Source organism: Epilithonimonas hominis (assembly GCF_003730015.1).
Taxonomy (GTDB): Bacteria; Bacteroidota; Bacteroidia; order Flavobacteriales; family Weeksellaceae; genus Epilithonimonas; species Epilithonimonas hominis.
This window is the reverse complement of sequence record NZ_RJTU01000008.1, coordinates 1-57,671: the sequence shown is the minus strand read 5'-3', so window position 1 is coordinate 57,671 and position 57,671 is coordinate 1. Positions and strand designations below refer to the sequence as shown.

General features: G+C 35.9%; 54 protein-coding genes, 1 tRNA gene and 1 pseudogene (1 of these 56 running past the window's edge). 32 read left to right on the top strand and 24 right to left on the bottom strand.

The features are described from left to right. The 14 genes from EGH73_RS00600 to EGH73_RS00530 all read left to right on the top strand — a co-directional run. A protein-coding gene (locus EGH73_RS00600; RefSeq protein ID WP_123280206.1) for a type II toxin-antitoxin system VapC family toxin crosses the window boundary here: on the top strand, nt 1–182 show its 3' portion. Its footprint begins 247 nt before the window's first position; 182 of the gene's 429 nt are visible here — the last part of the coding sequence; the start codon falls outside the window, past its left edge; the stop codon is at nt 180–182. Nucleotides 183–187: 5 nt separating this feature from the next. Then, nucleotides 188–1,141, top strand: a complete 954-nt coding sequence (locus tag EGH73_RS00595) for a glycosyltransferase family 2 protein (RefSeq protein ID WP_123280253.1) — start codon at nt 188–190, stop codon at nt 1,139–1,141. A gap of 2 nt (nt 1,142–1,143) precedes the next feature. Beyond that, nucleotides 1,144–1,593, top strand: a complete 450-nt coding sequence (locus EGH73_RS00590; protein ID WP_089769470.1) for a copper resistance protein CopD — start codon at nt 1,144–1,146, stop codon at nt 1,591–1,593. A gap of 62 nt (nt 1,594–1,655) precedes the next feature. Then, nucleotides 1,656–2,372, top strand: a complete 717-nt coding sequence (locus EGH73_RS00585) for a GIN domain-containing protein (RefSeq protein WP_394338727.1) — start codon at nt 1,656–1,658, stop codon at nt 2,370–2,372. Nucleotides 2,373–2,390: 18 nt separating this feature from the next. Then, nucleotides 2,391–4,109 (top strand): phospho-sugar mutase, encoded by a 1,719-nt coding sequence (locus EGH73_RS00580; RefSeq protein ID WP_123280205.1) that lies wholly within the window; start codon nt 2,391–2,393, stop codon nt 4,107–4,109. Nucleotides 4,110–4,302: 193 nt separating this feature from the next. Beyond that, entirely contained in the window at nt 4,303–5,556 is a 1,254-nt protein-coding gene (locus EGH73_RS00575; RefSeq protein WP_123280204.1) for a pyridoxal phosphate-dependent aminotransferase, read from the top strand. A gap of 60 nt (nt 5,557–5,616) precedes the next feature. Further along, complete coding sequence (locus EGH73_RS00570) at nt 5,617–6,090, top strand: antitoxin Xre-like helix-turn-helix domain-containing protein (protein ID WP_089769478.1); 474 nt, start codon at nt 5,617–5,619, stop codon at nt 6,088–6,090. Between the two features lie 2 nt (nt 6,091–6,092). Then, nucleotides 6,093–6,560, top strand: coding sequence for an RES family NAD+ phosphorylase (locus EGH73_RS00565; protein WP_123280203.1), 468 nt, complete (start codon nt 6,093–6,095; stop codon nt 6,558–6,560). A gap of 44 nt (nt 6,561–6,604) precedes the next feature. Beyond that, nucleotides 6,605–7,330 carry a 3-deoxy-manno-octulosonate cytidylyltransferase gene (gene kdsB, locus EGH73_RS00560; RefSeq protein WP_089769480.1) on the top strand — a complete coding sequence of 242 codons (726 nt, stop codon included), beginning with the start codon at nt 6,605–6,607 and terminating at the stop codon, nt 7,328–7,330. Nucleotides 7,331–7,417: 87 nt separating this feature from the next. Next, nucleotides 7,418–8,080, top strand: coding sequence for a histidine kinase (locus EGH73_RS00555; protein ID WP_123280202.1), 663 nt, complete (start codon nt 7,418–7,420; stop codon nt 8,078–8,080). A gap of 8 nt (nt 8,081–8,088) precedes the next feature. Further along, nucleotides 8,089–8,442, top strand: coding sequence for an MmcQ/YjbR family DNA-binding protein (locus tag EGH73_RS00550; protein ID WP_123280201.1), 354 nt, complete (start codon nt 8,089–8,091; stop codon nt 8,440–8,442). A gap of 167 nt (nt 8,443–8,609) precedes the next feature. Further along, on the top strand, nt 8,610–10,868 hold the full coding sequence (locus tag EGH73_RS00545) for a glycoside hydrolase family 3 C-terminal domain-containing protein (protein ID WP_123280200.1): 2,259 nt from the start codon (nt 8,610–8,612) through the stop codon (nt 10,866–10,868). 380 nt (nt 10,869–11,248) lie between these two features. After that, nucleotides 11,249–11,509 (top strand): hypothetical protein, encoded by a 261-nt coding sequence (locus EGH73_RS00535; protein ID WP_123280198.1) that lies wholly within the window; start codon nt 11,249–11,251, stop codon nt 11,507–11,509. Nucleotides 11,510–11,518: 9 nt separating this feature from the next. Next, nucleotides 11,519–12,364 (top strand): GLPGLI family protein, encoded by an 846-nt coding sequence (locus tag EGH73_RS00530; protein ID WP_089769489.1) that lies wholly within the window; start codon nt 11,519–11,521, stop codon nt 12,362–12,364. A gap of 46 nt (nt 12,365–12,410) precedes the next feature. Here EGH73_RS00530 and EGH73_RS00525 read toward each other — a convergent pair whose 3' ends face one another. Continuing rightward, the gene (locus EGH73_RS00525) at nt 12,411–13,337 is read right to left on the bottom strand and encodes a bifunctional riboflavin kinase/FAD synthetase (RefSeq protein ID WP_123280251.1); all 927 of its coding nucleotides are present in this window, start codon (nt 13,335–13,337) and stop codon (nt 12,411–12,413) included. Nucleotides 13,338–13,496: 159 nt separating this feature from the next. Between EGH73_RS00525 and atpD the strand changes: the two genes are divergently transcribed. Next, a complete protein-coding gene (gene atpD, locus EGH73_RS00520; protein ID WP_089769491.1) occupies nt 13,497–15,005 on the top strand; it encodes a F0F1 ATP synthase subunit beta in 1,509 nt (502 codons plus the stop codon). A gap of 90 nt (nt 15,006–15,095) precedes the next feature. Then, nucleotides 15,096–15,377, top strand: a complete 282-nt coding sequence (locus EGH73_RS00515; protein ID WP_123280197.1) for a FoF1 ATP synthase subunit delta/epsilon — start codon at nt 15,096–15,098, stop codon at nt 15,375–15,377. Nucleotides 15,378–15,463: 86 nt separating this feature from the next. Here EGH73_RS00515 and EGH73_RS00510 read toward each other — a convergent pair whose 3' ends face one another. Further along, nucleotides 15,464–16,435, bottom strand: coding sequence for a hypothetical protein (locus tag EGH73_RS00510; protein WP_123280196.1), 972 nt, complete (start codon nt 16,433–16,435; stop codon nt 15,464–15,466). Between the two features lies 1 nt (nt 16,436). Further along, the gene (locus EGH73_RS00505) at nt 16,437–17,075 is read right to left on the bottom strand and encodes a Fe(II)-2OG oxygenase family protein (RefSeq protein WP_123280195.1); all 639 of its coding nucleotides are present in this window, start codon (nt 17,073–17,075) and stop codon (nt 16,437–16,439) included. 347 nt (nt 17,076–17,422) lie between these two features. On the opposite strand from EGH73_RS00505, the gene EGH73_RS00500 reads away from it, so the two are divergent. Next, nucleotides 17,423–18,124, top strand: coding sequence for a DUF6261 family protein (locus EGH73_RS00500; RefSeq protein ID WP_123280194.1), 702 nt, complete (start codon nt 17,423–17,425; stop codon nt 18,122–18,124). Between the two features lie 73 nt (nt 18,125–18,197). Here the strand turns inward: EGH73_RS00500 and EGH73_RS00495 are convergent, their stop codons facing one another. Together EGH73_RS00495 and EGH73_RS00490 are read right to left on the bottom strand one after the other, a co-directional pair. After that, a complete protein-coding gene (locus tag EGH73_RS00495) occupies nt 18,198–18,896 on the bottom strand; it encodes a DUF1826 domain-containing protein (protein ID WP_123280193.1) in 699 nt (232 codons plus the stop codon). A gap of 28 nt (nt 18,897–18,924) precedes the next feature. Further along, on the bottom strand, nt 18,925–21,120 hold the full coding sequence (locus EGH73_RS00490; RefSeq protein ID WP_123280192.1) for a B12-binding domain-containing radical SAM protein: 2,196 nt from the start codon (nt 21,118–21,120) through the stop codon (nt 18,925–18,927). A 255-nt stretch (nt 21,121–21,375) separates the two neighbouring features. Between EGH73_RS00490 and EGH73_RS00485 the strand changes: the two genes are divergently transcribed. From EGH73_RS00485 to EGH73_RS00460, 6 genes are read left to right on the top strand one after another with little or no spacing between them, the layout of a single operon-like run. Further along, nucleotides 21,376–22,842, top strand: a complete 1,467-nt coding sequence (locus EGH73_RS00485) for a hybrid sensor histidine kinase/response regulator (protein ID WP_123280191.1) — start codon at nt 21,376–21,378, stop codon at nt 22,840–22,842. A gap of 6 nt (nt 22,843–22,848) precedes the next feature. Then, the gene (locus tag EGH73_RS00480) at nt 22,849–26,445 is read left to right on the top strand and encodes a response regulator (protein WP_123280190.1); all 3,597 of its coding nucleotides are present in this window, start codon (nt 22,849–22,851) and stop codon (nt 26,443–26,445) included. A gap of 1 nt (nt 26,446) precedes the next feature. Then, nucleotides 26,447–26,812, top strand: a complete 366-nt coding sequence (locus tag EGH73_RS00475) for a response regulator (RefSeq protein WP_089769508.1) — start codon at nt 26,447–26,449, stop codon at nt 26,810–26,812. Beyond that, nucleotides 26,812–27,642 carry a CheR family methyltransferase gene (locus EGH73_RS00470; protein ID WP_123280189.1) on the top strand — a complete coding sequence of 277 codons (831 nt, stop codon included), beginning with the start codon at nt 26,812–26,814 and terminating at the stop codon, nt 27,640–27,642. Before EGH73_RS00475 ends, EGH73_RS00470 begins: the two co-directional genes overlap by 1 nt. A 2-nt stretch (nt 27,643–27,644) precedes the next feature. Next, the gene (locus EGH73_RS00465; protein ID WP_123280188.1) at nt 27,645–28,217 is read left to right on the top strand and encodes a chemotaxis protein CheB; all 573 of its coding nucleotides are present in this window, start codon (nt 27,645–27,647) and stop codon (nt 28,215–28,217) included. A gap of 16 nt (nt 28,218–28,233) precedes the next feature. Next, nucleotides 28,234–28,596 (top strand): response regulator, encoded by a 363-nt coding sequence (locus tag EGH73_RS00460; RefSeq protein WP_123280187.1) that lies wholly within the window; start codon nt 28,234–28,236, stop codon nt 28,594–28,596. A gap of 5 nt (nt 28,597–28,601) precedes the next feature. On the opposite strand, the gene EGH73_RS00455 is transcribed toward EGH73_RS00460, so the two are convergent. The 3 genes from EGH73_RS00455 to EGH73_RS00445 all read right to left on the bottom strand — a co-directional run bounded on the left by EGH73_RS00455 (nt 28,602) and on the right by EGH73_RS00445 (nt 30,572). Then, nucleotides 28,602–28,673 (bottom strand) — tRNA-Arg (locus EGH73_RS00455). 23 nt (nt 28,674–28,696) lie between these two features. Continuing rightward, complete coding sequence (locus EGH73_RS00450; RefSeq protein WP_123280186.1) at nt 28,697–29,218, bottom strand: helix-turn-helix domain-containing protein; 522 nt, start codon at nt 29,216–29,218, stop codon at nt 28,697–28,699. 298 nt (nt 29,219–29,516) lie between these two features. Further along, complete coding sequence (locus EGH73_RS00445) at nt 29,517–30,572, bottom strand: TerC/Alx family metal homeostasis membrane protein (RefSeq protein WP_123280185.1); 1,056 nt, start codon at nt 30,570–30,572, stop codon at nt 29,517–29,519. A gap of 338 nt (nt 30,573–30,910) precedes the next feature. Between EGH73_RS00445 and EGH73_RS00440 the strand changes: the two genes are divergently transcribed. After that, nucleotides 30,911–32,014, top strand: coding sequence for a M14 family zinc carboxypeptidase (locus tag EGH73_RS00440; protein ID WP_123280250.1), 1,104 nt, complete (start codon nt 30,911–30,913; stop codon nt 32,012–32,014). Between the two features lie 218 nt (nt 32,015–32,232). Here EGH73_RS00440 and EGH73_RS00435 read toward each other — a convergent pair whose 3' ends face one another. Both EGH73_RS00435 and EGH73_RS00430 read right to left on the bottom strand, forming a co-directional pair. Next, nucleotides 32,233–33,015: a glycoside hydrolase family 16 protein gene (locus EGH73_RS00435; RefSeq protein WP_123280184.1), complete on the bottom strand. Its 783-nt coding sequence runs from the start codon at nt 33,013–33,015 to the stop codon at nt 32,233–32,235. A 13-nt stretch (nt 33,016–33,028) separates the two neighbouring features. Beyond that, the gene (locus tag EGH73_RS00430) at nt 33,029–33,421 is read right to left on the bottom strand and encodes a glycoside hydrolase family 30 beta sandwich domain-containing protein (RefSeq protein ID WP_123280183.1); all 393 of its coding nucleotides are present in this window, start codon (nt 33,419–33,421) and stop codon (nt 33,029–33,031) included. A gap of 385 nt (nt 33,422–33,806) precedes the next feature. Between EGH73_RS00430 and EGH73_RS00425 the strand changes: the two genes are divergently transcribed. Continuing rightward, a complete protein-coding gene (locus EGH73_RS00425; protein WP_123280182.1) occupies nt 33,807–34,571 on the top strand; it encodes an NUDIX hydrolase in 765 nt (254 codons plus the stop codon). Between the two features lie 48 nt (nt 34,572–34,619). Here the strand turns inward: EGH73_RS00425 and EGH73_RS00420 are convergent, their stop codons facing one another. The 4 genes from EGH73_RS00420 to polA are packed head-to-tail and all read right to left on the bottom strand — an operon-like array spanning nt 34,620 to nt 39,215. Continuing rightward, nucleotides 34,620–35,645: a M28 family metallopeptidase gene (locus tag EGH73_RS00420; RefSeq protein WP_123280181.1), complete on the bottom strand. Its 1,026-nt coding sequence runs from the start codon at nt 35,643–35,645 to the stop codon at nt 34,620–34,622. Between the two features lie 53 nt (nt 35,646–35,698). Further along, nucleotides 35,699–36,049 (bottom strand): bleomycin resistance protein, encoded by a 351-nt coding sequence (locus EGH73_RS00415; RefSeq protein WP_123280180.1) that lies wholly within the window; start codon nt 36,047–36,049, stop codon nt 35,699–35,701. Nucleotides 36,050–36,062: 13 nt separating this feature from the next. After that, nucleotides 36,063–36,332: a YciI family protein gene (locus EGH73_RS00410; RefSeq protein WP_123280179.1), complete on the bottom strand. Its 270-nt coding sequence runs from the start codon at nt 36,330–36,332 to the stop codon at nt 36,063–36,065. A gap of 39 nt (nt 36,333–36,371) precedes the next feature. Beyond that, the gene (gene polA / locus EGH73_RS00405; protein ID WP_123280178.1) at nt 36,372–39,215 is read right to left on the bottom strand and encodes a DNA polymerase I; all 2,844 of its coding nucleotides are present in this window, start codon (nt 39,213–39,215) and stop codon (nt 36,372–36,374) included. A 122-nt stretch (nt 39,216–39,337) separates the two neighbouring features. Here polA and EGH73_RS00400 point away from each other — a divergent pair, with 122 nt between their 5' ends. From EGH73_RS00400 to mgtE, 4 genes are all read left to right on the top strand, one after another. Continuing rightward, a complete protein-coding gene (locus EGH73_RS00400) occupies nt 39,338–40,834 on the top strand; it encodes an SUMF1/EgtB/PvdO family nonheme iron enzyme (RefSeq protein WP_184808044.1) in 1,497 nt (498 codons plus the stop codon). A gap of 71 nt (nt 40,835–40,905) precedes the next feature. Beyond that, a complete protein-coding gene (locus EGH73_RS00395) occupies nt 40,906–41,820 on the top strand; it encodes a PKD domain-containing protein (protein ID WP_123280176.1) in 915 nt (304 codons plus the stop codon). Nucleotides 41,821–41,943: 123 nt separating this feature from the next. Further along, nucleotides 41,944–42,528: a pyruvate decarboxylase gene (locus tag EGH73_RS00390; protein WP_184808043.1), complete on the top strand. Its 585-nt coding sequence runs from the start codon at nt 41,944–41,946 to the stop codon at nt 42,526–42,528. A gap of 99 nt (nt 42,529–42,627) precedes the next feature. After that, nucleotides 42,628–43,926, top strand: a complete 1,299-nt coding sequence (mgtE, locus tag EGH73_RS00385; protein WP_245985349.1) for a magnesium transporter — start codon at nt 42,628–42,630, stop codon at nt 43,924–43,926. A gap of 240 nt (nt 43,927–44,166) precedes the next feature. Here mgtE and EGH73_RS00380 read toward each other — a convergent pair whose 3' ends face one another. The 6 genes from EGH73_RS00380 to EGH73_RS00355 all read right to left on the bottom strand — a co-directional run bounded on the left by EGH73_RS00380 (nt 44,167) and on the right by EGH73_RS00355 (nt 50,173). Continuing rightward, the gene (locus EGH73_RS00380; RefSeq protein WP_123280173.1) at nt 44,167–44,778 is read right to left on the bottom strand and encodes an inorganic pyrophosphatase; all 612 of its coding nucleotides are present in this window, start codon (nt 44,776–44,778) and stop codon (nt 44,167–44,169) included. 6 nt (nt 44,779–44,784) lie between these two features. Then, entirely contained in the window at nt 44,785–45,294 is a 510-nt protein-coding gene (locus tag EGH73_RS00375) for a DUF7935 family protein (RefSeq protein ID WP_089770649.1), read from the bottom strand. Nucleotides 45,295–45,345: 51 nt separating this feature from the next. After that, nucleotides 45,346–46,248 carry a hypothetical protein gene (locus EGH73_RS00370; protein WP_123280172.1) on the bottom strand — a complete coding sequence of 301 codons (903 nt, stop codon included), beginning with the start codon at nt 46,246–46,248 and terminating at the stop codon, nt 45,346–45,348. Then, entirely contained in the window at nt 46,248–46,925 is a 678-nt protein-coding gene (radC, locus tag EGH73_RS00365; RefSeq protein ID WP_123280171.1) for a RadC family protein, read from the bottom strand. Before radC ends, EGH73_RS00370 begins: the two co-directional genes overlap by 1 nt. A 15-nt stretch (nt 46,926–46,940) precedes the next feature. After that, nucleotides 46,941–47,615 (bottom strand): ABC transporter ATP-binding protein, encoded by a 675-nt coding sequence (locus EGH73_RS00360; RefSeq protein WP_089770652.1) that lies wholly within the window; start codon nt 47,613–47,615, stop codon nt 46,941–46,943. Nucleotides 47,616–47,845: 230 nt separating this feature from the next. Then, a complete protein-coding gene (locus tag EGH73_RS00355; RefSeq protein ID WP_123280170.1) occupies nt 47,846–50,173 on the bottom strand; it encodes an ATP-dependent helicase in 2,328 nt (775 codons plus the stop codon). A 156-nt stretch (nt 50,174–50,329) separates the two neighbouring features. Between EGH73_RS00355 and EGH73_RS00350 the strand changes: the two genes are divergently transcribed. After that, nucleotides 50,330–51,409 carry an FUSC family protein gene (locus EGH73_RS00350; RefSeq protein WP_123280169.1) on the top strand — a complete coding sequence of 360 codons (1,080 nt, stop codon included), beginning with the start codon at nt 50,330–50,332 and terminating at the stop codon, nt 51,407–51,409. A 5-nt stretch (nt 51,410–51,414) separates the two neighbouring features. Here EGH73_RS00350 and EGH73_RS00345 read toward each other — a convergent pair whose 3' ends face one another. The 3 genes from EGH73_RS00345 to EGH73_RS00335 are packed head-to-tail and all read right to left on the bottom strand — an operon-like array spanning nt 51,415 to nt 54,167. After that, nucleotides 51,415–52,458, bottom strand: a complete 1,044-nt coding sequence (locus EGH73_RS00345) for a hypothetical protein (protein ID WP_123280168.1) — start codon at nt 52,456–52,458, stop codon at nt 51,415–51,417. Then, nucleotides 52,455–53,366: a glycosyltransferase family 2 protein gene (locus tag EGH73_RS00340; RefSeq protein WP_089770656.1), complete on the bottom strand. Its 912-nt coding sequence runs from the start codon at nt 53,364–53,366 to the stop codon at nt 52,455–52,457. Before EGH73_RS00340 ends, EGH73_RS00345 begins: the two co-directional genes overlap by 4 nt. Next, a complete protein-coding gene (locus tag EGH73_RS00335) occupies nt 53,367–54,167 on the bottom strand; it encodes a class I SAM-dependent methyltransferase (RefSeq protein WP_123280167.1) in 801 nt (266 codons plus the stop codon). Nucleotides 54,168–54,388: 221 nt separating this feature from the next. Here EGH73_RS00335 and EGH73_RS00330 point away from each other — a divergent pair, with 221 nt between their 5' ends. Both EGH73_RS00330 and EGH73_RS00325 read left to right on the top strand, forming a co-directional pair. Beyond that, nucleotides 54,389–55,573 carry an MFS transporter gene (locus tag EGH73_RS00330; protein ID WP_123280166.1) on the top strand — a complete coding sequence of 395 codons (1,185 nt, stop codon included), beginning with the start codon at nt 54,389–54,391 and terminating at the stop codon, nt 55,571–55,573. A gap of 202 nt (nt 55,574–55,775) precedes the next feature. Further along, nucleotides 55,776–57,368: a peptide chain release factor 3 gene (locus EGH73_RS00325; RefSeq protein WP_123280165.1), complete on the top strand. Its 1,593-nt coding sequence runs from the start codon at nt 55,776–55,778 to the stop codon at nt 57,366–57,368. Between the two features lie 70 nt (nt 57,369–57,438). Here EGH73_RS00325 and EGH73_RS14450 read toward each other — a convergent pair. Further along, nucleotides 57,439–57,624, bottom strand: a pseudogene (locus tag EGH73_RS14450) (IS982 family transposase); the annotation flags it as partial. Nucleotides 57,625–57,671 lie beyond the last annotated feature (47 nt).

The window sequence follows — 57,671 nt, the reverse complement described above, 5'->3', positions numbered from 1 at the left end:
AAAAAGGTTTAAAATCAATTCATAAAGATTATGAAGATGCTGTACAGATTTTTTGTGCTCATAAAACAGAAAATTTAACAGGCATTATCACTCGTGATATGAAAGATTTCTCTACCTCAGAAATTTCGGTTTTTGCACCTGACGAAGCAATTATTTACATTAATAAAAAACTTAAAAGTTGAACCATTTGAATTTATCTATTATAGTTCCACTTCTCAACGAAGAAGAATCTCTGGAAGAACTCTTTACCAGAATCGACCAAGTTTGTCGAGACAACAAATTATCTTACGAAGTTTGGTTCATAGATGACGGAAGCACAGATTTGTCTTGGTCTATCATAGAAAATATGAAAATCCAACATCTGCAGATTCACGGGATTAAATTTTCCAAAAACTACGGAAAATCTCAGGCACTTCACGCGGCTTTTGAGAAAGTAAATGGTGATGTAATTATCACAATGGATGCTGATTTACAGGATTTTCCGGAAGAGATTCCTGAACTTTATGAAATGGTAACCACAGGAAATTATGACATTGTTTCCGGTTGGAAAAAGAAACGTTTCGATAATGTGATGACCAAAAATATTCCTTCAAAACTCTTCAATGCTGCGGCTAGAAAGGTTTCAGGAGTTTCGCTACACGATTTCAATTGTGGATTGAAAGCTTACAAAAAACAGGTCGTAAAATCCATTGATGTTTACGGCGATATGCACCGTTATATTCCGGTTTTGGCGGCCAATGCAGGTTTCAGAAATATCACGGAAAAACCAGTTCAGCATCAGGCAAGACCTTATGGAACTTCAAAATTCGGGACAGAACGTTTTGTTCGTGGATTTTTGGATTTGGTAACGCTTTGGTTTGTGAGCAGATTTGGTGGGAGACCAATGCATTTCTTTGGCGCTGTGGGAACTTTGATGTTCATTATCGGATTTTTATCAGCAATTTGGTTGGGTGTTTCAAAGCTTATTGATGTTTATATTTTCAAAATCTATGGAAACCTAATTGCAAACAATCCTTGGTTTTTTATTGCTTTGACCATGATGATTTTGGGAAGTTTACTTTTTGTAGCGGGATTCTTGGGCGAATTGATTATCAGAAGCAACCGCGAGCACAAGAATTATCACATCGAAGAAATGATTTAATTATGAGTCATCATTTGCTATTGATTATCCATCTTTTGGGAGCCTCGATTTGGGTTGGCGGACATTTGATTTTAGCGGTAACAATTTTGCCAGAAGTTTTGAAAAAAAAGGATGTGGAAATTCTCCTCGATTTCGAACGAAAGTATGAGAAAATAGGAATTCCTGCTTTGCTTTTGATGGTCATTTCTGGCGTTTGGATGTCTTACAAATTCGGAATTGGATTTTCAAATTGGTTTCATTTTTCGAATCCTATAGAAACTGTTATTTCTTTGAAATTGATTTTACTTCTGATAACTGTATTGTTTGCAATCAGCGCCAATTTTTTCGTGATTCCCAAACTGACTGCTAAAACTTTACCTCTGATGGCTTTTCACATTTTGTCGGTTACAACAATCGGTGTTTTGATGCTGTTATTGGGAAGTTTCGTGAGATACGGCGGACTTTCTTTTTGATTAAAGTCATCTTCTTATTTTCTGAAAATAATTGTAAATTGCTTCGAATAAAAATTACTCAATTGAAACGAATTCTTAATTCCTTTACATATCTCTTTATCTTTTCGATAATCATCATTTCTTGTGGAAAAGTCTCTCCAAAAGGAGAAATTCAGTCCAAAGATATTGAACTTTCTGAGTTTTCTAAATTGGATTTGAAAGGAAAATTTCGTGTGTTTTATGTCCAAAGTCCACATAACTTTGTGAATGTAGAAACTTATCCTAATTTCTTTGATAATCTTAATATTGAGGTTAAGGATAAAAATCTGTCAATCACAGAGAAAAGGGAAACTGATAAAGTAGATTTTTACAATATCACGATTTACGGAAAAAATCCGTTCGATGTGATTAAAATAGCTGATTCTGTAGAACTTAACATTTCAAGTCAAATGAAAGTTGAAAATTTCGCACTTCATTTAAAAGATAATGCTAAATTTATCGGTTCAGTGATTTCAGAGAAGTCGGAGATAGAAATGGCGAACAAAAGCCGAGCTAATTTGTTGGGAAAAACGACTTTAGCCAAGCTTAATATTAAAGATACAGCGAGTATTATTTCGCCATATTGGTATATCAAAGATTTGGAAATCGAGTCTCAGAACGGAAATTATGCAGAACTGAGTGTAGATGAAGAAATCAAAGGAAAAATCGGTAATACATCGAAATTGATTTATTACGGAAATCCTTCGAAGAAACTGAAAGTAACTGAAAAAGCGACTTTAGAGAACAAGAAATTGAATTAAAACAAAAAACTATAAATAATGTCAGAATTATCAACATTAGATAAAGCAAAACTTTGGCTTTCCGAAACATTTGACGAAGAAACAAGAAATGCGGTACAAACTTTAATCGATTCTAATTCGCCGGATTTGGAAGATTCTTTTTATAGAGAATTAGAATTCGGAACAGGAGGAATGCGTGGTGTGATGGGTGTTGGAACCAATCGTTTAAATAAGTACACATTAGGGCAGGCTACTCAAGGACTTGCGAATTATCTTCATCAGAAGTTTTCTGGTGAAATCAAAGTTGCGATTGCTTATGACGTTCGTAACAATTCTAAAGAGTTCGGGAAAATCGTTGCTGATGTTTTGACAGCGAACGGAATCAAAGTTCTGTTGTTCAAAGAACATCGTCCAACTCCGGAATTGTCTTTCACAGTGAGAGATAAAAAATGTAATGCCGGAATCGTTTTGACGGCTTCTCACAATCCACCGGAATATAACGGTTATAAGGTATATTGGAATGACGGTGCGCAAATCGTTCCGCCGGATGATGAAAATATCATCAGAGAAGTTTACGCGACTAAGTTTGAGGATATCAAATTCAATGGAAATGATGACCTAATCGAATGGGTTGGGGAATACCAAGATGATGTTTACATCGATGCTTGTATGGAAAATTCTCTTTACCAAAATGTGGGAAGAGATAATCTAAACATCGTTTTCACATCCATCCACGGAACAACTTATACAACTGTTCCAAAAGCTTTGAAAAAAGCTGGATTTACAAAATTGGATTTGGTTCAGGAGCAAATGATTCCAAGTGGAAATTTCCCAACAGTAGCGTCCCCGAATCCGGAAGAACCAGCAGCGCTTTCTATGGCAATGGATTTAGCAAGAATTACTAATGCTGATATCGTTATCGGAACAGACCCAGATGGTGACAGATTGGGAATTGCTGTAAGAAATCTTGAAGGCGAAATGCAACTTCTTAATGGAAATCAGACCAATACAATTTTAACTTATTATATCCTTGACCAATGGAAAAAAGCAGGGAAAATTACAGGAAAAGAATTCATTGGTTCTACGATTGTGACTTCTGATGTTTTCTTTGATGTTGCAGAGAAATTTGGAGTAGATTGCAAAGTTGGATTGACTGGTTTCAAATGGATTGGGAAAATGATACGTGATTTTGAAGGTCAGGAAAAATTCATTTGTGGAGGCGAAGAAAGTTTCGGTTTTATGACTGGAGATTTCGTTCGTGACAAAGATTCTTGTGGTTCAATTTTGACGGCTTCTGAAATCGCTGCTTGGTGTAAAGCTAATGGCACAACAGTTTACGAATATATGATTGACATCTACAAAGAAGTTGGGTTCTATTACGAAGGCTTAATTAATGTCGTAAGAAAGGGTAGAACTGGAGCTGAAGAAATTACGCAGATGATGAGTGATTTCAGAAGTAATCCACCGAAAGAGATTGCTGGTTCTCCTGTAGAAGAAGTGAAGGATTTCAAAGAGCAGACTAATTTCATCGTTTCAAAAAATGAGAAAAAAGTGATGGACGATATTCCTAAGTCTAACGTGTTGATTTTCTATACTCAAGATGGAACTAAAGTTTGTGTTCGTCCTTCTGGAACCGAGCCAAAAATCAAATTTTATGTTTCTGTAAAAGACAGCATCACTTCCAAAGAAGATTTTGTTGCCAAACTTCCTAAGCTTGAAGAGAAGATTGCTAAGGTGAAACAGGATTTGAATCTGTAGTTGAAAATTTTTATCAGATAAAAATATAATCTAAAATATTTTTAATATAAAGTTCTTAATTACTGAAGCAATTTAGTTTTGAGAACTTTTTTTGTTGTATGTCTTGAATTAATCTGTTACATTTAAGAAATTTGCAAATCATAAAAAGTAGAAGTCCGGATTAAGTTTCGGAAAAACATCAAAAAATAAATAAGTGAAAGTATCTAAACTAGCATCTAACCTGATTGGTTCGGAAATTATCAAAATCGGAAATGAAGTTAACGATTTGAAAGCCAAAGGAGCACAAATCTCAAATCTCACCATTGGTGATCTTAATTCAAATATCTATCCAATTCCATCGGAATTGAAACAAGGAATTGAGAAAGCTTATAAAAATAATCTGACCAACTATCCGCCTGCAAACGGTTTACAGTCTCTAAGAACTTCCGTAAGCAACGATCTTAAAAAACGTTGGAATCTGGATTATTCGGCTAATGACATTTTGATTACAGCCGGTTCCAGACCTTTGATATATGCAGTTTTCAAAACGATTGTGGACGAAGGCGATAAAGTGATTTATCCGATTCCTTCTTGGAATAACAATCATTACGCTTATTTAACCAATGCAAATGCGGTTGAAGTTCAGACTCAGGAATCTAATAATTTCCTGCCGACAGCTGATGATTTAAGACCACATTTAGAAGGCGCAGTTTTGCTTTGCCTTTGTTCTCCACTGAATCCAACCGGAACAATGTTCACAAAAGAGCATTTGTCTGAGATTTGCGAATTGGTTTTGGAAGAAAATAAAAGGAGAGGAGCAGATGAAAAACCGCTTTACCTGATGTACGACCAAATCTACGCAATGTTGACATTTGGTTCAGATCATTACAATCCGGTAAGTCTTTTCCCGGAAATGAAAGATTACACGATTTATGTTGATGGAACGTCTAAGTGTTTCGCAGCGACTGGAGTGAGAGTTGGTTGGGGATTTGGGCCGAGTTTGGTAATTGATAAAATGAAAGCTCTTTTGACGCACGTTGGAGCTTGGGCACCAAAACCGGAACAGGAAGCGGTTGCTGAGTTTTTAGCGGATGATTCTGCAGTGGATACATTCTTAGACGATTACAAACAAAAACTGAATACAAGCCTGAAAGAACTTCACGCAGGAATCCAAGATTTGAAATCGAAAGGTTTTTCTGTGGAAAGTATTTCGCCAATGGGAGCACTTTACTTGACGATTAAGTTGGATTATCTTGGAAAAACTGCACCAGACGGAAAAACAATAGAGAACTCCAGTGATTTGGTTTTCTATCTGATTAATAATGCAGGAATGGCTTTGGTTCCGTTCTCTGCTTTTGGAAATGATAAATCAGTGCCTTGGTTTAGAGCTTCTGTGGGCGGTTGTTCTTTGGAGGATATTAAAGACTGTCTTCCGAAGTTGGAACAAGCACTAAATAATTTAAAATAAATGGAAAAAATTCGTTTTGTTTTTGGAAAAAATTCTATCTTTGTGTAAAGAAATACAAAGATGGCCTATTATAAACAAAACGAAAATTCTAAAAAATCAAAAGTGGGAGAGCCAGTTGCTACTTATGGCGTTGGTTCTTCCGTCTTTAATCGATATTCTATACAAGACGATTACAAACTGTTGAAAAAAGCAAGAGAAGGTCTGAAAACAGATGTGTTCTATTTGCTTGCAGATGCTATCAATATGCCGGAGAAAACCCTGGCATCGGTAATCAATCTTTCTCCAAGAACCATTAGCAATTATAGAGATCAGGAAAAAGGTTTGGATCCAATTTATAGCGAGCATCTTTTAAAATTAATCAATCTTTATAATTTTGGTAAGGATATTTTTGGAAACCTTGATGAGTTTACACTTTGGATGAATCGTCCTTTTTGGAATTCTGAGGACAAGCCAATCGATTTTATTTCTACTTCTGGCGGTGTAGATTTAGTGTATGAAGAAATAGAAAAATTGGCTCAGGGTTATCCTGTATAACAATGTTGGTTTATAGGATTGTTCACAAAAAATACGCTGACTCACTTTTTGCAAGTGGATTGGAAGGGAGGTGGAACTCAGAAGGCAAGAAAGTTATTTATACTGCAGAAAGTATTTCTTTAGCCTACTTGGAAACATTGGCGCATCGCAAGGGATTGGGATTCAATAAGGATTTCAGGATTATGATCATCAAAATTCCTAATAATTCTGGTTTCCAAGTTGTTGATACTTCAGCATTATCTAAAAACTGGAGAGATTTTAGGAACTATTCCGATTGTCAAAAGATTGGAAATGTTTGGTTTGATTCCAATGAAAAACTTTGTTTGAAAGTTCCTTCTGCAGTGGTTCCGGAAAATTGGAATGTGGTTATCAATACATTTCATAAAGATTTTAAAAAAGTAAAGCTCATTGATATTCTCGATTTTGAACCTGATGATCGATTGGAACAAATTATAAAACAAAACAAATAATGAAATCTAAAGGTTTGTGAATCCCTTAAAAAACTAGAAAATCTATGAACAAAGTTATCGCAGTTATTCCCGCCCGTTATAATTCTACAAGATTTCCCGGTAAAATGATGGAGATTCTGGGAAATAGAACTATTATCACAACTACTTATCAGAATGTTTTGGAAACTGGTTTGTTTGATGAAGTATTCGTCGCTACAGATTCTGAATTAATTTTTGATGAAATTTCCAAAAACGGAGGAAAAGCTGTAATGACAGGCGAACACGAAACTGGGAGCGATAGAATTGCAGAAGCTGTTCAAAACATCGATTGTGATATCGTGATTAATGTTCAAGGCGATGAACCTTTCCTCAAAAAAGAACCTCTAAAACAACTGATTGACGTTTTTTATAAAGATGAAAAAAAGGAAATTTCTTTAGCTTCATTGAAAATTCAATTGAAAGAATCCGAGGAAATCCGGAATCCAAATAATGTCAAAGTCATTACTGATAATAATGGATTTGCCTTGTATTTTAGTCGTTCAGTAATTCCTTTCCAGCGCGAATTATCTTATGACGTCACGTATTATAAACATATTGGCGTTTATGCTTTCCGAAAAGAAGCTTTGCTAAAATTCTCTTCTTTGGAAATGACACCTTTGGAGATTTCGGAAAAATTAGAACAACTACGCTATTTGGAAAATGGGATGAAAATTAAAATGGTAGAAACTGATTTTGTGGGGATTGGGATTGATACGCCTGAAGATTTGGAGAAAGCCAAAAAACTGATTTAATTTAGTCGTTAATCATGTCAAAATTAACGTTCTTTAAGACAAGAAGCCAATTGAAAATTTTATCTTAGCAACCTTAAAAAATACTGAATGCAAAAAATAATTCTCATTTTTTCCATTATATTTTCCATCGTTATTTCTGCTCAAACTGCAAAAGATATCATTGATAAAAATATAGAAAATTCCGGAGGCCTTACCAATTGGAAACTTCTGAATACGGTTCAGATACAAGGGCGAGTAACTTTGGGAGTTAATGATTCTTATTTAATGAAAATCTATCAGCAACGTCCAAATCTTACCAAAACCGCTATTATAATGGGTGGAAAAGAAACACCTGTTGAAGGTTTTGACGGAAAGAATGGTTATGCTATGAATTATGCTCAGAATAAACTTCAGCAATACACAGATTATATCCCTGAGAATTTTGATAACGACTTTATCGATTGGGAAAACAAAGGTTTTGAAGCAGAATTATTAGGCAAAGAAAAAATTGGAGAACAATTTTATTTCAAAGTAGAACTGACGAAAAATGTGAATAAAACCATCTATTTTTTTGATGTCAAAAACTATATGTTGTATCGCGAAATCAAGAAAGATGAAACTCTGACTTATTCCGATTACAGAAAAGTTGGACAATTATTAATGCCTTACAGAATCGAGTCGTCTTCGCCTAAGAAGGACAGTGATTATGTTATGTTGATTAATAAAATCGAAATCAACAAAGAACTTCCGAAGAATACTTTTAAATTCTAATTTATTAGATGGAAGCCGAAGAAATCCGTGAATACTGTTTATCCAAAAAAGCTGTAACGGAAGGTTTTCCTTTTGATAATGAAACTTTGGTCTTCAAGATCGGCGGAAAAATGTTTCTTCTAGTTTCTTTAGAAAAGCATCCTGCAACCTTTTCAGCAAAAGCTGACCCGGAGTGGAGCGAAGAACTGCGTGAAAATTATCCTCAAATTTCCGGTGCTTACCATATGAACAAAACACATTGGAATTCTATAGTTTGTGAAGGTATTAAGAAAGATCTGATAATAAAACTCATTGACCATTCCTATGATTTGGTATTAAATTCACTTCCCAAAAAAACCAGAGAAGAAATACTTGCTAGGTAAATGTATTTTTTTTAGTTAATATAAATTTCATTTAAAAGATTGTTTTCTTTTTTTTTGTCCTAATAATTCCCGACATTATTTACAATTTTTTATTTTCTCATTTTGAGATAATAAAATTATTTGTATCTTGGACTCAGGAAAATTTTTATTTTTAAAGGATAAAATTTATGATTAAAAAAATAATATTATGTTCTGCGCTTGCCTTTATATCACAGCTGGGTATGGCTCAGACAAAAACACCAATCTATCTGGATGATTCTAAATCTGTTGAGCAAAGGATTGAAGATGCTTTGTCCAGAATGACTTTGGAGGAAAAAATTGCAATGATTCATGCCCAATCCAAATTTAGTGCGCCAGGTGTCGCTAGACTCGGGATTCCTGAGCTTTGGACAGCGGACGGTCCTCACGGCGTACGCTCGGAAGTACTTTGGGACGAGTGGGATCAGGCTGGCTGGACCAATGACTCCATCATTGCTTATCCTGCGCTTACGGCTCTAGCTGCAACTTGGAACAAAAATATGTCCTCTCTGTACGGCAAATCCCTTGGTGAGGAAGCTAGATATAGAAAAAAAGATGTACTTCTTGGGCCGGGTGTCAATATCTACAGAACACCACTTAATGGCCGTAACTTCGAGTATATGGGCGAGGATCCGTTCCTTGCTTCTCAAATGGTGGTGCCATACATTAAGGGCGTTCAATCCAACGGCGTTGCAACAAGTGTCAAACATTTTGCTTTGAACAATCAGGAAACATTCAGACACACGAGCAATGTCATTGTAGATGACAGGGCTTTATACGAAATATATTTGCCACCATTCAAAGCTGCTGTTCAAGAAGGTGATTCTTGGACGATTATGGGCGCTTATGATTTATATAAAGGACAACACGCCAGTCATAATCAGTATCTATTGAATGATATTCTGAAAGGTGAATGGGGTTATAAAGGTGTGGTGGTATCAGATTGGGGTGCAGTTTTGGATACCAATCAAGCGATTTATAATGGTTTGGATCTGGAGTTCGGAACCTGGACCAATGGTCTTTCTGCCGGAACCAGCAATGCCTACGATAATTATTATCTAGCAAAGCCTTATCTTGATCTGATCAAATCCGGGAAAGTTGGAACTAAAGAATTGGATGATAAGGTGAGACGATTATTAGGTCTTGCTTACAAAACTACCATGAATAAAAACCGTCCATTCGGTTCTGTTGCTTCAGAAGAACACAGGGCAGCAGCTAAGCAGATCGGTTCAGAAGGAATTGTGTTGCTTCAGAATCAAAAATCGACGTTACCTATCAATTTAGCCAAAACAAAAAAAATCGCTGTAATAGGAGAGAACGCTATTAAAATGATGACTGTAGGCGGCGGAAGTTCTTCTCTGAAAGTTAAATATGAAACGCTCCCATTAGACGGGATCAAGGAACGTTTCGGCAAAAAGGCGGAAGTTAAATACGCAAGAGGCTATGTCGGAGACGTTGGCGGTGAGTATAACGGAGTAAAATCCGGTCAGAATCTTAAAGAAACACGTTCATCGGCAGAACTAATTGCCGAGGCGGTAAAGCTGGCAAAAGAATCGGATTTTGTAGTGTTCGTAGGTGGACTCAATAAAAGCGACCGTCAGGATGCAGAAGGAATGGATCGGGAATCTTATGGTTTGCCATACAATCAGGATCAATTGATTTCGGAATTATCTAAAGCCAACAAAAATCTGGCTGTAGTTCTTATTTCTGGTAATGCCGTTGCAATGCCTTGGGTTAAGGATGTTCCATCGGTTCTACAATCTTGGTATCTTGGCTCGGAAGCAGGTCATGCTATAGCTGGTGTTTTGGCTGGTGATGTTAATCCGTCTGGAAAATTACCGTTTTCGTTTCCTGTCAAGCTGGAAGACAACGGTGCACACGCAATGGGAGAATATCCGGGAAATAAAGCAGAATTGGCCGCCGGAAAAGGAAAAGATCTGAAAGATCCTATCAATATTACTTATAACGAAGGGATTTTCGTGGGTTACCGTTGGCACGATACGAAAAACATCAAACCATTATTCAGTTTCGGACACGGTTTGAGTTATACGACTTTCGAATATGGAAAAGTAAAAGCAGACAAGTCTGAATTGACTTCGAACGATAAAATCACTTTCACCGTGAATATTAAAAATACAGGTAAAGTAGATGGAGCCGAGGTTGTGCAATTGTACATCAGCGACTTAAAATCATCCTTGCCAAGACCTCTTAAAGAATTGAAAGGTTTCGATAAAGTTTATTTGAAAGCCGGCGAATCTAAAGATGTTTCCATTACCATTGATAAATCGGCGTTGAGTTTCTTCGACCCCGTAAAACATGATTGGGTTGCAGAGCCAGGCGATTTTGAAGCTTTGATTGGAAGCTCTTCTTCTGACATCAGAACGAAAATCAAGTTTACTTTAAAATAAGAATTGAATGTAGATATAAAATAAAGGATGGTTTTTGCCATCCTTTATTGTTTTTATAAAACCGAAATTATTCCGTCAGTTTTTTATTCAAATTCAATTTCTCAATTGATTTTCACATATTCTTATTTTCATTACCAATATTCTTCCTTGTGTTTTACATTAATTCACTTGTTTTATTTAAAAAAAAAATACTTAAAAAAGATCAAAAAAATTTTAAATTATAATCAATTATCACAAGTAATTACTTATCAGAAAACTACCTAATTGAAAATATAAATTTGTATTGCCTAATTCATTTTTTTTTTTTTTCTTTGGACAGTTAAAACCTAATGCGCAAAAAAGTTTAAACACAAATTAATTTTAATTAAAAATTTATCACAATGAAAAAAATTATTTTAGCACTGCTTTTAGCAGTTGGAGTTTCGGGTGTTACATTGGCTAATACCACGAATACTTCTGAAGGTAAAACGGAAGTGAAAAAAAATGAAGTAACAAATAAAGTTTCTGTTTCTGCAGTGATACTTTATCCAATTTATGTTTATACTTCTTGTGGAATTGCTGTACAAACTAATCAAAACTGGACTCCTGCACAAGTTGAGGCATACGGTAATCTAGTGGAAAGCATCCAATGTGGAAATTAAAACTTTAAAATGAAAAACATTACAAATAGTATTATTTTAGTTTTAATATTTGTAGGAAATTTTATCTTCTCGCAGGAATTTAAAAAAGATTCTTTGCGAGGAGATTTTATTTATCAACTTAGAGCTAAACCCGATTCACTAAATTTGAGTTATATTTATGATGAATTATTTTCTCTCCAGATAGGTGATAATTACTCAGTTTTCAATAGTTTAAAATCTTTAAAAAGAGATTCAATCGTAAGTTCTGTAGTTAGGAAAGGTTTTTCTGATAAAGGTACTGCGATAGATTTTAGAAATGTTAGTTTACCTAAAACTAAATATCCCTACACCATAATACAAAGTCAAAATAAAATTTCTTTTTTCGAAACTGTTTTGATGTCACCTTTAACATATAGTGAACCTGTTTTGAAAAATTGGAAAATTTTTGGTGAAGAAAAAAAAATCAGTACTTTTTTGTGTAAAAGAGCGGAAATTGATTACAAAGGAAGACATTGGATAGCTTGGTATACTCCGGATATTCCTTTCCAAAAAGGACCGTATAAATTTTCCGGACTTCCTGGACTAATAGTTAAAATTTCAGATTCAAAAGGGGATTATGATTTTGAACTTGTAAAATCTACTAAGTCATCTGAATTAAAAGGACGATTAATTGTTCTGAATTATAATAAAATTGAAAATGCAACAGAAACTACGCCATTAAAGATTGATCAAGCAAAACAAAATTTGAAAAATAATCCAGTCGGTAATCTTGAGAGTTTGGGTGTAAATGTTACTGAAGAACAAAAAAATAGTTTTAGAAATAGATTACGTGAACAAAATAATAAACGTGAAAATCGATTAGAACTAGAGTTTTAGTGGAAATATTTTGAGAAAGAGACTTATTACAAGACTCTTTTTTTTGTTAAAAATCATAACTTTCAGTCAATCTTTTATCTTCATCCAACTTTTCAATCAGCTTTTCCAGACCTTCGAATTTGATTTCATCGTGGAGAAAGTCTCGAAATTTAATGGTGATTTGTTGATCATAAATATCTTGGTCAAAATCCAAAATATAAACTTCGGTGTGTAAAGATTTGCTTTTGTCATCTATTGTAGGATTGGTTCCGATGCTCAGCATTCCTTTGTAGAATTGATTATCCACATAAACTTCAACAATATAAGCTCCGCTTTTAGGTAATAATTTGTTGATTGGAACTTCGATATTCGCAGTTGGATAACCAATGGTTCTTCCCAATTTTTTCCCGTGGATTACTTTTCCTGTCAGAGGATAATTGTAGCCCAGCATTTCATTAGCAACTTTGATTCTGCCTTCTGATAAAGCAATTCTGATTTTTGTAGAACTCACATTAAGATCATTTTTTTGTACAGCCTCCAATTGATTCACCTTAAAACCTAATTCATCAGAAAGGGATTTCAGTAATTCAAAATTTCCGCTTTTATTTTTCCCGAAAGTATGATCGTGACCAATGATGATATGTTTTACATTGAGCTTTTGAATCAGGACTTGTTCGCAAAACTCAGTTCCGGTAAGATTTCGGAATTCTTCATCAAATGTCTTTAGAAAGATATTTTGGATGCCGCTTTTTTCTAGAAGTTCTAATTTTTCTTCCAAAGTATTCAGCATTTTAACATCATCGTCCGGATTAAGAAACTTTCTTGGATGCGGCCAAAAACTTAAGATAGCAGATTCCAGATGTTCTTTTTTCGCTATTTTATTTAAAGTATTGATGATAGATAAATGCCCCAAATGTACACCGTCGAACATTCCTAATGATAATGCTAACGGCGTTTTGTCATGGTAATCTGTAAGATCTCTTATGATTTTCAAATTCTGATTTTTTTTGCAGATGATAAAAAATCTGCGCGTGTAAAAATACACCTAAATAGGGTGTTCATAAATGTCATACAAATATGATAAAAATCTTTTTTTCTGACAACGCTCATTTATAAACTTTTATTATCTTTGCGCACAAGTAAAAATTTAGTAATGGCAAACCAAATTAAAGGAAAAATTTCACAAATTATTGGACCGGTTATCGACGTGGTTTTTAATGAAGTTGAAGAATTACCAAAAATATATGACGCTTTAGAGATCATCAAGCACAACGGCGAGAAAGTTGTACTAGAGGTAGAGCAGCACATTGGAGAAGATATGGTAAGATGTATCGCAATGGATGCTACGGATGGTCTTCAGAGAGGTCAGGAAGTTACCGGTACAGGTAAGCAAATCACTATGCCAGTAGGGGAAGAAGTTAATGGACGTCTTTTCAACGTGGTAGGTGATGCTATCGACGGGATCCAGACTTTGTCAAAAGAAGGAGGTTTGCCAATCCACAGAGAAGCACCAAAATTCGATCAATTGTCAACTTCTGCTGAAGTTCTTTTCACAGGAATCAAAGTAATCGACCTTGTTGAGCCTTATGCAAAAGGAGGTAAAATTGGATTGTTCGGTGGAGCAGGTGTAGGAAAAACAGTATTGATCCAGGAATTGATTAACAACATTGCAAAAGGACACGGTGGTCTTTCTGTATTCGCAGGAGTAGGAGAAAGAACAAGAGAAGGAAATGACCTTTTGAGAGAGATGTTGGAATCCGGGATTATCAAATATGGTGATGAGTTTATGCACTCTATGGAAAATGGAGGCTGGGATCTTTCCAAAGTAGATTTGGAAGCGATGAAAGATTCTAAAGCAGCTTTCGTTTTCGGACAGATGAATGAGCCACCAGGAGCAAGAGCGAGAGTAGCATTGTCTGGTCTTACTTTGGCTGAATATTATAGAGATGGAGGAGAAACTGGTCAAGGTAGAGACGTATTGTTCTTCGTAGATAATATCTTCCGTTTTACACAAGCTGGTTCTGAGGTATCTGCACTTTTGGGTCGTATGCCATCAGCGGTAGGTTACCAGCCAACATTGGCATCTGAAATGGGTGCGATGCAAGAAAGAATTACTTCTACTAAAAACGGTTCAATTACATCAGTACAAGCGGTTTACGTACCTGCGGATGACTTAACTGACCCGGCTCCGGCAACTACGTTTGCTCACTTAGATGCAACTACGGTATTAGATAGAAAAATTGCTTCATTAGGTATTTATCCGGCGGTAGATCCATTGGCTTCTACATCAAGAATTTTGGCTCCGGAAATCATCGGTGAAGAACATTATAACTGTGCTCAAAGAGTAAAAGAAATTCTTCAGAGATACAAAGCATTGCAGGATATCATTGCGATCCTTGGTATGGAAGAATTGTCTGAAGAAGATAAATTGGTAGTTTATAGAGCGAGAAAAGTACAGAGATTCTTATCTCAGCCTTTCCACGTTGCTGAGCAGTTTACAGGGATCCCGGGATCTTTGGTAGATATCAAAGATACCATCAAAGGGTTTAATATGATCATCGACGGTGAGCTGGATCAGTATCCTGAAGCAGCATTCAACCTGAAAGGAACCATCGAAGAAGCTATTGCTGCAGGACAGAAAATGCTTGCTGAAAACGCATAAATTAAGATTATAGACGGATAGATTATAGACTAAAGACTTTAAAGTTAAAAATCTATCATCTTTTATCTATCATCTCTTATCTTTAAAACAATGAATATAAAAATTTTAACTCCGGAATATATAGTTTTTGATGGCGATGTAGAGTCTGTTCTATTGCCTGGAAAAAGCGGCCAGTTCCAGATTTTTAAGAACCACGCGGCGATAGTTTCTGCCTTGGTAAACGGTAAAGTGAAGATCTACACAGACAAAGTCGGTGCAGCTTACGAAAAATACCTGACCAAAGAAACAGAAGCCAAGTCTGCTTTCTCCTATGAGATCAAAAGTGGCGTTCTTGAATTTAACAACGATAAAGGTATTATTCTTTGCGAATAAGCCAAAACAACAACAATAAGAAAGCGAACTAGTGATGGTTCGCTTTTTTATTTAATTTTTATTAAATGAGTAAATTATATGTTCAATTATTCATTATTAAAATCTTCATAATTATTCATAAAATCATCTTCCATTTCATGATATTTTTCAGAAATTCTGTCAAAATCTTCTGGATTTATCATATCATAATAGTCTTCTGGCTTATATGTAGTTCTTCTGGTATATGGATTAGCTAAATCAACTACAGCTAAAGCATTATATCCTTCAATTTTAAGTTCGCAAGCTATACAGCTGAATTTAGTAGGGAGTATTGATTGTCTGACAACAATCTTGTCTACTGTTGCTTCAATATTTTGTTTACCATAAGATTCTCCTATAACTGTTGCTAAACTATTACAAGCTGGACAATTTACTCGATGATGTCCTCTATAAGCAAGTCTGTCACTACTTTTTGTAGCTTCTTCTTTTAATACCGCTTGATCATCTGTAGGTTTACCTTCAAAAACCTTTTTGTGCGCAGCAATAAGAGATTTAGTTTTACCTGTCACTTCTTCTTGAACTTCAGATAATATCATATTTGCTTCTTTCTCTACATCATCTCCAAGCAGAGAATTTAATGATTCACCTTGAAATTCACTTAAAATTTTACAGCATTTATAAAAATCTGCTAGCCAGCGAGACGCAGGGTATTCATCAAACGCTGAACTACCTGTATGTAATTCTTCATTTCTTTGATTAATTATTGCTGATGAAACTTTAAAATGGTATTCTGTAAAATCGGTTATTAAAGTCTGACATAATGATAAAACTTGAATTGTTATTAGTGATTTTCTTTTACTTTTAGAAACACCTAGATTCAAAGCATGCAGTAAATTTTGATGGCTTGCATCAGGATCGGCTAATAAGGTAGGACTTATGTAAGCTAATGATGATCTCGTTAATAATTCAAGCCCCATAGCACACCAAAGCCCAAAAAATGGACTTTCTTTGTCTTCATCGAAAGCTTTTTCAAAAAATAATTTTGATTTTTTAAATAATGGTTCTCTTTCCCAGCTCATATTATTTTATATATATTCTTTTAATTATTCTTTTTTCATCATTTACTACTTCATCTCTTCCATGAAGTGTAGACCAATTGTCAAAAATTAAAATTTTTGGATTATTCCAAATAATTCTTGTTACTTCAATAAGTTGAATTTTTTCTTTTATAATTTCTTCAGAAATTTTTGCACTATTGTTTAATGGTCTCATACAGTTACTGTCAAAACGGAAACATTTAATATTACAAATAATACTTAATATACTAGTGTAAAAATTACTATTCTGAGTTTTTACTAAAAAAATTGAATTTTTAAATTCACTTAGCTCTTTTATAGATAATAAATTAATTAACTCTTCAGATTTAATTATAGTAGTTGCTGTAGAAGAATAATTTTCGCAACTTAATAAAACGTATCTTGATGGGATTTCCCAAAATGCAGTATCGGTATGTAGTGGGAATTCTTTATATTCAAAATTATAGCTTAGTGTATTTTTTAATGCTTCAGTCTTTTTTTTTGGTCTGATGTAATCTATTATACTGCCATTAGGATGGTTAATAATTGTCCCAAATTCTTTGGCTATATTAATTAAGTCTTCATCATAATTTGAATAATCAATTTCAATCCATCCATTTTTTTGTAATTGTTTCATGTTCATCAGACTAAATTATTAATATCAAATATATAAAAACTTGAATTTGTTTAATCACGTACTTCTACTGAAAAAAAACCAAAACCTTCCAAAACCCCAAAACCCTCGTTTTCTAACCTACACAACTTTGACGGAAGTCACAAAACCCTCGTTTTGTAACAAAATGACTTTTACTTTGGTTTCCAAACGAGGGTTTTGTAACCAAATGACTTTGACGGAGCTTTCCCACGGTCTGCGGGAAACAAAATAACTTTTACAAAGGTTTCCCGACTATAGTTTTGTAAGTAAATGATATTTTTTATACATTTATTTCGCTAAAAAATAAAATTATTAACAACAAAAACATTAAATGTATGAAAATTACACTATCAAAATTGAGTACAAAAGATTTAGCTACACTTGCTAAGAGAATCATCAATCTGTCAGATTCCGGAACATATCCGGTCATTACAGATCATCCGCTGGTTACAGAAACTAAAACAAAGTATGCAGACTATGATATCGTCTATGCCAAGCAGATCTACAGCGGGAAAGGCGATAATGTGGCAGACGCCGACAAAGAACGGGACATTTCGTTTTCCAATCTGAAAGGATTTCTCAATGGTTACCGAAAACTGTCTTCTGTGGCCAATCACCAGTCTGCCGAAGAACTGTATCAGATTTTTAAACTCTTTGGGCTGGAGCTTTACAAACTGAGTTACTCATCAGAAACCGCCCAGATGAAAAAGCTGATCGAAGAGCTGGAAAAACCGGAGAATATGGCGAAGATCGACGCACTCTCGCTGACTGCCGCTTTCACGGATATGAAGACAAAACAGGCTGTATTCGAGGCATTGTTTGCGGAGCAGGCTGCTGCGAATGCGGATCTCCGGACAATGAGATCGGCTTCCGCCATCCGGAAAGATCTGGAAAAATCCCTGAAAGCCCTGCTTGGCCTCATCACCGCAATGAAAGATGTAGCCGACTGGAAGCTCCTATACGCCGATGTTAATGAGCTGGTAAAAGCCGCAAAGAATTCTAACCTGCCTGAGCCTAAAAATAATCCTCCTCAGTAAAGATTAGTGACAATCTCAAAAATATGAAAAGCTGCTAGTGAGCAGGTTTGTTTTTATTATAATCCAGATTATTTTAACAAATCAAAAGCAACCGGTATTCGCCATCATTTTCGACTGGTGCACGATGGACACACGGTTGCACTTTCTGTTCCGGATGATCTACAGACAAACGCCAGAGATTTCCCAAACCGAGATTGATGGGATGCGCGTTGGTTTTCGGCTGGTAATGTAAATCAAAATAATACGCTTTCAAAAAAGCATCAAAATCTTCTTCTTTGCCATCGTACAGTTCTTTTAGTTTTTCACGGATTTCAGGAATCAGAATTTTTTGGATTGCCTGATCATTGGGTAATATGTCACTTGCTGCACCAAAATAAGTGCAGAGAAATGTGCTGGTAGCGATAGGTGAGCGGTCTACATGATAAGAATAGACGTCGGTTGAGATGAAATCTAACTCATCATCACGCTCATAATTTTTAATCAAATTAAGGGATGGCGATGCTCCAAAATCAGCTAATAATCGCAAATCATTTATGATAATTTCTCTTGCAAGCTCACCATGGTCTGTGAGTGTCAGATTTTCTAAATCTTCAACAGAAACTTCTGTGATGTTGTTTTTCAGTTCAAGTTTGGAAACAATTTCACCAAAATCTCCAGCCAAATTTCTTTGCCAGCAGATAGCATTGTTGTCGCCTTGGAACTCCATATTTATTAGTTCCTTAAAAGAGGAAACTGTTTTGATTTGATGATGGTCAAAAATTGTCTGAGACATATTAATACGTTATAAAGCAGACGGATAATTATAAACTTAGAATAATCCCATTTTCCTTCAACTGCTGCATCGGTTTGGAAAACCAGAACAGTTCAAAGTCTTCAAAATCCTTTTCATAAAGATCTTTAAGCTGCTGAAGTGTCAGTTTTTTAGAATTTTCTATGCTGTATGAGCTGATAATCTCAAGAAGCCACTGTGCTTTTACCTGATCTAGTTCAATTTTCACAATATTGGTTTTTAAATGGAATGTGAGCTGCGTCAGTTTCCAGGAATTGCCTTTTTTGGTTTTGGTAATTTGATTGGTAAAAGCTATTTGTTTAGTAAAAATCACTTTTGAATTGGCTTTGAAACTGAATTCTTCTTCATCCACAAGACAATCATGAATATAATCGGGGTGAATGGTTGTTCTCGGGATTTTGAAATCAAACCACTCCTGCAATGGCAGATCGAAGTTGATACCATGCATATAGTTGAAAAGTGATTTCTTCAGTCCAAAAGCAAATTTTCCGTGGTCAATGCCGGTTTTATCAATAAAATCTACATCATTATTCGCAAACTGAATCTCCTGCAAAACAGGCGTCACGCCAAACTCCTGTGGATTTTGTCCCACTGGAGAATGCGCCGTCATTGCAAACTGATGCCAGAAGCCACTTTGCAAAACGCCCATCTCAAACAGTTGCCGAACCATCTCAAGAGAGTCCACCGTTTCCTGAACAGTCTGGGTCGGGTAGCCGTACATCAGATAAGCGTGAACCATAATTCCAGCCTCGGTAAAATGTCTTGTAACTTTGGCTACTTGTTCTACAGAAACTCCTTTGTCAATGAGTTTCAGAAGACGGTCGCTGGCAACTTCCAGTCCACCGGAAACGGCGATGCAGCCGGAAAGTTTCAGCAGGAAACATAGATCCCGGGTAAAGCTTTTTTCGAAACGGATATTCGTCCACCAGGTTACTACCAGATTTCTCCTTAGGATCTCAAGAGCGACTTCCCTCATCAGAGCCGGCGGCGCGGCTTCGTCCACAAAGTGAAAGCCGGTTTCTCCCGTCTGCTGAATCAATTCTTCCATTCTGTCCACCAGAATTTTGGCAGAAATCGGTTCATAGATTTTAATATAATCCAGCGAAATATCACAGAAAGTACATTTGCCCCAATAGCAACCGTGTGCCATTGTGAGCTTGTTCCAGCGCCCATCACTCCATAGGCTGTGCATTGGGTTGGCCACTTCTATCACCGAAATATACTGATCAAGTTTTAAGTCGGAATAATCTGGTGTCCCGATTTCCGATTGTTTATAATCGTGCCTTTTAGAATTGTTTTTATAAGTTACGTTGCCATTTTCGAGCAGGAAAGTTCTTTTAAATTCTGCGTCATCATTAGCTTGTTTTTGGAGGCTACGGGTTATAACTAATTCCAAAGGTAATTCGCCATCATCCAGAGTAATAAAGTCAAAGAATTCAAAAACCCGGGCATCTTTTAAATCCCGAAGTTCCGTGTTTGGGAAGCCTCCGCCCATCGCTGTTTCTACGTGTGGATAATGTTTTTTTATAAACTTTGCGCACCGGAAAGCAGAGTATAAATTACCTGGAAAAGGCACCGAAAAGCAAACTAGTTTTGGCTGGACACTATCTAATTTTTCTTTTAGAATTTTTAAGGTGATATGATCGGTAAATGTTTCCTCGGCATTGATTTTAGAATACAATTCATCAAAGGAATTGGCACTTTTTCCCAGCCGCTCTGCATATCTGCTGAAACCAAAGTCGGCATCAATATTTTCCACGATATAATCAGAAAGGTCTTCCAGATAAAGCGTTGCAAGATGCTTGGCCTTGTCCTGCATTCCCATATTCCCGAAAGCAAATTCCAAATCATCCAATTGATTGAATCGTGACGCTTCTGGTAGAAAGTTCATAGAACAGATCTGCCTGGCCAATGTTGGGTTTTGATTCTGAAGAAACATTATCACCTGATCTACTGTAAAGATATATTCTTCTCTCAGCGCCCATATTCTAGCAGAATTTTCCGATAAACACTGTTGATCGATGTTTGCATTAAAGACCTTTCGAAGTCCATCAGAAGAAAATAGTTGCAGAATCACCTCAATTCCGAGATCCATCTGGAAGCTGGAAAACTGTTTAGTATTCAGAAAACCTTTGATGTAAGCTGTTGCCGGATATGGTGTATTGAGCTGGGTAAACGGCGGCGTTATGAGCAGGAGATCTTTCAAAAATGATATTTTGCGCAAAGTTACGTTTTTACTACTTTTCCGCTCAAGCAATTATTTTTTTTGAAAAAAAAATAATAATTATCAACTTTAGAATGATTTTTGATTAGTGAGATTTTCTTGTAATCGAAAGAAATGTGTTTTCTACATATTATTCTGTTTGATTATAACTCAAAAATATAGTTTATCGAAAAATTGTAAGTATTTTTGATCGTTTAAGAATCTTAAAATTATAAAAACAGTACAGTCTAAAAATCTATGGTTTTAATTGTCGATGATAACCAGAACAATATCTATTCTTTAAAGAAATTATTAGAGTCTAATAATTTTCAGGTTGATACTGCAGATTCCGGTGAGAAAGCGTTGGTAAAAGCGCTTAAAAATACCTATTCGCTAATTATTCTTGATGTCCAGATGCCAGATATGGATGGCTTCGAAGTTGCGGAAACTCTTTCTGGCTATAGCAAAACAAAGGATATTCCTATTGTTTTTTTATCCGCTGTAAATACCGAAAAAAGATTCATAACCAAAGGTTATAAATCAGGTGGTATAGATTATGTCACCAAACCGATTGATCCTGATATTCTGCTGCTGAAAGTAAAAACTTTTTATAACCTTCAGGAAAATAACCTTGCACTCAAAAAGAACCAGCAAAATCTGGAAATGGAAGTGAAAGGGAGACGTGAATCTCAGGCTACGATGAAATCTCAGATTGATCATTTTCATCTAATGCTTCAGGCATTGCCTCAAATTGCTTTTACTCTAAATGAAAATGCAGAAGTTGATTTCGTCAATTGTAAGTGGTATGAGTATTCCGAATCCACACAGCAGTTCCCGGAAACACATCCTGAAGATAAGAATATCAGAACAGAATTCGAAGAATGTAGAAAAAGAGGAAAAGCTCTCGAACTTGAAATCAGAATAAAAAATATCGATACAAACGTTTACCGATATCACCTGCTGAGGATATCACCTGTTTTTGAAGGAGATTCTGTAAAAAACTGGGTCGGAACTTTTACGGATATTGATGATCAGAAAAGGATAGAGCAGGAAAAAGATGATTTTCTAAGTATTGCCAGCCACGAGCTGAAAACGCCGCTTACAAGCATTAAAGCATATACACAGCTGCTGGAAAGGAAACTAAAGCAAAATGAGGAAAACTCCGAATTGGTTTATGTGAAAAAAACGCTGGAACAGATTGAAAAGCTTAACAGTCTTATAACCGATTTGCTCGATGTCTCGAAAATTGAAAACGGAAAACTGAAAATCAATAAAAAACCTGAAAATTTGGAATTGGTAATTCAGAATGCCATAGAAACTATTCTTCATACCAACAGCACAGATGTTAAGATCGAAAGACACGGTATGCAGCCGGACTTTGTCATACCTTTTGATAAAATCAGGATAGAGCAGGTTCTAATTAATTTTTTAAGTAATGCGATCAAGTATTCTCCAAAAAATAATCAGATCATTGTAACCACCTTCTGGGATGAAAAGGAAGTTCGGATAAGTGTAACGGATTTTGGAATAGGAATTCCGGATTTTAAGCAGGAATATGTCTTCCATAAGTTTTACCGTGTGGAAGAATCTTCTTTGCAATTTCAAGGAATGGGAATAGGTCTTTATATCTGTTCGGAAATCATCAAGCAGCATCACGGAACCATAGGTGTATCCAGTGAGATAGGAGAAGGTTCTACATTTTATTTTACATTGCCAATAAACTAATTTTTTATGCCAAAGAAAATTATAAGAAATCTACAAGTAGGCGTCGGTTTTTCACTCGTCATACTTATTGCCAGCTCCATAGCTTCCTATCTCAGTATTCAGAATCAGATGGAAAACCGGGAAAAACTCACGGCAAGCCGTAGATCGATAACAGCTGCGAAGGATATTTTAGTAGCACTTCTAGATATCGAAACGGGGAACAGAGGTTATCAGTTAACAGGTAGAGTTAGCTTCTTGGAACCATTCAATAAAGGTTTAGAAGAACTTCCTAAGTCTATTAATAGATTAAAAGCTCTAAATACTGATAATAACAATCAGCGCGAAGTTCTGGATAAGTTGGAAAACAATGTAAAATATAATATTGATAATATCAAAATTTTTGTTGAAAACAGAAGAAAGGGCATAATTATGACGCAACAACAGTTCATGATGAGTAAATCATATATGGACCGTTGCAGAATGTTAGTCAATGATTTTGTACGAAATGAAGAAAAAAACCTTGAAATCAAAAACAAAGATCTCACAAAATCTTCTAACACCACTGTTTTATTCATCATACTTTCGGCAATTGCAGCTATTATTGTTACGGCTTTCTTTTACAGAAAAATGAGAGCTGACCTCATCAGAAGAGATAAGCTGGAAAAAGAACTGAAAGCTAAAGATTTAGAGATTACAAGACGTGTGAATGCCATCAAGCAAATAGCGAATAAAGTAGCCAGTGGAGATTACAGTCAGAAAGCGACAGACAATTCTCAGGACGACTTAGGTGATCTGGTGGAATCGCTTAATCATATGACAGATTCTCTTAAAAAATCTTTTGACAAAATCAATGATAGTGAATGGCGACAGACTGGACTTGTTTTGCTCAATGAATCACTGGTAGGTAACAAGTCTTTAAAGGATGTGAGCAATGAGTCGCTGAAACATTTCATAGAGTATACAAACTGCATCAACGGAGCATTATATTTAAATGATGATGGAAGACTCAAACTGAAAGCAGCTTACGGGCTGGAAGACAGAATGAAAAAAATCTTTGACTCCGGTGAAGGAATGGTGGGACAGGTTTTTCTGGAGAAAAAAATTAAAGTTTTTAATAATATTAATGATTCTGATTTTGCAGTTTCTTTTGCAAGCAGCAAGGTTCAGGTAAACAGTATTTTGTTACTTCCTATCGTATCCGGCGAGCATAATTTTGGTGTTATTGAACTGAGCTCTACTGAGAATTTCAGTGATCAAAAATTAGAATACTTTGCTGAAGGTAGCAGAAATATTGCTGTCGCAATTGGTGCAGCAAAAGGTAGAGAACAAGAACAACGATTACTAGAAGAAACTCAGACTCAGTCAGAGGAATTGATGGTCCAGCATTCCGAACTCGAAAATCTGAATACGGAACTGGAAGCACAGACTCAAAAATTGCAGGCTTCTGAGGAAGAATTAAAAGTACAGCAGGAAGAGCTTATGCAGACCAATGCAGAGCTGGAAGAGCGATCCAAGTTACTGGAAGAAAAAAATATGCTGATAGCAGAAAGAAATGCCGAGATACAGCGTAAGGTAGAAGAGCTGGCGCTCAGCACCAAATATAAATCGGAGTTTCTGGCGAATATGTCACACGAACTCCGAACCCCGCTCAATTCTATTTTACTACTTTCTAGGCTAATGGCGGAAAATCCTGATGAAAATCTGAATGAAGATCAAGTGGAGTCTGCAAAAGTAATCCAAAGTTCTGGAACAAGTCTCCTTACTTTGATTGATGAAATTCTGGATCTGGCGAAAATCGAATCAGGTAAAATGACACTTGAGCACCAGACCATTATGCTGAATGATGTGGTAAAAGATTTGAAAAATCTTTTTGATCCTATTCTTAAGCAAAAATCTTTACAATTTAATATCATTATCGATGAAGATGTAAACAAGAGTATTGAGACAGATCGTCTGCGCCTGGATCAGGTATTGAGAAACCTGCTTTCTAATGCAGCAAAATTCACATCAAAAGGCAGCATTACCCTTCATATAAAAAATGACCCAAAACAAAAGGATTTCGTCATATTTTCTGTGAAAGATACCGGAATTGGTATCCCAGCAGACAAACAAAAAGTAATATTCGAGGCGTTCCAACAGGCAGATGGATCTACCAGAAGAAAATTCGGAGGAACAGGTCTCGGACTTTCTATTAGCAGGGAAATTGCAAGATTACTCGGCGGTGAACTGACATTAACAAGTAAAGAAAATGAAGGGAGTGATTTTAGTCTGATAATTCCTGTGATCAAAAAAGATGATATTGAGATTACAGAAACAGATCAGAATATAGTAGAAACGATCAAAGATGATGCAGAGATTATACAGAATATTCTCTCTGATAATATTATATCTTCAAAATCACTGAAAATCCCAGATGATGTAGATGATGACAGAGAAGCAATCAAAGAAGGCGATAAGGTCATACTGATTGTAGAAGACGATACCAATTTTGCAAAAGCATTGCTAAAATATTCCAGGCTTCAGGATTATAAAGGAGTCGTGGTTGTAAGAGGAGATCTTGCGTTGTCTGCTGCTATGCAATACCATCCTTCAGCAATACTTCTTGACATACAGTTACCTGTAAAAGATGGTTGGCAGGTGATGGATGAGCTGAAATCTACTACAGCTACCAGACATATTCCTGTTCATATGATGTCTTCGTTAAAAGCTAAACAAGAGAGCTTAATGAAAGGAGCGGTTGATTTTATTAATAAGCCTGTTGCGATGGAAGAAATGAATAAGGTATTCAGAAAGATTGAAGAAACCATTAGGAAATCTTCTCAGAAAGTTCTGATTGTGGAGGAAAATGCGAGGCATGCATCTGCATTGTCTTACTTCCTTAGCAGTTACGATATCGGACTTTCTGTGGAGAATAATGTCGAAGACAGCGTAAAAGCATTGTATTCAGATAAAGTAGATTGTGTCATTCTAGATATCGCAGCATTCCGTGGAAAAGAGTATGAGATCGTAGAATCCATCAAAAGTAATGAAGGTTTAGAAAACTTACCCATTATTATTTTCACAGAACATAGTTTATCCACATCAGAAGAATTAAAAATAAAACAATATGCAGATTCTATTGTTGTGAAAACAGCACATTCTTATCAGAGAATTCTGGATGAAGTGGGACTATTTCTCCACTTGGTCGCAGAAAAAAATAATACCGAGGAAACCAAAAGTAAAACTTTAGGATCCCTAACAGAGGTGTTAAGTGGTAAGAAAGTTCTTATAACTGATGATGATGCACGCAACATCTTTTCACTCACCAAAGCCCTGGAAAAATATAAGGTCGAAGTCATCTTGGCAATGGATGGTAAACAGGCATTGGAGCAGATCGATAAAAATCCTGATATTGATGTGGTTCTTATGGATATGATGATGCCGGAAATGGATGGTTATGAGACCATCAGAGAAATAAGAAAAATGCCAAAATATAAAAGACTTCCGATTATTGCTGTTACTGCAAAATCGATGATAGGAGATAGGGATAAATGCATCACTGCAGGCGCTTCAGATTATATTTCAAAGCCTGTGGATATAGATCAGTTGCTATCATTATTACGAGTCTGGCTATACGAAAGTTAATATGAAGAAAAAAATACTGATCGTAGATGACGATCCCAGAAATATATTTGCTCTAAAGCTAACATTAAAATCAAAAGGTTATGATGTTAGAAGTTCCTTGTCTGGAGACGAAGCCATTACAATGTTAAAGGATGAACCGGATATAAAAGTCATATTAATGGATATGATGATGCCTGATATGGATGGCTATCAAACAATGAAAAACATCCGGAAAACAGAACCAATCAATAATAGCATAATTATTGCCGTAACTGCGCAAGCCATGCCGGAAGACCGTGAAAAATGTTTGGAAGCAGGAGCAGATGATTATGTTACAAAACCAATTGATGTTGATACTCTTTTAAATACCATTGAAAAATTATCATAATGATAGAACCCGGAATTGTAAAAGATGAAGAGTTAGAATATCTGATAAAAGATGTTTATGATTTGTATGGCTATGACTTTTCGCTATACAGTCGGGCATCTTTCAAAAGGCGTGTTAATAGAATTTGCCTGATAGATAAGTTTACGAGCTTTGCAGAACTGAGATATACACTTATTAACGAACCAAATTATCTGAAGCGCTTTATAGAAGAAGTAACAGTCAATGTGACAGAGATGTTCAGAGATCCATATTTCTTTAAAGAACTAAGAGAAAATATACTTCCGCAACTAGGAACCTATCCACTTATAAGAATATGGATTGCTGGATGTTCTACTGGCGAAGAAGCGTATTCTGTGGCAATACTTCTGAAAGAGGCCGGGCTATATCATAAATCTTTAATTTATGCGACAGACATTAATCCTTCGGTTTTAGAAACTGCGCGGGCTGGTGTCTTCCCGATCAGTCAGATGAAGACTTATTCCGAAAATTATATTTTATCTGGAGGCAAAAAAGACTTTTCGGATTATTATACGGCAAATTACGACAGCGCAAGATTTGACAGTAGTCTGAAAGAAAAAATGATTCTTTCTACCCATAATCTGGTGTCTGACAGCTCATTTAACAGCTTTCAGCTGATTGTCTGCAGGAATGTTCTGATCTATTTTGATAAGCCTTTGCAGGAACGGGTGTTCAAATTATTTGATGACAGTTTAGAAAATCTGGGATATCTTGCACTGGGATCGAAAGAAACTTTACGGTTTTCAAACCTAGGGAAGACCTACCAGCAGATCAATGATCAGAAAATCTGGAAAAAAACGACACAGAACTAAAGATGCAAAAGATACGGACAGAATTGGTGATTATCGGCGGATCTGCAGGCAGCCTGCAGGTGATACTCGATCTTGTTCGCGGTTTGGAAAGGAAGTTAGATTTTCCCATTGTCCTTGTCATCCATAGAAAAGCACAGTCTACAAGTATATTGCAGTCATTACTTCAGCAATTTACAGATAAGCAGGTAATTGAAATAGAAGATAAAACGGAAATAGAAAATGATAAAATATATATTGCCCCCGCAGATTATCATCTACTATTTGATTCGAAGACCAATCTTTCATTGGACAGGTCAGAAAAGCATCACTTTTCGAGACCTTCTATAGACATTTCGTTTGTATCGGCATCACAGGTGTACAAAGAAAATCTTTTAGCCATTTTATTATCCGGTGCCAATGCGGACGGCATATACGGATTGAAATATATAAAAAACAATAACGGAAAAATCTGGATTCAGGATCCTGAAACAGCTGAAGTAGATTATATGCCAAGACACGCCAAAGAGCAGGTTGACTATGATCTTCTTATTAATCCGGAAAAACTTTGCATTAATATTAATCAAATAAATATATAAGAATCAAATTAAGATTATGGATAAGAAAAAGATATTGATTTTTGATGATGATACTACTTTGCTGGAGCTCATCTCAATAATTTTCAAGGATGGCGGTTATGAGGTAGATATCTCCCAGACGTCTCACAACATTTTGGAAAAAGTTTCCGAGTTTCTTCCTGATATTATTCTGATGGACAATTGGATCCCGAATATTGGCGGAATTGAAGCTACCAAACTTCTTAAGAGCAATGAACAGTTTCGGAATATTCCCGTGATCTATGTAACTGCCAATAATGATATAGAATCTCTTGCAGAAAGTGCAAAAGCAGATGATTATGTTGCCAAGCCATTTGATCTGGAAGAACTTGAAAACAAAGTGGCAAAATATATCAAATAATAATGTAGCCTCATCAGGAATCGAACCTGGATCTAAAGTTTAGGAAACTTCTATTCTATCCGTTGAACTATGAGGCCTTGGAAACAGTTATCAAAAATAATTAATTTTCATAGGTCTCAAAAGTTCCGTCATCATAAAAAAATACAATTCTTCTGATTTTTTTTGGGTCGGAATCTTGTTTTTGTGGAAAATTCTCTAATGGCTGAGAATCGTTTATTTTATTTCTTTCTGATGTTTGTACGCTAATATCGGATTCTCGCGTCACTGTTTTTGTAACATCATCTTCGGTTTCCGTATAGCCGAACTGCTCATCATTAATTAATGAGAAGAGATTAGGCAACGATTTTTTTACTGGCTTGTCATCTTCTTTAGAATTTTGATTGTCATCAATTTTAGCTTCTTCTTTACTAATCAACATTTCACCGGTTCCGGTAATCAGCCAATTCCATTCGATATCAGGAAATTTAGATTTTATTTTTGTTATAAAGTCGAGTGACGGTTTGTTTCTTCCTGAGATGATATGAGAGATACTTGAGCGTTGCACTCCAATCTCTTCAGCAAATTCAGCTGGAGACAGTTCCGAAAACTCTATTACTTTTGTAATTCTATCATTAAATTCCATTTCACAAATGTAAAAATAATATTTTAAATTAAAGTTACAATTGTAATTGAGTGTGGTTTACTTCTGTAAACATCTTGTTAGTAACATACATTACTCTATAAGTCATTGTTTTACAGGTATTAATCATGTTTACTGTGGAAAACTGTATGGGAATTTACACTTATCAACAAGTAAAATATTAATACCTGTGGAAAACGGGCATTTGGGGATAAATCTAAAATTTGACCGCATAGGCTTATAAAAAAAGCTACTCAATGAGTAGCTGTATTACTATGTAAATGTGAAAGTAAAAGTTATTTTAATGGGCCTTCTTATGTTCTTTTCCAGGAAAGAGTAGGGAAGTTCCAATGCTGATGAGCAATATAGACATTATTACAATAAGGGATTCCGAGGTTCCAAAACCGATATCTTCCAAATAATGATGGAACACCATTTTAAGACCAATAAACGCTAATAAAGCAGCAAGACCTATCTTTAGAAATCGGAATTTATCAACAATTCCGGCGAGCAAAAAGAACATAGATCTTAGTCCTATAATGGCAAAGATATTAGAGAAGAACACAATATAAGGATCCTTAGTTATAGAAAAAATAGCTGGAATGCTATCTACTGCAAAGATAAGATCTGTAGCCTCTACTATGATGAGAACCAGAAATAATGGGGTCATTTTTTTTACACCGTCTATTATAACAAAGAACTTATTCCCTACAAACTGGTTATGAACCTTGAAGTGTTTCTGTGCAAACTTGACAATTGGATGATGTTGAGGATCAATTTCTTCATCCTTATTACGCTCTATAAGCATCTTTATGCCTGTATATATAAGGAATGCGCCAAATAGGTACATTATCCATTCAAACTTCTGAATAAGTGCAGCACCAATAAATATAAAGAGAAAACGCATCACAATGGCTCCAAAAATCCCCCAGAATAAGACTCTGTGGTAATTTCTCGGCGCCACACCAAATCCGCTAAAAACTAATAAGATCACAAATATGTTATCTACAGACAACGCATATTCTACAAGATAGCCTGTTAAAAATTCCAAGCCCAGGTTTTTGTCATATAATAATAAGGAATGTTCGAAATTCGATGGGTTTATCTTAATTGGATGTTTATGTTTAGCAACTATTTCCTGCAGCCTTTCCATATTATCTATATTATGAATCAGATGACCGTAATAGGTGAGTAGGATATAAAATCCCATAGAAAGAAGTACAATAAAAAAACTCATCAGTCCGGCTTGCTTTAGAGAAACAGGTCCGTCTTTTTTACTAAATAATCCCAAATCCAATAAGAGGATAATTACAATAAAAACCAGGAATCCGGTAAGAAACAAAATTTCGTTGCTCATTGTTTAAAATATTGACAAAAATAGCGATTTAATTGTTAATTAATGGGTTGCACATTTGTAAATATGAGGATCATTGCTACGTTTTTGTGTTTAACGCATTGATGAACAAATGGAAAACATACCGTAAAATTATACTTAAAGTAAAATTAAAATTTATATTTAGATAAATACTGTAAAGTACTGATTTTATACTGTCTATAAATTAAAAATAAAAATAATGCATTCCACAAAATAATCAACAGACAAAGTGACATTTGTCAATGTTTAATGATTTTACAAATGTAACAAGTGTAATTTCAGATTTAATCTTATTTTTGTTACAAATCAAAACAAGCAAAATGACCGTAAGTTTTCCCTATTTTAAAAATGTAAATTTCCCAGAACGCTATATTTCTCCTGAAAAATTATTTTCTTACCTACAGAGTAACTACAGCGATTATATAAAAGAAGTTGGTAAGTCCGGATTAGGGAAACCTATATATATGATGACTTTAGGAAAAGGCGCCACGAAAATTGCAGCTTGGTCTCAGATGCATGGGAACGAATCTACTGCAACTTTGGCAATGCTTGATCTTCTAGCTATTTTTGAAAAACATCCAGAACTTAAGGAAAAGTTATTTGAGCTTATACAGCTTGATTTTATTTTTATGCTGAATCCTGACGGTTCTGAACAATGGACCAGAAGAAACGCTTTTGATATTGATATTAACAGAGATTATTTGCGCAATTCCAGCGCCGAAATGAAAATTCTGAAATCCGTAGTACTTACTGGAGATTATGATTACTTACTGAATCTTCACGATCAGCGAACGATTTTTACTACAGACGGAAAGCATCCTGCAACGTTATCATTCCTGGCGCCTTCTGAAAGCCCTGAGAGAGCTATAACAGAAAACAGGAAAAAAAGTATGGCCGTCATCGCTGCCATTTATCTGCAGATGAAACAAATGCTGCCAAACAGAATTGCAAAATATACAGACGAATTTTATCCAACTTCAGCCGGAGATAATTTTATGAAAGCCGGAATTCCGTCTGTTCTGGTAGAAGGCGGTTTTTATGAAAATGATATAGACCGGAAAAAAACAAGAGAGTTTTACACGCAGGCCTTATATTTTGCTCTCAAAGCGATGTCCGTTTTGAAAGGTGAAACCTATAGCTACGAAACTTATTTGGATATTCCTCAGAACAAGGAAACGCATTTTGATCTAATCTACAGAGATGTAAGACTCAATACAGATTTTGAATGCATTCTTGATATTGCCGTGCAGTATAGAGAAATTCTGGATGCTGATGGCAAGCTGACATATCAGCCGTATGTAATTGAGGTCGGTGATGTTAATCATAAAAAAGGCTGGGAAGAGATCGACTGTAAAGGCAAGAAATTTATTTCCGATAAAAAGTTTCCAAAGCTGGACGCTTTAGTAGATTTTAAAATAGAATAAAATTATACTTAAAATAAGAAAGTAAATCAGCACATTATAAAGTGCTGATTTTTATTTGATTATTATACCCAATTTAACATAATGTAAATTATAGGACATTTTATAATGGGCATACTTGATGCTTAATTGCGCTAAGCTTCAAAATATAGCCTAATAACAAGTTGGTTTCTATTAACCTATTCAATTGCTATCACAGTTGCGAATTAGAATATTGTTTTTTAGTCGTTTATCTTATAAACTCGGACATAATCTATCAGAAACTTCTGAGGATAGATTGTGCTGTCCACACCTTCTTTTCCGCCCCAATTCCCGCCGACTGCCTGATTCAGAATCAGGTAAAAAGGCTGATCAAACGGCCAGGCATCGTATGTTTTTTCCGTATTGATATAGGTGAAATATTTTTTATCGTCGATGAACATTTCAATTTTTTCAGGCGTCCAATCTGCTCTGTAGACATGGAATATTTCAGTAGCGTCCTTCACGAGAACTGTGTCGGTTTTCTGTGTTCCGATAATATGGTTATACTTTTTTGTATGCACGGAAGCGTGAATAAATCCTTCATTATAGCCGACATGTTCCATGATGTCAATTTCACCATCATCCGGCCACTTTTTGATATTTTTACTAAGCATCCATATCGCCGGCCAAGTTCCTTTACCTTTAGGCAATTTTGCTCTCACCTCCACACTTCCGAACTGGAAAGGAAACGTCTCTTTGGTAATGAGTTTCGCAGATGTATATTGGTTATTTACCCATTGTTCCTGTCTGGCTTCAATGATAAGATTGCCATCTTCTACCCTTGCATTTTCCTTCCGGTCTTTGGTGTAAAACTGCAGTTCATTATTTCCGAATCCATCGCCACCAGTTTCAAAAGTCCATTTAGATTTATCAATCTGAGAAGTATTGAATTCATCCTGCCAGATCATCACTCTTTTACTTTTTAATCCATTGCAGGATATTAACATTGAAACACCAGCGCATACTAAAATTAAATTTTTCATTTACTAACTTATTTTAAAACACAAATGTTGCCACCGATTTTCCAGTTAGCGAAGTTGCTGCAGTTTTACTGTTATATTTAATGTTAAAATTTTCAGTATTATCACCTTCATTCAAAACAATAAGAGCAATTTTACCATCAGGTCTTGTAAATGCAACAGTACTCAAAGTCCCAGGTTGCGTAGATGCGATTCTTTGTGAGTTTTGAGGAACAAATTTAGATGCCTGTCCGATAATATAATAAGCCACATTTTTAGTAAAAGCTTCTCCGGAGGTAATTGTAATAGCACCTTTACACTCTGTACATCCGCCGGTTGTATGAGGATTGAAGGATGCATCATTGGCAAGATTCCATTCCAGGGCAACTTTACTCCAGTTTCTCATGGAGCCGATGATCACATTTTTCATATTTTAAAAATTCATTGGTTTAAATTTGTAATAAGTTGCTTGGTTACAATTTTTATAATTTTAGGAATTTCGCAGCTGCTCATTACGTTTTTTTACAGCAGCTCCAGATGGATTCTCACTATTCTGATACCTTTTACGGGTTTATTTCTCTCATCCTTATATCCTCTTTATAATTCTGAAGTTCTCAATAGAATTCCCACCAGCAAAACACACCTTTTTATTTCGGTAGTTGTGATATTTTCATCACTAGGGAGTTCTTTAGGATCTTTGTATATGGCAATGATGTTTCATGGAAAAATGAGCAATTTTTATCCTTTATACATTATTATGCCATTATTATTTATATTTGGACTCACATTTTTTCTTAATAAAACTATAATGACCTATGACCGAAAATAAAAAAATTAAGACCAATCTTAAAGAGCTAATTGACACAAAAGATTTTGTAGACCATGTTTCTGTAGACTGTGTTATTTTTGGTTTTCATAAAGACTCACTCAAAGTACTGTTGCTGAAGTATCACGACCTAGATCTTTGGTCAGTTCCTGGTGGTTTTATATTCAATGATGAGAATCTTAATGATGCAGCAGCCAGAACACTTTACGAAAGAACCCATCTTTCCGATGTTTTTCTGGAACAATTTTACACATTTGGTGATATCAAAAGAACTGAGAATAATGTGCATCAGAAATTGTTGGAAAATAAAAATATTGAAGTAGATAAAAGCCACTGGATTTATCAGCGTTTCATATCTGTAGGTTATTGCGCGCTAATAGATTATACACTTACCTATACTTTTCCAGATTCTTTTAATGAAGAGTGTCAGTGGTTTGATGTAGATGAGCTTCCGAATATGGCTTTTGACCATCAGGAGATGATAGAGAAAGGTTTGCTGTATCTCAGAAAAAATATTGATTATCAGGTGATGGGAAGCAATCTGCTACCGGATAAGTTTACTATGAAAGAATTGCAACATCTTTATGAAGCCATACTTGGTGAGCCTTTGAGAAGAAATAATTTTCAGAGAAAAATGCTGAGTCTCAATATTTTGGAAAGGTTGGAAAAACATTATACAGGCTCTGCTAACAAAGCGCCCTATCTCTATAAGTTTTTAGAAAATCCGGAAATCAAAAACAATGATTTTTCATAAAAAAAGCAACTCGGCTGAGTTGCTTTTGGTTATTTATGGGTAGAAATTTTACCTTGTGTTTTTCCCATCAACGATAATGCGTTCAGGTCTGTTGGCAAGTTCCCAAGCCGTAGTAAAAACAAGTTTTGTACGTTTTGTCAGTAACTCATAATCAATTTTATCCGGCGTGTCAGTCGGTTTATGATAATCCTCGTGGATGCCATCAAAGAAAAAAGCTACAGGTATATTGTGTTTTGCAAAATTATAATGGTCTGATCTGTAATACAATCTCTGAGGATCTTTTGGATCATCATATTTGTAGTTAAGCTCCAGTTTTACAGTTTTGTCATTGGCAGCTTCATTGATTTTTTTTAATTGTGTGCTTAGCATTTCGGAACCAATTACATAAACATATTGCTTGCCTCTGTTTTCCGGGTCATCGCGTCCAATCATATCAATGTTAAGATCAGCAACAGTATTGGCGAGAGGAAAAATAGGATGATCGGAATAATACTCTGAGCCAAATAATCCGTGTTCTTCACCTGTTACGTGCAGAAAAAGAATCGAGCGTTTTGGACCATAGCCTTTTCTTTTGGCTTCCTGAAAAGCTTCAGCAATTTCCATTACTGCTACAGTTCCGCTTCCGTCATCATCTGCTCCGTTATACACTTCACCTTTTTTCATCCCAACGTGGTCATAATGAGCAGAAACTACAATAATTTCATTTGATTTTTCAGAACCTTCTATAAACGCTAAAATATTTTCGGAATCAGGAAGGGTTTCACCGTATTTTTTCATGGATTCAGAAGGAACTTTTTGATAGTACGAGCCCAAAGCTGGTGGAAAACCGATGCCGTTTTTCTTGTACTGCTCTATCATGTATTCGCCTGCTTTTTTTTGTCCAGCGCTTCCGGTGTCTCTTCCCTCCATTTTGTCATCCGCAATCACATAAAGGTTTTCTTTCAGTTCTGCGGATGTGATGCTGTTGTATACATCTTTGAATCCTTTTCCGTCATAGGAGAAGTTTTTAGTCGGGGCACAGCTGTTCAGTACTGCAACGCCCAGCAAAAAGCTGTATAGTTTTATATTGTTCATAAAAGTTATTTAATAGTAAGAGTCGGATTTATAAAATGATTGTTACAACTATTTTAAATTTTCTCACCAAACGTAAGCAGTGTTCCGTCCGGATCAATCAGGGAAAATTCTTTCATATTCCAAGGTTTGGTTTCCAGCTTTCCGTTTGGATGAATTTTTATGTCTTTTGATTTTAAAAGATCATAATACTTATCAATATTACTTGATATTTTCAGATAAAGCATAAAATCGGATTTTTCCGGCATTAGTTCCTTAAATTCAAAAAAATGTAACTCCGAATTATTATATGTTGCAATCAGATAATGGTCAAATTCTGCAACGAATTCAAATCCCAGATCCGAATAATAATCTTTGGTTTTTTGCTTATCTTTAAAAGGCAACTTTGGAATTATCTGTGAAATCATAATAATTTTTCTTTTAGGCTAATTCATCGTTCCACTCTCTGATGGTTACTTTTGCAATCAGTCCTTCCTGTACAAAAGGATCACCATTGACGAAATCCTCGGCAGCCTGTTTATCGACAAAAATCGCCATTGCACCTTCCCCAGGATTGGCAAATGCGCCGGTTCCTAAAACTTTCCCAGATTTTAAAAATTCTGCTTCAAAGGCTTCGTGTCTTGGAAAAACGGCCATAAATTCTTCCATTGATTTTTCGGCGTTGTGTTCGTAAAAAACGACTGCTTTCATAATTTTTTTTAAAATTATTATCTGTAATTATTTATATGATTAATGCGCTTCCAGCCAATTATCGCCGACACCAACTTCCACCAATAGCGGAACATTGGTCGGAAAAGCGGATTCCATTTCTTTTTTAATTAAAGCTTTTGCCGTTTCCAATTCCTCTAATGGAGATTCGAAAAGCAATTCATCGTGCACCTGCAGCAACATTTTGGTTTGAAGATTTTGAGTTTCCAGTTCATTGTCGATTTTTATCATTGCGAGTTTAATGATGTCGGCTGCACTTCCCTGGATTGGCGCGTTCACAGCGTTTCTTTCAGCGTGCGCTTTGACAACAAAATTGCTGGAATTAATATCTTTCAAATGACGTTTTCTACCAAGAATAGTTTCTACATACCCAAAATCTTGAGCTTTTTTAACTTGTTCAGCCATATATTCTTTCAAACGCGGATACGTCTCGTAATAAGAATCAATCATCTTTTTAGCTTCGGTTCTGGACAGTCCGGTCTGTTCTGCCAAAGCAAATGCACCCTGACCATAAATGATTCCAAAATTTACTGTTTTTGCCTGACTTCTTTGAATTTTGGTAACATCTTCAAGCGGAATATTAAACAATTTTGCAGCTGTGGATGCGTGGATGTCTTCTCCGTTTTGGAACGCTTTAATCATATTTTGTTCGCCAGAAATTTCTGCAATTAACCTCAGTTCGATCTGAGAATAATCGGCAGAGATGATTTTTTTGCCTTCATCGGAAACAAATGCGCCACGGATCTGCTGTCCTCTGAGAGTTCGGATCGGGATATTTTGCAGATTTGGATTAACGGAAGCCAATCTTCCGGTTGCAGCTGTGGTCTGAGAAAAATTAGTATGAACTCTGTCATCTTTTTTATCAATCTGACCCGGCAATGCATCTACATAAGTGGATTTTAACTTCTGTAATGTTCTGTATTCCAATATTTGTGGTATAATTTCGTGTTTGGAAGATAGCTTCTGAAGAACATCTTCCGAAGTAGCATACTGGCCGGTTTTTGTTTTTTTCGCCTTAGGATCCAGTTGCATTTTTTCGAAAAGAATCTCTCCCAACTGTTTCGGCGAGTTCATATTGAACTCTTCACCGGACAATTCAAATATTTTGGACTCCAGTATTTTCAGATCATTTTCCAAGTCTTTGCTTTCCTGGGCCAGCCAGTTGTTATCAAGCTTTACGCCTGTCAGTTCTATTTTTGCGAGGACTTTCATCAATGGCATTTCGACATTGTAGAAAAGGTCTTCCAAGTTTTCCTTAGCAAGTTGTGGCGCAAATAGTTCATACAGCTGAAACGTTACATCGGCATCTTCCGCAGCATAATCTGTCTGTGTTTGTACATCTACTTCACGCAAGGTTAGCTGATTTTTTCCTTTTTTTCCAATTAATGATTCTATAGAAACCGGTTTGTAGTTCAGATACATCTCGGAGAGATAGTCCATTCCGTGTCGTCCATCAGGATTTAACAGATAATGTGCGACCATAGTGTCGAACAATTTTCCTTCCACTTCAATGTTATAGTTTTTCAGAACTTTGTAATCGTATTTTAGATTATGGGCAATTTTCAGAACATTGTGGTCTTCAAAAAACGGTCGGAAAAGTTCTACTGTTTTCTGCGCTTCTTCCTGATTATTCGAAATTGGGACATAATATGCCAATCCTTTTTTGTAGCAAAAGCTCATCCCAATAAGCTCTGCCTCCAACTCATTTAGAGATGTAGTTTCTGTATCGAAACAAACTTCTTTTTGCTTCAGAAGGTTTTCCACCAAGATTCTCTGCGCTTTTGGTGTGTCTACGAACTGGTAAAGATGGTCATTTTCCGTAATGGTAGACTTAGTGGTAGTGGCTTGTTCCAATTGCTCAAAAGTCGCAAACAGATCCATCGTTCCATTTTTATGGGCAGTTACAGTGCCGTCTACTACTTCGGTAATTTTAACTTTATCATCATCACCTTCCATCAGTTCTTCCACGTACTCTTTGTTTGAGAAGGCGCGGTATAGATTCTCGTACAATCTTCGGAATTCCAGTTCGTCAAAAATCTCTTTCACTTTTTCGAAATCCGGCATATCCAAATCGTACTGCTCTTCGATGAATTCTATTGGTGCATCACAAATAATTGTTGCCAATTTCTTAGACAAAATACCACGTTCTGCGCTGGCTTCTACTTTCTCCTTCATTTTTCCTTTCAGCGTGTGCGTGTTTGCCAAAAGATTTTCCATAGATCCAAATTCCTGAATGAATTTTCTAGCCGTTTTATCACCAACACCATCTAATCCAGGAATATTGTCCACGGCATCTCCCATCATTCCAAGATAATCGATGATTTGTTTCGGATCATTAATCTCATATTTGGCTTTCACTTCTTCGACACCCAGAATTTCGATGTCGCCACCTTTCAGTCCTGGTTTATAAATTTTTATTTTATCTGTGACCAACTGTGCGAAATCCTTGTCAGGCGTCACCATAAAGACATTGTAACCTTGTTTTTCTGCTTTGCAAGCTATGGTTCCTATGACATCATCGGCTTCATATCCTTCTACACCAAGAATCGGGATGTGCATCGCTTCCAGAATTCTGTGGATGTAAGGAATTGCAATAAGAATCGGTTCCGGAGTATCCTGTCGGTTAGCCTTATATTCTGTAAAATCTTCGTGGCGGATATTGGTTCTTCCGACATCAAAAACCACAGCCAAATGTGTAGGACGATCCCGTTTGATTAATTCTATCAGCGAATTTGTAAATCCGAAAATTGCGGATGTATTAATCCCTTTTGTAGAGATTCGTGGATTTTTTATGAAAGCAAAATACCCACGGAAAATCATTGCGTAGGCATCAATAAGATATAATCTTTTGTCGGTAGAAGTCATAGAAACAAAAGTAAGGAATTAGTTTGTTTTATCAATGAAAATTAAAAATACGTCAAATGCCTTATTTTTTTTCCTTGCCAAAAAAAAGAGATTTGTGGCATCAACTACATAAATTTTTTATTATGAAAACAAACAACTACTTCAAAAAAATTGCAATTGCTGCAATGGGACTATTTGCTTTTAATATTCAGGCAAATAATTTAAAAATTACTGGTACAAGTGTTGATACGAGTGCCGGAACGGTTACTTTTAACATCCAATGGGATAACAGTTGGAGAACGAATATTGCTCCTGCCAATTATGATGCGGTCTGGGTATTTCTTAAATACCAAGATTGTGCAGACAAGCTTTGGAAACATGCAAACTTGAGCGTAACGTCCGCAGATCATAGTACAGCTTCTCCTCTTAAAATAGATGCCGTTACTGATGGTAAGGGTGTTTTTGTTTATCGTAGTGCAAATGGTGGTGGAAATATCTCCTCTACATCAGTAACGCTTAAAATGAATGTAGCAGCTGCCAATTATGATAACTATAATTTCAAGGTATTTGGTGTTGAGATGGTTAATGTTCCACAAGGGAGCTTTTGGGTTGGAGATACTACCTCATCTGGTTATGGCGTGAGTTCAAGTACACCAGCATATAACTTTCAGATTACATCAGAAAATTCTAACATTGCTGCATCTTCACTTGGAACTGGCAATTCTGCGCCAAGTAGTTTTCCAAAAGGTTTCAAAAGTTTTTATTGTATGAAGTATGAGATTACACAAGAGCAATATGTAGAGTTTTTAAATACACTTACATATAACCAGCAGGCAAGAAGATCTGTAGCTGCGCCAAATTCTGCTGCTGGAACTTTTGCATTCGGCAATGCTTACGGAAATGGTATCAAAATACAGGTTCCTGGAAATAATGCATCTATAGCAGCATTATATGGCTGCGATGTAACCACTGGCGATTATAATGATGTAAATGATGGGCAAAATGTTGCAATGAATCAACTTTCCTGGGCCGATACTGCTGCATTTTTAGAGTGGTCTGCACTGCGACCGATGACGGAATTAGAATTCGAAAAAATATGCAGAGGTCCTTTATCTCCTGTTGCCGGAGAGTATGCCTGGAGAACAACAGAAATAAATATTGCTTCTTCCACAGGTATTACCAACGCTTATACGGCAAGTGAAGGATTCAATACTGTTGCTAACGGAAGAGCTAATTATTATGCAGCAACTGCATGGACAAATGCTGGGACCGGCAGAACTGTTAAAGTAGGTTTTTCTGCAACCAATTCTTCAGGGAGAGCCACCGCAGCGGCAGCATATTACGGTGCTATGGAAATGAGTGGTAATACTTATGAATTTGCAGTCACTACAAAAGCAACAGGCAATACCTATACAGGATTGGCTGGAGACGGAGAATTATCAACAACTACTGCAACGGATGGAGATGCTAATCAAGCCTCTTGGCCAGATAATACAGGTGTCTACTTACGAGGTGGCGACTTTATAGGTGCTGCAAATTATAATGGAAACAACAGTTCATTTTTAAGGATTTCTGACAGGGCATCCGGTGCTGCTCTAGCTACTAGAAATGCGGGATATGGCGGCCGTGGTGTGAGATAATCAATTCTAATTTGAAAAGAAAGATCACTTTCTACCCAATTTTTAAAATAACAACTAAATCAAATTAGAAGATGAAAACATATCTAACCCAATTATCGGTTTTCTGTATCATCTTTCTCCTGAATACTCATCTCAAAGCCCAGGGAGAAGAAGCTTATCCTTACCGCGGCGGAAATGCAGATGGATTTGCAACAGAAACTATAACCAATACAATCTGCTCTACACCCTTTCATCAATACGCTTATTTTGGAGGAAATGGAGATGGATTTGCAACAGAAAGCCTGGAAAATGCGACCTGTTCTACGCCTTTTAATCAATATGCTTACTTTGGAGGGAGTAGCGATGGTTCCGCATCAGAAACCTTAGAGAATAATAACTGTGCTACACCTTATCATTTCTATGCTTATTTTGGAGGTAATGGAGATGGTTTTGCAAAAGACAAAACTGAAGATGTTTGCCCAATTAATCCTCCTGCAGCAAACTTTGTAGCGGACAAGACAAACGTATGTGTAGGACAGACCGTAGTTTTTACCGATACCTCTACAAACAGGCCAACAGGTTGGAACTGGACCTTTTCGGGTGGATCTCCTGCTACTGCGACAACAAAAACAGTAAATGTAAACTACAATACTCCTGGATTGTATCAAGTGAAGTTAGTAGTAGCCAATTATAATGGAACAGATACGATGACGAAAGCAGGTTATATTAATGTGGTGACGGATTGTTCTTCATTAGGAATGGAAAATATAAAAATTGAAAAAGTACTTGTATTTCCAAATCCTGCAAAAGACGTATTATATCTTCAGTCTCCGAAAGAAGTCCAAAAAATAGAAATATTTGACATGTCCGGAAGAAAAATTTTGCAAAAAAATGTAAATAAAAAAGAAGACCAAATTAATATTGAGATATTAAAATCAGGTATCTATATTCTTAAAACCTATACAGATAACTCTTCACAAACCTTTAAGATTATTAAAAAAGATTAAAAATTAATAACCATGACTTTTGAACTGCCTACTTATAGGCAGTTTTTCTTTTTATTATAATGTTAAATTTTCTTAAAAAAATATCTATTATATCATATATTGATTGTAATTTTGTACGTGATAATGAAAAAAGTACTCTACCCCTTCTATTTTTATTCGGCTCTTGCTTTCACTCTCCTATCTTCCTGTGCAAATTTTGGAGACAGCCTTCTGTACTTTAACAAAAACGCAAAAATATCCAAGGTTAAAACAGTTCTTTATTTCAATCCTGAAGTTTTTCCTGATATTTCTGAAATCAAAGAGGCTACTTACTCTGCTTTTTACACAGCCACTTCGGACCAGATGAAATCTATGGGAAATCTAAAATATCTTAAAGTAGATACACCTATTTCTTTTGATGATGTAGACACTGGTACGGTAAAAGAAATCTGCAAAAATAATAATGCTGATATCGCAGTTATTCCTAAAGTGAAATATTTCAAAGTCGGTTTTGGAAAATATGTTTTTTCTAATCAGGTTATTGTAAGCATGAAGCTGTATAACGCTGAAGGTGATTTTGTGATGGAAGCTGCTTATGATACTTACAAAGGAAATGGCAGAATGCTTGGAACTGCAGAAAACTCAGTAATTATAGGTACGAAAGGTGCCTTAAGAAAAATCAGCAAAGAACTGAAAAACCGATCAGCAAGTACACATAAACCCATCTGATTATTACAGAATTTTAATACCCGTTTTACTCGATTATTACTAAGTTTTTTAATACTTTTGTAAAGCAAAATTCTAAAAATCGAGAATCAAGAAATCATATTGAACGCTGCGGACGTCGCAGAAACTCTGAGCAAATTGCCCGCCGAGGAACGCATCCTGCAGTTTCTGAAACTTCCGAAATCTGAAAAGGCGGAAGTATTCTCGCATTTGGATCCTGACTTTCAGGAAGATACCATCAGAAGTATCGCAAGCCACGAAGTTTCTGACATCCTGAACGAGATGTCTCCCGATGACAGAACTCATCTATTTGAAGATTTTCCCGATGAACTTATAAAATATTCCATTAACCTGCTGAATCCGCAGGAAAGACGCGTGGCACTGAAACTTCTCGGTTACGAGGCAGATTCCATTGCGCGTCTGATGACTCCTTATTATGTCCAGATCCGAAAAGAATGGACGGTTAAAAGATGTTTTCAGCAGATTAAAAAAGTAGGGAAAAAAGTAGAGACGCTCAATTTTCTTTATGTGGTAGATGAGCGAAACCGCCTGATAGATGATATCACGATTGGCTCTCTTTTGCTGGCAGATGAAGAACAGATGATATCAGAACTGTGTGACAATCAGTTCGTAGCAATCACCACAACAACTTCCAAAGAAAATGCGGTTCCGTATTTTGAAAAATATGACCGAAGTGCACTTCCAATCATTACGGAAAATGGAGTCTTGGTGGGCATTGTGACCATAGACGATATCTTGGATCAGATCGAACAGCAGAATACGGAAGACATCCAAAAATTTGGTGGTCTGGAAGCGCTGGATGTTCCGTACACCCAGACTTCTTTGCTAGAAATGGTAAAGAAGAGAGGAATGTGGCTGATTATTTTATTTTTTTCAGAAATGCTTACCGCTTCGGCAATGGGTTATTTTGAGGATGAAATACAGAAAGCGGTTGTACTGGCATTGTTTGTCCCATTGATTATTTCCAGTGGCGGAAATTCTGGGTCACAGGCTGCAACATTGATTATCCGTGCAATGGCGCTTCAGGAAATTGGCCTGAAAGACTGGTGGTATGTGATGAAAAAGGAAATCTTCACAGGATTATTCCTGGGAAGTATTCTTGGGATTATCGGCTTTTTGAGAATTATGATCTGGCACGAAATAGGATTGTTTAACTATGGAGATTACTGGGCATTTGTAGGTTTGAGTGTTGGAGTTTCACTCATTGCGATTGTTCTTTGGGGAACACTTTCCGGATCTATGGTTCCTTTCATTCTTAAAAAGCTGAAACTAGACCCTGCGACTTCTTCCGCACCTTTTGTGGCTACTTTAGTTGATGTAACTGGACTTATTATTTATTTCTCCGTTGCCGGATTATTCCTTACCGGAAAGCTTCTTTAGGAGTTTAAACTTTCTTTGTATGACACAAGACGCCTACTTGGCGAAGCGCGCCCCGGCCTGAATGGAGCTCTTTTTCTGTTATTGCGATTATACAAAGTTTCTACATTTGGATGAACGGTATCCGCAATGACAGAAAAAAGCGGGAATGGAGGACGGATCTAGGCGCCCAAAAATAACAAGGCGGTCTTATTTAAAAAAAAAATGCCACCTCTTGGAGATGACATTTTTTATTGTTTATAATTACTTAGCGTAATTGTCCGTGTAATCTTTTTGTGAAGCTAAAATCACTTTTTTAGCGTGTTCTGCCCCATAAACCAAGTCGATTTTAACTTTTGCAGGTTCAGTTGGCAGGTTTTTATAACTCAAAAAATAGTGAAGCAAACGATTGACTTCTGCTTTTGGTAATTCCGAAATATCTCTGATGTGTCCGTAAACCTGATCTTCTACCAATACAGCGATAATCTTATCATCTGCTTCTCCTTTGTCAATCATCTGGAATCCACCGATTGGAATAGCTTCCATCAAAATGTTTCCAGAAGTGATATTGTGGGAGCTCAAAACGCAAATATCCAACGGATCGTGGTCTCCTTCTGTAATGTCTGTAGCACCTGTAGCCACTGCAAGATTTTTTACTTCTTCTTCGCAATATGTTCTCGGGATAAAGCCATACAATGCTGGAATGATATTGGAAAATTTCTGAGGACGATCTACTTTCAGATATCCTGTTTCCTTGTCTACTTCATATTTTATAGTATCTGTAGGAACAATTTCTACAAAAACGTTTACCACCTCAGGCGCTTTTTCTCCGGCAGAGATCCCGTGCCAAGGATGTGCTTTAAAATTAGGAATCATGTTTATTTATATTATTTTGTTTAGTTCTTTTCTTAGATTTTCGATAGTGTCTGAGATATAATCTTCCGAATTTACATAGCTCATCAGAAATACTGTTTTGAAATCTTCCAATCCAGAGTTTTCATTCAGCTCTTCATAGGTTTTCCTCAAAAGTTGCGTGACATTATTTTTACTTGTTACAATATCCTGCCAAGAAGATCTTGAAATGTACAATTGCTGGGAAGCGTTATATTCGAATTCTTCATTGATGTTTTTTTCTGTGAGGTACACAAACTCGTGCGGCTTCAGATTTTTGTCAAACTTCATGACGAGGTTAGAAGGTTTCAAACGCTCCAGAAATAGTGTCATTCTTTCCAGAGCATGGAATTTTATTTCATTATTGGATTTGGTAGCTAGAAAATTAATTTCCTGTTTTTTGAGCCTCACAAAGGCATTCACAAACTGTTTTGCAAAAACCAAAAATGGAAAAGCGATGATAGCTGCAACAGCGTAAGGTAAATAATCTGAATCAAACATATCTCAAATCGGACTGCAAAATTAAGGATTTTTGATTAGAAAATAAATTATTTATCTAAGAAAGAAGATTTTCTTCAGAATTTGAATCAATACTTCTTTTTTACTGTTAGAAACAATAGGATATTTGTAAGCTATAGCACCAAATCGTTCATTGAATTTTGCAACGTTTTCTACATCACTTCCCATAAAATCAAAATCTTGATCTGCAATAGTTTTTTTTAAGTAATTATCAATAACTATAGATGGAATATTGGTGTTAGATAAAGGGTTTTTATTAACGAAAAGACTGAGATAATGACTGGTTTTACCACAATACAAACCAGCCATAGATTCTATTTGATTTTTATATCCTAGGATCTCAATATTCATAAGTTTTTGCTCATACAAAGTTTGCATCAAATCAAAATAAATACTGGCATCTTCCTTATTTTTGATTCCCTTAATATTTTCCACAAAAAATGTCCTGTCTTCGGATTTTAAACTATTGCGAAATATGATATTGTTTTCCAAATCACCAATTATCCTTACATTTCTCCTTCTGTGGATACTATATCTTTTTTTGACTTCAGAATATTGATCTTTTGGAATAATGTAAGATTTTTTCAATCCAATATTTGAAACTTCATTATTTCCATTAAAAGCATAAAATAAAACAATGTAATTTTTTGTAAGATAATTATAGAATAGATTATTAATATATACAGAATCCTGATTGGAGAATATTCCCAATTGTTGACAAAGTTTTGGCATTAGAACAATTTTAAAACCAAATTTGACTATCAAAGGAACAGGCATTACAGCTTCATAATCATCATAAATGATTAATTCCCAACTTTTTCCTGTTACGATATCCAGAAATTCTCTTTGTGCATAATCCGAATTTTGTAAAGAATTTTCTATACAAGCATTATATTTATTAAAATCAATTTCGTGATATTTCAGTCGTTTTATCATTATAAAATCCCTTCTTCTTTGAAACTGTAAAATTTATTCTGAGCAATAATCAGATGATCTAGCAATTCGATATCCAGCAGTTTTCCGGCTTCCTTTATTTTATTGGTAATATTAATGTCCTGTTGACTAGGCTTCAGACTACCAGCAGGATGATTATGAGCGATGATAATGCCGGTAGAAAAATGCTCGATAGCTGTCTTGAAAATAACTCGTACATCAGCAACAGAACTTGCAATTCCGCCACGGAAAAGACAGTTTTTATAGAGAATTTTATTCTGATGGTTTAAAAAAATAACCCAGAATTCTTCCGTTTGCAAGTCAGAAAGATGAGGTTGCAGTATCTCAAAAGCCTCTCGGCTGCTAGTAATTTGTTGTCTTTCTAAAACTTCCTGCTGAGATTTCCTGTTTCCAATTTCCAGAGCAGTAGCAATAGAAATGGCTTTGGCCTCGCCTACGCCTTTAAATTTCATCAGATCTTTTATGTTGAGCTGACTTAGTCTGTGCCAATTGTTTTCCACCGAATATAAAATTCTTCTTGCCAATTCAACAGCGGACTCCTCACGATTTCCACTGCCCATAATGATGGCTAACAGTTCCGAATCCGAAACTGCAGCTTTTCCTTTCAGCAGGAATTTTTCTCTTGGGCGGTCGTCTTCCGCAAGGGATTTTATGCTCAAAGTGGTTGGAACTAATTAGAGATTGTTGATAATCTGTCCGTCTTTCATCACCAGCTTCCTGTCTGTGCTCTCTGCGAGAATAGGATTGTGCGTCACGATTACAAAGGTCTGCTGGTATTTATCCCTCAAATCAAAAAATAACTGGTGAAGTGCATCAGCATTTTTAGAGTCCAGGTTTCCCGTCGGTTCATCGGCAAATATAATTTTTGGAGAATTGATTAATGCTCTTGCAACAGCAACCCTTTGCGCTTCACCTCCGGAAAGTTCGGATGGTTTATGATGCAGTCTGGCGGCAATGTTTAAATCCTCAAATAGGGAATGCGCCTTTTCGATTACTGTTTTTTCGGCAATACCGGCAATTCTGGTAGGAAGCAAAACATTCTCAAGTGCTGTAAACTCAGGTAAAAGCTGATGATTCTGAAATACGAAACCGATATTTTTGTTACGGAATTTGGATAATTCTTTATCTTTCATTTTAAGATAAGAATTGCCGTCTAAGGCAATTTCAGTATTGAATTTGTCAATTTCCGAAGGTTTATCCAGTGTTCCTAAAATCTGCAGTAGCGTTGATTTTCCGGCCCCGGATTCTCCAACAATGGAAATCACTTCGCTTGGTTTGATATGGATATCAACACCTTTCAGAACCTCCAGTGTTCCGTAGAATTTATGTATATTTTTTGCTCGAATCATAATTTTGCCTTTGGCTTCTAGCGAGTTGTTTTTAGCTTTTTATTAAAATATTAACCACAAAAGTCACAAAAGTTTTTTTGTTTTCTAGGATTTTCAAAAGCTTAAAAAAGTTTTATGATGATGTAATTCTTTCTTGTTCTTCACAAGAATTAATTTCTATAATTGTTTTGTACCTTTTGTGGTTAAATAAAATATTTTCATGAATCTTTTGCCTTGATTCTCGTTTCTTTCTAAATCTTCGTCAATTTCGCAAATTTCAGAATAAGGTTTTTCTCCCCTTCATTTGCAAAAATGACCTTGGCTTTGATGTTCTGAGGATCAGTTCCATCCAGAAATGTCACTTCACCAACACCGAAACGGTCGTGACGAACTCTGTCGCCCACTTCTATATCTTCTGAAGATGAACCGCTTGGATTAATTATTTTAGCAGTTGCTACAGGTTTTAATGTTTTCTTTACCGCAGGAATAGTCTCATTTCTTTCCAGAGTTTTTTTCTCTTCCTTCTTTTTAAAAAAGCGTGGTTCAGAAGGTCTTTCATCGAAAATGTTGGAACTGATTCCGGAATTATTCACGAATCTCGCTTCCAGCATCGGATTAATAAATTCGATGTATTTTGAATCTACCTCGCTCAAAAATCTAGAAGGCTCAGAATCGGTAATTTTTCCCCATTGAAAACGTGAAACAGCATAGGTGAAATAAGCCTGTTTCTCTGCTCTTGTTAATGCAACGTAAAACAGACGTCTTTCCTCTTCCAGTTCTTCTCTGGTAGATGAGCTCATAAAACTCGGGAACAGATTTTCTTCTAAGCCTACAAGATAAACTACGGGAAATTCTAATCCTTTGGATAAGTGAATGGTCATCAGCGATACTTTATCACCATCATCTTTATCATTCTGAGTATCGGATGACAACGCAATATTCTCTAGGAAATTGGAAAGGCTCGGGTCGCCGTCTTCAATCTGTCTCTGTTCCTCAATAAATCCCTGCATCGAGTTCAGTAATTCCTGGATATTCTCCACTCGGGAAATTCCTTCCGGCGTTTGATCTTCTTTTAAGAATTTAATCAAACCGCTTCGTTTTGCAACTTCCATGGCGACATCATAGACGTTTTCAGTTTTCAGCATCACCTGGAATGCTTTTATCATCGCCCAAAAATCGCCAAGCTTGGTGATAATTCCGTTATTTAAGCCTAATTGCGGTGCATAAAATCCGAGATTGTCCAAAACCTGAGTTATCGGAACATTGCGGGCATCTGCAAAAACAATCAGTTTGTTTTGAGTGGTCTCACCAATGCCTCTTGCTGGATAATTAATGATTCTGGATAAGGCTTCGGAATCATTTTCATTAATCAAAATCCTTAGGTAAGCCAGTAAATCTTTGACTTCTTTTCTTTGGTAGAAAGACAAGCCGCCATAAACTCTGTAAGGAATATTTTTTTTCCTGAGCGCATCTTCAAAAGCTCTGGTTTGCGAATTGGTACGGTAAAGAATTGCAAAGTCCGAGAATTTTCTCTGTTGAGTGTTATGAAGTTCGAAGATATTGGCCGATACGAAATTAGCTTCATCCGCATCGGAAAGGCTTCGGTAAACTTTTATCTTCTCCCCGACTTCATTTTCACTAAAAACATTTTTCTTGAATTGTTGCAAATTTTTTGAAATTACTACATTGGCTGCATCTACGATATTTTGTGTCGAGCGGTAATTCTGTTCCAGAGAAACAGTGACTGCATCTGGATAATCTTTTTTGAAATTCAGGATGTTATAAATATTAGCGCCACGGAATGAATAAATCGACTGAGCATCGTCACCTACCACACAGATATTCTCAAATTTCGATGCTAAAGCTTTGACAATCAAATATTGTGAATGATTTGTATCCTGATACTCATCAACCAAAATGTATCGAAATCTGTCTTGATATTTAGCTAACACTTCAGGGAAACGTGTCAGTAATTCGTTTGTTTTCAGTAATAAATCATCAAAATCCATCGCACCATTTTTGAAACAAGCCTCAACATACTTTCGGTAAATCTCGCCAATCAACCTCATATTAGCTCTTTCGTCTGCTTCCATCAACTCTGGATTATTGAAATAGGCATTGACAGTTATCAGGTTATTTTTATACTGAGAGATTCTCGAAAGAACCTTTTTAGCTTTATAAACCTCCGCATCTACACTCATATCCTTGATGACTTTTTTCAGGACATTCAAAGCATCCTGAGCATCATAAATGGTAAAGTTGGAAGGATAGCCGAGATAATGCGCTTCGCTTCTCAAAATTCTTGCAAAAACAGAGTGAAATGTTCCCATCCAAAGTGAACGTGCATCGCTCACGCCTACGACTTTTGCGATACGTTCTTTCATTTCTTTGGCCGCCTTGTTCGTAAACGTCAAAGCAAGAATGTTGAAAGGATCTATACCATTAGTTATCAGATGAGCAATCCTCATCGTCAGAACTCGTGTTTTGCCGGAACCTGCGCCTGCTAAAACCATCAAAGGTCCTTCTAATGTTGTAACTGCTTCAAACTGTGGCTCATTCAATCCTTTCAGATAATCCATTATAATCTCAAAATTTTAAGATAACAAAAATAGCGATTTTTAAGCAATTTATCATTGCATCAGAAGTTGAAAATGAATGATTATTATTAATTTTGCACTGGCACAAAAAACAAGTTATGACTGCCAAAATCTAATTCTAAAGTAAAAATCAATCCATTGAAAATCAATTATATTAAAGAAGAAATCAGTTCTTTTTTTGTATTGAAACCTTCGCCCAGAAGCTGGCATATTCCTTTCCTTGCAGGATTTGCAGTGGGAATTCCGTTATTATTCGGTTATTTTTTTGCAGATGTCAGGTCGGCTTTAACTGCTAGTTTAGCAGGTTTGGTCATCCTTTACATTCCGAATAGCAAAGATATTTTTGAGATTATGATGAAGATGTTTGTCTGTTCTTTTGGGATGATTATTTCTTACATTTTCGGATTGGTTTTTAGTTTTAATATGTGGATTGCGCCTTTTGCTTTCGGGATTTTTTCGGCAATTGCTTATTACATCGTCAGATATTTCAATTTGAAACCACCTGGAAGTTTTTTCTTCATCATGATGGCATCTATGGCAATCGGACTTCCACATCATCCAGAAGCTATTCCTCAGAAAATAGGAATTTTCACCATTGGAACTTTGAACGCTTGTCTTATCTGTTTGATTTACAGTTTGATGAAAAACAAGAAAGAATCAAAATCTTCTTTAACAACTTTTCAAATCAATCCTTACGTGAACCTTGTAGAATCCTTTATCATTGGCATTTGTATGTTTGCTTCGGTTTTGGTTGGACAGATTTTCAAACTAGAATATCCTTATTGGATTCCGATTTCCAGCTTAGCAGTTTTACAAGGTGTAAACCGATATCATATTTGGAAAAGAGGCTTGCATAGAATTATAGGAACCATTATCGGACTAGGAATTGCTTGGTTTATCTTTTCTTATGTGAACGATATTTTGTGGATTTGCATTTGTATTATCACACTTCAAATCATCGTCGAAATGTTGATTACAAGACATTATGCTTTAGCTGTAATATTTCTGACACCGATGGGAATTTTACTTGCTGAAACAGGAAGTTCTACTTCACTCGATCCCAATTATCTTTTAAAAATGAGACTGTTGGAGATTTTAATTGGTAGCGGAATTGGTTGTGTTGGCGGTTGGTTTTTGTATAATGAGAGAATCAGATTCGGTTCAATAAAGAATTTGAGAAAATCAAAAATTGTTCTGAGTAAAAGTTTTTTAAAATAAAGTTCTTAAAGTGCTTTTAATAACTGGATTAATTCTTCCGAAATATTTTCTTTTATATAATTATTAAAATCAAAAGCCTGATTACTAACTTCTGAAAATTGAGTCTGCAAATCCGTTTTTTCTTTGATGATAAATTTTAAATCTGAAGCATAAGTTTTTGGGAAAATGGCAGGTTTCGCATATTTGATAGCGTCACCAATGTTTCCGCTGATCTTCGTTTTACCGTAGATTTCTTTGATAGAGAAAAATTCAGTTTCTTTTTGAATCGGACAATATAAAACATCCGCTTTTCTCATCCAATCATCAAATTCTTTCTGTGATATTTTATCCTCAAAATATTGTATAGAAATGAATTGTGGAAGTTGAGATGAAATTAACTTTATATTTTGCAATTCCTTTCCCGTGGCTTTTCCAAGTAAAATAATCTTGTAATTAACTTCGATATCTCTGAATTGTTTTAGTTTTTCAAAAAATGAATAATAATCTCGCCTGCTTTGCGAAACTGTGCCGGGAATCACAATTTTTAGAGTGTCATATTCTGATTCGCTAGAATAAAATTGATTAAAATAAATGGGTAGAAATTTGAGGTTATTGTTCTTTGAGATCAACTCATCAATTCCCAACAGATAGTGCGACTGTTTATAAACTTTCGGAGCATCCAGCAAGGATTCTTTCAGGAGTAATTTTAGTCTGTATTTAAAATCTTTTTTGAAAATACTTTTGAACAACTGCCATTTGGAAGCTTTGGTGAAATTCAGGTTGTGAACAATAATAGCAGTTTTGAATTTTCCAACAATTGTTTTGTATAGATTAAAATGCCTGTGGACAGTTCCAATGATAATCAAATCGTATTTTTTATTTTCCAGCGTTTCAAAAATTTCACAATTATCCGTGAGGAAAATATTTTCACCGTGAATGTTGATGATTTTAAAAATTTTTTCCGAGAAATAAAAATCAACAGATATTTGTGATGAATCTTTGGTTGATTCATAGAAATTAGCCGCTAATTCGGCATGTGTATCGAGTTCTATGTAGGCGTTTTTTTTCATAAACCAAAGTTTTTGAAAAACTCTTTCCAACGCAGATTTCGGATGAACTTGATTTCTTCTGTGCTGAGATTTTGTCGTTCTTTTTGTTTCAGAAAAGAATTGATGGTAATGAAAAACTCTTTTGCAGAACGATTTTTAAAACTTGATTTTGCTGACGAAATCATTGCTAAAGGCAAACTCAAACCAATGTTATAAAAGTATTGACCGAGCTTTTCTGCCTTTTGAGATTTATATTTGTAAGCCGTTGGACGAAGATGTTTTACCCAAAGATCTTTAATCGTAACAACGTCCCAACCGTGTTTTTTAGCCAATAAAATATCGAGATTATCCCAACCAAGAACAGCTCGCAAGCCATTCATATCTTCAAAACATTCTTTTCTGTAGGCTTTTATAGGACCACGAACGTGATTTTTGGAAGACAGATTTTCGAAAACCCACTCTCCGTTTTTATTACTGAAGTCTAACCAATTTTCGTTTGGATTTCTTAGATTTTTAATCTCGGAATTGGACTTATATTTTTTGATATAAACCAAACCAGACACTATTCCTGCTTTTGGATTGGTTTCAAAAGTCTGATTGATCTTCTCTAAATAATTTGTGGGAAAAACAATGTCTGCATCGTATTTACAAACCACATCAAAATCCTTCCAATCCAAAGCTTGCAAACCTTTATCGAAGGTGCGAACGACTTTTGCGCCGGGAGAATGTTCGGATGTTTCTAAATCCAAAACTCTGAATCTTGAATCCTGAATCTTAAAGTTATTGATAATTTCAGCAGTTCTGTCTGTGGAACCATCATTCACAATCATACAAACGAAATCCTGAAAGTTCTGTTTCTTCAGGGATTCTAGGCAGAAAGAAATATTGTTTTCTTCGTTGTGAGCAGGAATGATAATCAGAAATTTCATTTAGAATTTATTTGATTCCAGATTTACCTTGAACAAATATTCCGGTGTTTTCGGGCTTTGAAAACTGGAAGTTTTATAATTTTCTGTCGTAAAAAGCGCGCACATCGTGTTCTGAGGATGATAAAGATTCTTGTGAAATGCTTTCGGCGTTCCGTCCAGAATAGCTTTGAAAACTTCATAGCGTATTTTCTCTGGGTTGTACGCATAATCATGCCACACCACAATGGAATTATCGTGAACCAAATGTTTGAAAACCTGCTCTGTATCGTGCTTTACCATCTCATAGGAATGGTCTCCGTCTATAAAAATGAGGTCATATTTTTTATTTAGTCCTGCAAAATCAAAGGTTTTTGTGTTGCCTTCCAAATGCAGGATTTTAGGGTTTTTCTTTGATAAAATTCCGTGTAGTTCTGCATATTTTTTGTTCCAACCCATTGCTTCCATTTCGGCTTTGGAAAGATTGAGTGTTGTACAATCTTCAATTTCCTTTGCCACATTCCAAACGCTTTCGCCGCGCCAAGTGCCGATTTCGAAATAGCTATTTCTGCCCTTTGCCAAAGTTTTCAGCAGAGCCAGGTCTGTAGGAAGCGAGCCGCCATCCAAAATAAAAAGATCTACTTCTGACTGAAAATTACCATTGCAGATCTCATCCATCGATACTTCCGGTAAACTCAATAGATGAGGATATTTTTCCTGAAATTCTGCCTTCCTAATATCGTTCTGATCGAGAATCAGATTTACCAAACTTGGTTGCTTTATAATATGTTTTATAGATTTTATTAACTTCTGAAACTTAGTCATCAAACGGTAATTTTTATATGAGGGTTCAGCATATTTCTTGAATCGAGAATTTCTTCTAACTTTTCGTGAGAAAGCAGCTTCTGCTCATTTGAAAGCCGAAAGTTACTCATTTTGGCAGAATTTATGACGAAATATCGCCTTAAATTTATCTAATAATTAATATCTCAGAATGCTTCAAAATCAATTTTCCGAAGTAACTTTGCATCTTTGATTTTAATGTTATGGATACAACGATTGACAAAAACAAAAATTTATCAAACGGCATTATATCTTATGTATTTTTCACTTTTATAGGTTATTTTATTATCGGTTTATCATTGTCTGTTTTACCTATATTTATAAATAAAAGTCTTGGTTTCAGTATGTTGATCGCAGGAGTTGTTATAAGTCTACAGTATGTAATGACTTTTCTATTGAGAGCCTACTCCGGAAAAGTGATTGACAGCAAAGGTCCTCAGCCCGCTGTTCTGGCCAGTATGCTCAGTTTTTCTTTCACAGGATTGGTTTTGATATTGGCTTATTACTTTAGGTTATCTCCTGTTGTAAGTTTATTATTTCTGATTATTACAAGATTTTTCACAGGTTGCGCCGAAGGACTGATTGGCGCTAGCCCTATCAATTGGGCGATTATGACTTTTGGGGAAGAACACACCGCCAAGATTATTTCTTATAACGGTATTGCCAGCTACGGTGCTTTGGCGGTTGGTGCATCTTTGGGCGTTACCATCGTAAAATATTTTAGTTTCTACGGTTTGGGCATTTTAATTATTCTTTTAGGAGTAGTCGGATTTTTCTTGGCCAGGAAGAAAGACAATTGTACCGGTAGACAATCTGCAGAAGAACAAAAATCCTTTTGGAATGTTCTGGGAAAAGTAGCGCCGTTTGGACTTTGTCTTGCAATGGGCGGTCTTGGTTTTGCTACAATATTTACATTTGTAACACTTTATTACGATTATTATCATTGGCAAGATGGTGCGATGTGCTTATCTGTTTTCGGGCTTTTGTTCGTTGCCGGCAGATTAGTTTTCAGTAATGCCATCAACCGTTTTGGCGGAATCAATGTAGCTATTGTATGTCTGGCTGTGGAAACCTTGGGACTAGTGATTATTACATTATCCTCTCATCCGTATTTAGCCTTGATTGGTGCCGGAATTACAGGTTTAGGATTTTCTCTGATATTTCCAGCATTAGGTGTTATGGCTATGAAAACCGTTCATTCTTCCAACCAAGGTTCTGCGCTGGCAGGTTATGGTTTATTTATTGATATTTCGTTAGGGATAACCGGACCTTTGATTGGCGGCGTTGCAGACCAATTTGGACTACCCCATATTTTTCCCTTAAGCGTTGGAATTGTTTTGTTAGGTTTAATTCTGGCCTATTACCTGAAAGTGAATCAATCTAAATAACTTTATAAGATGATTAATTTTTGAATCCTTTATAACTTTTAAAAAATTAATTTTTTTCTGAAGGTAACTTTTTAACCTTGGTCGAGGTTTTTGTTTCTGCTCAGTCAAAATAATCGCTTAGATTTAGATATTATTATCTAGAAGCAAAACCGATTTTCAGAATCCGATAAAAATCACGATTTTTGCAATCTCAAATTTTATTATGTCTTTACAACAAGAAATCAGCAAAAGAAAAACTTTCGGAATCATCTCCCACCCCGATGCGGGGAAAACTACGTTGACGGAAAAACTCCTGCTTTTTGGAGGGGCGATTCAGGAAGCTGGTGCTGTAAAATCCAACAAAATCAAGAAAGGAGCAACCTCCGACTTTATGGAAATCGAGCGTCAGAGAGGAATTTCTGTGGCAACTTCGGTTTTAGCTTTTGAATATAGAGATCACAAAATCAATATTCTGGATACGCCTGGTCACAAAGATTTTGCGGAAGATACTTACCGAACGCTGACTGCGGTTGACTCTGTGATTGTTGTAATTGACGTTGCAAAAGGGGTTGAGGAACAGACAGAAAAATTGGTTCAGGTTTGTAGAATGAGAAACATTCCGATGATTGTTTTCATTAATAAACTCGACCGTGAAGGTAAAGATGCCTTCGATTTGCTGGATGAAGTAGAGCAGAAATTAGGTTTGACGGTTTGTCCACTTTCTCTTCCGATTGGTATGGGAAGCGACTTCCAAGGGATTTATAATATTTGGGAAAATAACATCCAATTGTTCTTGGAAGAGAAAAAACAGAAAGTTGGTGAATCTCTGAAAATTGATGATATCAACGATTCTCAAATTGATGAATTGGTTGGCGAAAAAGCGGCGAAAACTCTGCGTGAAGAATTGGATTTGATTCAGTCTGTTTACCCAGAATTTAATCGTGAAGATTATATGAACGGTGATTTGCAGCCGGTTTTCTTTGGTTCTGCTCTTAATAATTTCGGCGTTCGTGAGTTGCTTAATGCATTCATTGATATCGCTCCAATGCCACAACCGAAAGAAAGTGAAACCAGATTGGTAAAACCAGAAGAACAGAATTTTACAGGATTTGTTTTCAAAATCCACGCCAATATGGATCCGAAACACAGAGACCGTCTGGCGTTTGTGAAAATCGTGTCCGGAACTTTCAAAAGAAATGAAAATTATTTCCTTGTAAGAGAAGGTAAAAAAATGAAGTTCTCCTCTCCTAACGCTTTCTTTGCAGACAAAAAAGAAGTTGTGGACGAGAGTTTCCCCGGCGATATTGTCGGTCTTCACGATACGGGAAGTTTCCGAATTGGTGATACTTTGACTGCCGGCGAAAAGCTAAGTTTCAAAGGAATCCCGAGTTTCTCTCCGGAACATTTCCGTTATATCAATAACAACGACCCATTGAAAGCGAAACAATTGGCGAAAGGTGTTGACCAGCTAATGGACGAAGGTGTTGCACAGTTATTTACGCTGGAAATGAACAACAGAAAAATCATTGGAACAGTTGGTGCGCTTCAGTATGAGGTTATCCAATATCGTTTGGAACACGAATATGGTGCGAAATGTTCTTATGAACCAATCAGCATCCACAAAGCGTGTTGGGTTGAGGCGGATGAAAAGTCTGAAGAATTCAAAGAATTTGCGAGACTGAAACAGCGTTTCTTGGCTAGAGACAAATATGACCAATTGGTTTTCTTAGCCGATTCGTCTTTTACGATTCATATGACGCAGGAAAAGTTTCCAAATGTAAAACTGCATTTTATCAGTGAGTTTAAAAATCATTAAAATATATAATCCGCAGAGTTTTCTGCGGATTTTTTTGTTGGAAATATTGTGTATATTTATATATTACCTAACCTGTTGTGCATCTAAATAACTGTAGTTCAGAGTTAATAGACATATATTCTGCAGTGAGGTTGAGTGCCACAAGTTCCAAATCAGACATTTTTGGAAGCCTAATTTGCTTACTTGTAGTAATATATTTACAGGTGTTTGTCAATTCTTTTAAAATAATTTTGTAGTTTTGAATAAGATTGTTCATGTATTTAATGACTTGGTAATCAATTAAATTTACGATTTTTTAATCAA

What these genes read in the sequence shown, in the direction of transcription:
- EGH73_RS00395 (WP_123280176.1), top strand. Translation starts at nt 40,906, where the DNA reads ATGAAAACATATCTAACCCAATTATCGGTTTTCTGTATCATCTTTCTC.
- EGH73_RS00440 (WP_123280250.1), top strand. Translation starts at nt 30,911, where the DNA reads ATGACCGTAAGTTTTCCCTATTTTAAAAATGTAAATTTCCCAGAACGC.
- EGH73_RS00565 (WP_123280203.1), top strand. Translation starts at nt 6,093, where the DNA reads ATGTTGGTTTATAGGATTGTTCACAAAAAATACGCTGACTCACTTTTT.
- EGH73_RS00445 (WP_123280185.1), bottom strand. Translation starts at nt 30,572, where the DNA reads ATGAGCAACGAAATTTTGTTTCTTACCGGATTCCTGGTTTTTATTGTA.
- EGH73_RS00425 (WP_123280182.1), top strand. Translation starts at nt 33,807, where the DNA reads ATGACCGAAAATAAAAAAATTAAGACCAATCTTAAAGAGCTAATTGAC.
- polA (WP_123280178.1), bottom strand. Translation starts at nt 39,215, where the DNA reads ATGACTTCTACCGACAAAAGATTATATCTTATTGATGCCTACGCAATG.
- EGH73_RS00500 (WP_123280194.1), top strand. Translation starts at nt 17,423, where the DNA reads ATGAAAATTACACTATCAAAATTGAGTACAAAAGATTTAGCTACACTT.
- EGH73_RS00570 (WP_089769478.1), top strand. Translation starts at nt 5,617, where the DNA reads ATGGCCTATTATAAACAAAACGAAAATTCTAAAAAATCAAAAGTGGGA.
- atpD (WP_089769491.1), top strand. Translation starts at nt 13,497, where the DNA reads ATGGCAAACCAAATTAAAGGAAAAATTTCACAAATTATTGGACCGGTT.
- EGH73_RS00515 (WP_123280197.1), top strand. Translation starts at nt 15,096, where the DNA reads ATGAATATAAAAATTTTAACTCCGGAATATATAGTTTTTGATGGCGAT.
- EGH73_RS00485 (WP_123280191.1), top strand. Translation starts at nt 21,376, where the DNA reads ATGGTTTTAATTGTCGATGATAACCAGAACAATATCTATTCTTTAAAG.
- EGH73_RS00375 (WP_089770649.1), bottom strand. Translation starts at nt 45,294, where the DNA reads ATGTTTGATTCAGATTATTTACCTTACGCTGTTGCAGCTATCATCGCT.
- EGH73_RS00335 (WP_123280167.1), bottom strand. Translation starts at nt 54,167, where the DNA reads ATGACTAAGTTTCAGAAGTTAATAAAATCTATAAAACATATTATAAAG.
- EGH73_RS00460 (WP_123280187.1), top strand. Translation starts at nt 28,234, where the DNA reads ATGGATAAGAAAAAGATATTGATTTTTGATGATGATACTACTTTGCTG.
- EGH73_RS00530 (WP_089769489.1), top strand. Translation starts at nt 11,519, where the DNA reads ATGAAAAACATTACAAATAGTATTATTTTAGTTTTAATATTTGTAGGA.
- EGH73_RS00435 (WP_123280184.1), bottom strand. Translation starts at nt 33,015, where the DNA reads ATGAAAAATTTAATTTTAGTATGCGCTGGTGTTTCAATGTTAATATCC.
- EGH73_RS00505 (WP_123280195.1), bottom strand. Translation starts at nt 17,075, where the DNA reads ATGAACATGAAACAATTACAAAAAAATGGATGGATTGAAATTGATTAT.
- EGH73_RS00465 (WP_123280188.1), top strand. Translation starts at nt 27,645, where the DNA reads ATGCAAAAGATACGGACAGAATTGGTGATTATCGGCGGATCTGCAGGC.
- EGH73_RS00380 (WP_123280173.1), bottom strand. Translation starts at nt 44,778, where the DNA reads ATGATTCCTAATTTTAAAGCACATCCTTGGCACGGGATCTCTGCCGGA.
- EGH73_RS00330 (WP_123280166.1), top strand. Translation starts at nt 54,389, where the DNA reads ATGGATACAACGATTGACAAAAACAAAAATTTATCAAACGGCATTATA.
- EGH73_RS00510 (WP_123280196.1), bottom strand. Translation starts at nt 16,435, where the DNA reads ATGAGCTGGGAAAGAGAACCATTATTTAAAAAATCAAAATTATTTTTT.
- kdsB (WP_089769480.1), top strand. Translation starts at nt 6,605, where the DNA reads ATGAACAAAGTTATCGCAGTTATTCCCGCCCGTTATAATTCTACAAGA.
- EGH73_RS00325 (WP_123280165.1), top strand. Translation starts at nt 55,776, where the DNA reads ATGTCTTTACAACAAGAAATCAGCAAAAGAAAAACTTTCGGAATCATC.
- EGH73_RS00410 (WP_123280179.1), bottom strand. Translation starts at nt 36,332, where the DNA reads ATGAAAGCAGTCGTTTTTTACGAACACAACGCCGAAAAATCAATGGAA.
- EGH73_RS00470 (WP_123280189.1), top strand. Translation starts at nt 26,812, where the DNA reads ATGATAGAACCCGGAATTGTAAAAGATGAAGAGTTAGAATATCTGATA.
- EGH73_RS00475 (WP_089769508.1), top strand. Translation starts at nt 26,447, where the DNA reads ATGAAGAAAAAAATACTGATCGTAGATGACGATCCCAGAAATATATTT.
- EGH73_RS00415 (WP_123280180.1), bottom strand. Translation starts at nt 36,049, where the DNA reads ATGATTTCACAGATAATTCCAAAGTTGCCTTTTAAAGATAAGCAAAAA.
- EGH73_RS00345 (WP_123280168.1), bottom strand. Translation starts at nt 52,458, where the DNA reads ATGAAAAAAAACGCCTACATAGAACTCGATACACATGCCGAATTAGCG.
- EGH73_RS00480 (WP_123280190.1), top strand. Translation starts at nt 22,849, where the DNA reads ATGCCAAAGAAAATTATAAGAAATCTACAAGTAGGCGTCGGTTTTTCA.
- EGH73_RS00580 (WP_123280205.1), top strand. Translation starts at nt 2,391, where the DNA reads ATGTCAGAATTATCAACATTAGATAAAGCAAAACTTTGGCTTTCCGAA.
- EGH73_RS00360 (WP_089770652.1), bottom strand. Translation starts at nt 47,615, where the DNA reads ATGATTCGAGCAAAAAATATACATAAATTCTACGGAACACTGGAGGTT.
- EGH73_RS00550 (WP_123280201.1), top strand. Translation starts at nt 8,089, where the DNA reads ATGGAAGCCGAAGAAATCCGTGAATACTGTTTATCCAAAAAAGCTGTA.
- EGH73_RS00355 (WP_123280170.1), bottom strand. Translation starts at nt 50,173, where the DNA reads ATGGATTATCTGAAAGGATTGAATGAGCCACAGTTTGAAGCAGTTACA.
- EGH73_RS00420 (WP_123280181.1), bottom strand. Translation starts at nt 35,645, where the DNA reads ATGAACAATATAAAACTATACAGCTTTTTGCTGGGCGTTGCAGTACTG.
- EGH73_RS00390 (WP_184808043.1), top strand. Translation starts at nt 41,944, where the DNA reads ATGAAAAAAGTACTCTACCCCTTCTATTTTTATTCGGCTCTTGCTTTC.
- EGH73_RS00545 (WP_123280200.1), top strand. Translation starts at nt 8,610, where the DNA reads ATGATTAAAAAAATAATATTATGTTCTGCGCTTGCCTTTATATCACAG.
- EGH73_RS00535 (WP_123280198.1), top strand. Translation starts at nt 11,249, where the DNA reads ATGAAAAAAATTATTTTAGCACTGCTTTTAGCAGTTGGAGTTTCGGGT.
- EGH73_RS00430 (WP_123280183.1), bottom strand. Translation starts at nt 33,421, where the DNA reads ATGAAAAATGTGATCATCGGCTCCATGAGAAACTGGAGTAAAGTTGCC.
- EGH73_RS00495 (WP_123280193.1), bottom strand. Translation starts at nt 18,896, where the DNA reads ATGTCTCAGACAATTTTTGACCATCATCAAATCAAAACAGTTTCCTCT.
- EGH73_RS00340 (WP_089770656.1), bottom strand. Translation starts at nt 53,366, where the DNA reads ATGAAATTTCTGATTATCATTCCTGCTCACAACGAAGAAAACAATATT.
- EGH73_RS00450 (WP_123280186.1), bottom strand. Translation starts at nt 29,218, where the DNA reads ATGGAATTTAATGATAGAATTACAAAAGTAATAGAGTTTTCGGAACTG.
- EGH73_RS00555 (WP_123280202.1), top strand. Translation starts at nt 7,418, where the DNA reads ATGCAAAAAATAATTCTCATTTTTTCCATTATATTTTCCATCGTTATT.
- EGH73_RS00370 (WP_123280172.1), bottom strand. Translation starts at nt 46,248, where the DNA reads ATGATAAAACGACTGAAATATCACGAAATTGATTTTAATAAATATAAT.
- EGH73_RS00400 (WP_184808044.1), top strand. Translation starts at nt 39,338, where the DNA reads ATGAAAACAAACAACTACTTCAAAAAAATTGCAATTGCTGCAATGGGA.
- EGH73_RS00590 (WP_089769470.1), top strand. Translation starts at nt 1,144, where the DNA reads ATGAGTCATCATTTGCTATTGATTATCCATCTTTTGGGAGCCTCGATT.